Genomic DNA, 54026 nt, shown 5'->3' with positions numbered 1-54026 from the left:
CAGATCAGGGAAATGGCGGTCGTCCGCGGGACGGCCGCCATTTTCTTTTTGTTTTCGTGAATTGTTTTAGCGCCGGCTGAGCAACAGGCTGGCGAGAAGGCCGACCACGACCAACCCAACAGCAGCGGCTGTTGCCGGACGATCGCGCGCCGTCTTTTCGATCGCCCTGCCCTGCTTCCTGATCGCCGGCAGCGCATCGCTGACAAGGTCGGCAAGCTGCCCATAATAGTCCGAAGCGGCATCGCGCCCGTCCTCGTAGTAAGCACCGCCGCGTTTGGCCACGACTTTGCGCAACGCGGCGAGCTCTTTGGAAAGGGTCGCGACCTGCTTTTCGAGATCGAGATCGGAGAGGGTCGAAAGCGATACCATGATTGTTTTTCCTTCTTTTGAGAGAAGGCCAAACGCATGGCCGCAGAACCGGTTCCGGTCTGCTTGCCCGAGGGCAGCGGAAAGGTTAGCGCACCTGGTCGAGCAGGCGCTTGCACTCCAGGAGGTCAAACAGCGCCTCCTGCAGCAAGGCCCGGTTGTCGCGCGACAGTTTCGATGCGCCGGGCTGGACCGGACCTTCCTCCTCGGTCTTGCCCAGGCCGAAAAAGCGGCGGCTGGGTTTTACCTTGGGCTGGCCGACCAGCATCTCGTCATCCATGCCGCGCGGCTGGGCGGCTGGCGTCAGCGGCACCTGATCGGCCTGCCTGCGCTGCGAGATCGCTTCGACGGCAGCCATGTCGCCATTGCCGATGGCGACCAGGAAATGGTTGCCGTTCTCGCGCAGCAGTTTCTGCACGCCCTTGATCGTGTAACCCTGGTCGTAGAGCATGTGGCGGATGCCCTTGATCAGTTCGACATCCTGCGGCCGGTAGTAGCGGCGGCCGCCGCCGCGCTTCATCGGCTTGATCTGGTTGAAACGGGTTTCCCAGAAGCGCAGCACGTGCTGCGGCAGATCGAGATCCTCCGCGACCTCGCTGATGGTGCGGAAAGCGTCGGGGCTCTTGTCCATGGGCGAAATCCTCACGCTGGACGGCGATCCGGCCCAGTCTGCCGAATCGGGTATCATTTCAGCGGTTTATGAAACAATATTCAAGCCCGGCGTCAAAACGGCCCGGCGTTTTCAACCGAAGCCTGCGGCAGAACCTATTTGCCGCCCTTGGCCTTGCTGTTCTGGTGCGAGCGCAGGATACGGCTTTTCAGCACGTTCGACGACTTGAAGGTCATCACCCGGCGCGGCAGGATCGGCACTTCCTCGCCGGTCTTGGGATTGCGGCCGATGCGTTCGTTCTTGGAACGGACGTGGAAGGTGGCGAAGGACGACAGCTTCACCGTCTCGCCGCGTACGATGGCTTCGCAGATTTCGTCCAGCACCGCCTCGACGAGTTCTGCCGATTCAGTGCGTGACAAGCCGACCTTACGGTAAACAGCTTCGGCAAGGTCGGCGCGCGTAAGTGTCTTTCCCCCCATGCGACCGTCCCATCAGTTCAAAAAACATAAATCGATACAGGTAAAGGCAGAGCCTAAGTAATTGATCCGGCAAGGTCAAGGACCGAAACCGGACCGTTCGGCACTTACCAGCGAACGAGAACCGCGCCCCAGGTGAAGCCGCCGCCCATCGCTTCCAGGAGCACGAGATCACCCTTCTTGATGCGACCGTCGGCGACGGCCACCGAAAGCGCCAGCGGCACGGAAGCAGCCGAGGTGTTACCGTGCAAATCGACGGTGACCACCACCTTTTGCTCAGCAATCCCGAGCTTCTTGGCCGAAGCGTCAATAATGCGTTTATTGGCCTGATGCGGCACGAACCAGTCGAGGTCGTCGGCGGTTATGCCGGCCTGCGAAAACGTCGCCTCGATGACGTCGGTGATCATGCCGACGGCGTGCTTGAACACTTCGCGGCCTTCCATCCTGAGATGGCCGACCGTGCCGGTGGTCGAGGGACCGCCATCGACGAAAAGCTTGTCCTTGTGGGCGCCGTCGGAGCGCAGGCTCATCGCCAGCACGCCACGGTCGGCAATGCCGCCGGTGCCCTCATCCGCTTCCAGCACCAGCGCGCCGGCGCCGTCGCCGAACAAGACGCAGGTCGAGCGGTCGCTCCAGTCGAGGATGCGGGAAAAGGTCTCCGCGCCGATCACCAGCACGCGCTTGGCGAGGCCGCCTCTGATGTAGAGGTCGGCGGTGGTCACCGCATAGACGAAGCCCGAGCACACCGCCTGCAGGTCGAAGGCAAAGCCGTGATGCATGCCGAGCCGGTTCTGGATCTCGACGGCGGTCGCCGGAAAGGTGTTGTTGGGCGTCGAGGTCGCCAGCACGATCAGATCGATGTCGGCAGGCGTAAGACCAGCATTGTCGAGCGCTGCGCGCGCCGCCGCCTCGCCCAGCGACGCCGTCGTCTCGTCATCGGCGGAGATATGACGCTGGCGGATGCCGGTGCGCTGGGCGATCCACTCGTCCGAGGTCTCGACCATGCCTTCGAAATCGGCATTCTTCATGATGCGGCGGGGCAGCGCAGCACCGGTGCCGCGCACGACTGATCTGATCAAAGCTCTTTCCTATTCCTTTTCGTCGACGGTGGCGTCGGATTTCCTGTTTGCCTGGGCATGCGGGTTGCGCGCATGGAACAGGTCGAGATCGGCCTCGATGCGGTCGATCAGATTGTTGCGCACCATGTCGTAGCCAAGCTCGATGGCCGCCGCGAAACCGTCCGAATCGGCGCCGCCATGGCTCTTTACCACGATGCCGTTCAGACCCAGGAAAACACCGCCATTGGAGCGGCCCGGATCGAGCTTTTCGCGCAGGCGGTCGAAAGCGCCCTTGGCGAAGACATAGCCGATCCTGGCCATCAGCGTGCGGTTCATCGCGGCGCGCAGATAGCCTGAGATCTGGCGCACAGTGCCTTCTGCCGTCTTGAGCGCGATGTTGCCGGCGAAGCCCTCGGTGACGACCACGTCGACCGTGCCCTTGCCGATGTCGTCACCCTCGACGAAGCCGTGATAATTCATCGAGGCCATGTTGGCCTCGCGCAGCATGCGCCCGGCTTCCTTGACCTCTTCCTGTCCCTTGATCTCCTCGACGCCGACATTGAGCAGGCCGACTTTCGGCCGGTCGATGCCGAACACCGAGCGCGCCATGCCGGTGCCGAGAATGGCAAAGTCGATCAGCTGGTGCGCATCGGCGCCGATGGTGGCGCCGACATCCAGCACCACGCTCTCGCCGCGCATCGTGGGCCAGATCGCCGCGATCGCCGGACGGTCGATGGTCGCCATCGTGCGCAGGCAGAATTTCGACATCGCCATCAGCGCGCCGGTATTGCCGGCCGAAATGCAGGCCTGCGCGCTGCCACTCTTGACTGCTTCGACAGCCTTCCACATCGACGACTTCCAGCGGCCGTGGCGCAGCGCCTGGCTCGGCTTGTCGTCCATCCTGACCGCGACTTCGCAATGGTGGAACTCGCTGACCTCGGCCAGTTTGGGGAATTTGGCGAGTTCGGGGCGCACCAATTCCTCGCGCCCATATATGACGAAGCGGATGTCGGGACGCCTGACGGCGACCGTCATGAGTGCCGGGATGACCACGTTTGGCCCGTGATCGCCACCCATGGCATCGATGGAAATCCTGATCACGCGGTCTTTATCTCACTAGCTTGGGCCAGGGCACATGGCCCGCGAAAGAAATACGAAACTCGCGAAATTCAGGGGCTCGCGAAGGTTCGGCGAAAATAGCGGTTTTGGGCTGCCGCACAACCGGCTTTTCTCCGATCGCTTCGTGTTTTAGGATTTTCCAAGCAAGGATCGCAGCTTTTGCTGGAATTCATTCTCGACGGGCTCGTTCGGGCCGGCGGCATCGAGCGAGGCGCCTGCCTTGCGCGGATAGGGATCGATCGCCAGCCCGAAGAACTGTTCGGCGAGCGCGCCGACGTCGATCGTGTCGCCGGAGAAAGTTTCCGGGCTGTCCGGCCCTTCGGCGTCGAGCAGGATTTCGCCACCGCCTTCGAAACCTTGCCGTCCGAGTTTGGATTGTTCGGGCAGGAACAGCGCCTCGACCTCTTCGTCGATATGGGCCGCGACCGGCTCAAGGGTGACGATGCAGGCCTGGGTGATATCAGCCTCGACGCGGCCGCTGACCTTGACGCCATTGCGCTTCCACGGCGCCACCAAAAGCTCAGCACGGTAGTTTTCGACCGAAAGCAGCTCGTGCTCGCGCGCAAGCATTGCGCGCTGCGCGGCGTCGGCGTCGATCACCACCTGCAAACCTTTGTGCGGCAGGCGGCCGACATTGGCCGCAAATGAGACCGGGCTAGGCGTGTCCACATGTTTCATCTTGGTCTCCCCTCCTCACTCCGCTTTCGCGACGGGAAACGCCACGGCACCGGAAACGATCGATTCGGACGGCTGTGCTTCAAGCTGCCTTGCGGCATCGATTACATAGGACGCCAGCGGCAAGGCTTGCAGCCAGGCGCCGGCATCGGGTCTGACATTGCGCGCCAGGGCGGCAGCAAGCGCGTCGCGGTCGCTGCGTTCCAGCGCGTCGTCATAGGCGGCGGTACGGCCGTAGAACATTTTGGCCAGCCTCTTCATGCGCTTGGGCACGCCGACATCGCCAACGCCCAGTTCCCGCAGCGAATGCTCGACATCGAGAAAGAACTCGTCGATCAGCACCTGCGCGACCTCATGCGCGACGCCCTCTTCGCCGCGGAGCCGGTGCTGAAACAGGAACATATGCAGCGACAGCATCTCGAAACGGCCGAGCGGCGTATCCGGCACATTCCAGTGGGAATAAAACACGGTCTGCCGCGCCGCCGCCACGATTTGTGCGTAAAGCGCCTCGGTGATAGCGCGGTTGGCGTTGCGTTCGCGGCCAAAAAGGCGCTGGAACATTGAGGGTGGTCTCCTGGGGACCGATTGTTTGAATGGGCCTTGTTGCATCGGCAAGCAAGCTGGTTTACCGGTTTTGCCGCCCAGCGCAAGTTGCGGCCAGCTAATGGAGTTGTTGTTGCGCGCGCTGAAATTCAAGTCGACTTTTCTGCCTGGGGCCACCGCCGCGGTTTCGCTGGTGCTGGTGGCTTCCGCGCTGTCGGGCTGCAATTCGTCCAAGATGTTCGGCGACCTTAACCCTAGCGAGACGCTGACGCAGGGCTATGTTATCGACCAGCAGGCGGTCGATTCGGTGCCGGTGGGCTCCAGCCGCGAACAGGTGCTTCTGGCGCTCGGCACGCCATCGACGAAAGCCACCTTCGACAATGAGGCGTTCTATTACATTTCGCAGACGCGCAAGCGCTATGTCGCTTTCGACAAGCCGCGCCTGGTCGACCAGAAAGTGCTCGCGGTCTATTTTGGCGAGGACGGGCGCGTCACCCAGATTGCCAATTACGGTCTGAAGGACGGTAAGATTTTCGACTTCATCTCGCGCACCACGCCGACCGGCGGGAAGGACCAGAACTTCCTCAGCCAGATCATCAAAGGCGCCAGCAAGCTGGCGCCCCCCATTCCTGGCGGCGGCGCCTAAGAAGCGACCGCCTTCCTTAGATTTTTGCTTCCCCCGAAGCGACACCATCTCAGGCGACCAAAAGCCCGCGGGAGCGATCCTGCGGGCTTTTGTTTTGAGGTCATGCGGCCGCAACACCCGTCGCGCTTTGCCGCGCGTGGCCTGTTCGGCCGCCGGGCTCCAGCGAGGCGCGGTGCACAGCCGCACTCTGCCGCGCTTCCGAAGGCGTCATGCCGAAATGCCGGCGGAAGGCGTGGTTGAAGGTCGAGAGATCGCCGAAGCCGGCGTCGAAGGCGATGGCGCCGATGGTGCGGTGTGCCAGGCGCAGGTCGGATAGCTTGCTGCAAACCAGCGCCAGCCGCCGGCCAAGCACGAACTGCGACAGCGAGGTACCCTCACCCTCGAACAGCTTTCTGATATAGCGCGCGCTGACGCGGTGGCGCCCGGCCAGCGCGTCGGACCCGACATCGCCGGAAGCCAGATTGCTTTCGATATCGGCTTTGATGGCGCGCAGCCGCGCGGCGCGTATGCCGCGGCCTGCGGCGACCTCAGTGGCGTCCTGCGTTGCCCCGACCACGACCGCGACAAGGTCCTGTATGTGCTTGGCGGCAAGCCAGCGCAATTCGGACGCGGCCAGGTTCGGCTCCTGCATCAGCAGACGGACATAGCTGGTCAGCAGCAAGAACTTTTCGCCCACGCATGACATCGGCGTCATCAGGGCGGCATCCGCATTCGCAGCCACGGGCCCGAGCGCTGCCTTGGGGATGGTGATGAAGAGATGATGCGACATCGCCCGCTCGATCACATGCGGATCAGAGGAGGACAGAAGGATTGCCTGGCCGGCCTCGATGCTGGCCTCGCGGCCGAGATGCGAGAAGGTGGCAGCGCCCTCCAGACACATGAAGAAAATGTAGTCATCGGTCCCCTTGGCCATGGCGCTGGAACGGATGGTGCGGAAGGCGGTGGTCCTCGAATCGGCAATGCCGACGCCCGGCAGCCGCAGGATGGTCGCGTCGACGGAGAGCTTTTCCTCCGTGACGTTAAAATCCATGTCGGTCACCATCCGGCGCAACAGGTCGCAATAGACGTTTCTCCATTCGGCTCGGGGCCACATGGCGGTCGAAAAGCGCGCATGCGCAAACTCGGGGGGTCGAATAGTCATGGGGTACTCCCAAGCGATTGTCTTCATTTCACTGTCGTTCGTAGTCGAGGCTCGTTCCATGAACGGCCTCTCATTCCGACGGCGGCAATCGGGGGGCAGTGGATGGCTACAATGATTTGCGCACTTGGACAAAAGACTATTTACGAAGCTATGGATGAGCTTAGTTCATTCATGCTAAGGAACCCATGGGCAGGATAGGGTAACGGCAAATGACAAGACGGCTTCCACAACTGGAATCCATTCGGGCTTTCGAGGTCATTGCCCGGCTGGGCAGCTTCAAGCGCGCCGGCGATGAGCTGAATGTTACGCCAAGCGCGCTCAGCCACCGCATCGCCGATCTCGAAGCCGATCTCGGCGTGCTTCTGTTCACCCGCCATGTCCGCCGCGTCGAACTCACGCTTGAAGGCGAAAGATTGTCCGCAGGCGTGCGACGCGCATTGCTGGAAATCCAGAGCACGATCGCGAGTGTCGCGCGCAACGAGCGCACGAGGCTGAGGGTCACCGCCATTCCTTCGCATGCCGTACGCTGGCTGGCCCCGCGCCTGCACAGGTTTCGCAAAAAGCATCCCGAAACAGAGATCGACATCAATGCGGATCTTGCAGTCGTCGACCTTTCGCAGCGAACAGTCGACATCGCATTGCGCTTCGGCGGCGGACACTATCCGGCCGTCAAGACCGAATGGCTGATGGCAGATGCGATCTTTCCTGTCGTCAGTCCCGACTATCTCGCCGCCAACGGCCCGGTCAGAGACCAGCACGATGTGCTGCGACTGTTTCGCATCCTCGACACGACGGCCGAAAATGACGAGAGCGGCGCCAATTGGCGCCACTGGTTCGAGAGAAACAATCTGCCGCTGGATACGGTTGGCGACGGCATGAATCTGAACGGCACCTTGCTGGCGGTCGAAGCGGCGGCGAGCGGTCTGGGCGTCGCCATCGCGAGGAAGTCGCTGGTCGAGAGCGATTTGCGCACAGGCAGGCTCGTCCGCCTCCTGACAACGGACATACCGACGAACTGGAACCACTACGTCGTCGTCCACCCGTCCATCTCCGCCTGGGAGCCTGCCAGATCATTCATCAACTGGCTGAAGGCGGAAGCCGGCGACAGCGCCGGCGCCGGTTGACCTCGGCGGCCGTTTGGGAACTCTCCTCGGGAGGTCAGCAGAAGGCGCCCCCCGGTGCTCACGGACTCATTGCACCGGCCGGTTGGTCATCCTTGCGGCCCGACTGGTTCGCGGCCTTGGCGGCAAGCGCTGCCGCCATCTGGCTCTCCAGCTCGCGCAGCTTGGCGTCGAGTGTCGCCATGCCGCCCCAGCCGAATGTCGCGCGGTACAGCGGTGCGATCTCGGGCGTCAGGAATTCGACGAGGGTTTCGTCCTCGACCCAGACCTTGAGCACCTTGAACAGGCGCGCATCGATCAGCTCGCTATGCCAGCCCATGCGGGCGGCAATGCCCTGGATGGTTTCGGTCGAATTGGGCGTGCTGAGCAGCACATGCGAGCCGGAGCGCAGGCGCATGTTCGGGTCGAAGCCGATGCCGAGCGGCGCTTGCTGGTCCAGAACCGTGCCGCACGGCAGGATTTCGATCAGCGAGCCGAAATCGTCGCCGAGGCAGACGAACCATGCTCCCTCAGGAAATGGCGGCGACGGCGCACGAACCGCGGTGGCGACAAGCATTTCGGCAAGGACGCTGGCGACGGCCTGCGGATCGCGGGCGTTGAATGAAGCGTGGTGCAGCATGGCAATACTCCTGTTTTCAACGGCGGCGGCCGGCAGAAGTGCCGACCCATGCCGCGGCGTTCCGCGAAAACTGAATCACCGGCTGAGCGTCAGGATGACCGCGGCAAACAGGCAGGCGTATTCGGCCAGTCCAAGCACAAGGCGCAGATTGTGGTTGGCCGCCCAGCTGTCGCGCGTCTGCGCCCAATCATCGGGGATGGTCACCGGCGTCCAGCTCTGCACCTGTTTGTTGAGCGGCACCTGACGGCTGACGGTGAAGCCAATGTCGATCACCACCAGCGCCGCGGCGACGATCGTCAGGATGCGCGGCAGGCCGGCATCGACCGCAAACATCGCCGTCGCCGCGATCAGCACCAGCGTCGTCAGCCTGACGACCGGCATCACCCGGGTAAACGTCCGGTCGCGCATCTGATGCATGGCCATGTACTGGCCGGCGGTAAGATCATCGATGCGAAAATCATGGATTACGCCCGAGACGTAGATGCCGGCAATAATTCCAGCCAGCGCAAGCCAAGCCGTCATCAAAAACATGTCCATGTCTTTTCCTGCCGAAATGCCTTTCCCTGCCCGAAATCGCCGCGAGGGCGAGCAGACACCGCGTCGATCGCAATGTCCTGGCCATGGCCGGGGTATTAAAGCAGGCGAACGGTCCGGGCTTGGGCAGAACGGAACGATGTTTGGGCAATGCGGCCCTCCGATTGCATCAAAACATCAAGTGCCGTGAGATCGAAACCCATCAGCAAACCTTGACGCGTACTTGCCAGCGACCGGTCAAATTCGTATCAGACCGTGCTGGCCAATGGCGCATCACGCTGAATTGGGAGGAGCATCCGTGCCGGAAAAAACCCGGACAAAACCGACAGACTGGATGGCGACCGGAACGGCTGACGGCCAGGTGGTCACGCCTGACTGGATACCCATCGAGCCGGTGGCGATCGATGGCGTGAGGGTCAAGGAGATCAGGCCGGTCGCAACCTCCACCGGCTATCTGACCGAGATCTTTCGCGAGGAGTGGGAGCTCGATTCGGAGCCGGTCGGCCAGGTCTTCCAACGCACCTTGTATCCCGGCGCGGTGACGGGCTGGCATGCCCATGCGGTGACGACCGACCGGCTGTTCTGCTGCGTCGGCAGCGTTCGCATTTCGCTGTTTGACGGACGCAAGGCCTCGCCGACCTTCGGCGCCGTCTGGCACAAGATTATCGGCCCGTTGCGCCCGGCGGTCGTCATCATTCCACCCGGAATATGGCACGGTGTTGTTTCGCTCGGAGCGGAGACGGCGGTGCTGCTCAACCTCGTCGACAAGGCCTATGCCTACGATCAGCCCGACCATTGGCGCCTGCCGCCAGACACCGACCACATTCCCTACAGACTGGTGTAGCGTGGAAGCATCGGCGCAGCGCGAACAGGCCGGCGGCGAACCGCTGGTTTCGATCGTGATCGCGACGCACAACCGGCCGGCAGCACTGCGGCAGGCATTGACCAGCGTCATGCGCCAGACGATGCAAGACTGGGAAGCCTTGGTCATCGGCGACGGTTGCAGGCCGGATACGGCGGCCGTTGTCGCTGAATTTGACGATGCCCGCATCGTCTACATCGATCTTCCTGTCAATTTCGGCGAACAGTCCGGTCCCAACAATATCGGCTTTGCCAGGGCGCGTGGCCGCTTCGTCGCCTTGCTCAACCACGACGATCTGTGGTTTCCCGACCATTTGGCGGCGATGACCGGCTGGATCGACGCCTCGGGCGCCGACGTGGTGCTGGCGCGCGGTGCCGTCATCCAGCCGCCGTCAGCGGCCGGCAATCCTGTCAATTCGATCTTCGGGATCGGCAAGGATGGTTTTTACGACCCCGTCACGACGGAAGGATTTGGCTCGGCACACATGTTTCGCCGCGCTTCGTTCAGCCTGCTCGGACCTTGGCGACCCGCCAGCCAGTGCTTTTGCGAAAGCTCGCAGGACTGGCTGTTTCGGGCATGGCGAAAGGGCGCGGTGATCGCGACGATGCCGCACCTCACGGTGATCAAGTTGCATTCCGGCATACGCAAGGGTTCCTATCTCGGCGACAATGCGCAGGAACAGAAGGATCTTCTGGATGCCATGCAGACGCCGGACGCCTTGCGCGTGAAAATCCTTGGCTGCGCGGGCGAACCCATTCGCCTGGCGGCATCGAGTTATCTCAGGCGCAGGCTGATGGCGGCTCTTGGCATCCATCCCCGCGCCCGCGCCTTCCGCCGCAAGTATAAGCGAGGCGCCTTCCTTGCCAAGCTGCGGCGCCTGCGTGGCCTGGCGCCGATGCCTGAGCGCGAACCTGGCGTGAGCGAATTGCTGGATCGCTACAGCAAGCGCGGCGATGTGGGGACCGAGCCGGATGAGGGTTGACTGCCACCAGCGTAAATCTCAAACAAAAACCCGCGGGATCGCTCCCGCGGGTTTGTTCCTGAAGCAGTGGCGTTGCCTTAGCCGTGCGCGAGCACGGCCAGCAGCAGAAGCGCCACGATGTTGGTGATCTTGATTGCCGGGTTGACCGCCGGGCCGGCGGTGTCCTTGTAGGGATCGCCAACCGTGTCGCCGGTGACCGAAGCCTTGTGCGCTTCGGACCCCTTGAGGTGCTTGACGCCGTCCTTGTCGACAAAACCGTCCTCGAACGACTTCTTGGCATTGTCCCAGGCGCCGCCGCCCGAAGTCATCGAGATGGCGACGAACAGGCCGTTGACGATGACGCCGAGCAACGAGGCGCCGAGTGCCGCAAAGGCGGACGCCTTGGAGCCCGAGATCAGCTGCACGCCGAAATAGACGACGAGCGGCGCCAGCACCGGCAGCAGCGAGGGGATGATCATTTCGCGGATCGCCGCCTTGGTCAGAAGGTCGACGGCGCGGGCATAGTTCGGCTTGGAGGTGCCGGCCATGATGCCCGGGTCCTCGCGGAACTGCTTGCGCACCTCCTCGACGATGGCGCCCGCCGCGCGGCCGACCGCCGTCATGGCGATGCCGCCGAACAGGTACGGGATCAGGCCGCCAAAGATCAGGCCGGCGACAACATAGGGATTGGAGAGGTCGAAGGAGACATCGCCCATGCCCTGGAAGTATGGATATTTGTCGCCATTGGCGGCAAAGAACTTCAAATCGTTCGAATAGGCCGCAAACAGCACCAGCGCGCCAAGACCGGCCGAACCGATGGCATAGCCCTTGGTCACCGCCTTGGTGGTGTTGCCGACCGCGTCGAGCGCGTCGGTGGAGTGGCGCACTTCCTTGGGCAGGCCGGCCATTTCGGCAATGCCGCCGGCATTGTCGGTGACCGGGCCGAAGGCGTCGAGGGCGACGATCATGCCGGCAAGGCCGAGCATGGTGGTGACCGCGATCGCCGTGCCGAACAGGCCGGCGAGCTGGTAGGTCGAGATGATGCCGCCGACGATGACGATTGCCGGCAGTGCGGTCGATTCGAGCGACACCGCAAGTCCCTGGATGACGTTGGTGCCGTGACCGGTCACCGAGGCCTGGGCGATGGAGTTCACCGGGCGCTTGTTGGTGCCGGTATAGTATTCGGTGATCACCACGATAAGACCGGTCACAACGAGACCGATCAGGCCGCAGATGAACAGGTTCTTGCCGATGATTGTCATGCCGGCGACGGTGCCGACCTCGCCCCAGCCGACAGTTGCCGAGGTAGCGACGCCGAGACCGACGATCGACAGCAGGCCGGTGACGATCAGGCCTTTGTAGAGGGCGCCCATGATCGAGCCGTTGGAACCGAGCTTGACGAAGAAGGTGCCGACGATCGAGGTCAGGATGCAGGCACCGCAGATCGCGAGCGGATAGAGCATCGCCGCACCCAGAGCGGCGGTTCCGCCGAAGAAGATGGCAGCCAGCACCATGGTGGCAACGACGGTCACCGCATAGGTCTCGAAGAGGTCGGCGGCCATGCCGGCGCAATCACCGACATTATCGCCGACATTGTCGGCGATGGTGGCCGGGTTGCGCGGATCGTCTTCGGGAATACCGGCTTCGACCTTGCCCACGAGATCGCCGCCGACGTCGGCGCCCTTGGTGAAGATGCCGCCGCCCAGACGGGCGAAGATCGAGATCAGCGAAGCGCCGAAGCCGAGCGAAACCAGCGCATCGATGACGATGCGGTCATTGGGCTGCAGGCCCATCGGGCCGGTCAGAATATAGTAGTAAATCGACACGCCGAGCAGCGCCAGGCCAGCCACCAGCATACCGGTGATGGCGCCCGACTTGAAGGCGATGTCGAGACCGGCGGCGAGGCTGTTGGACGCCGCCTGCGCGGTGCGCACATTGGCGCGCACCGAGACGTGCATGCCGATGAAACCGGCGGCGCCCGAAAGCACGGCGCCGATCAGGAAGCCGACCGCGGCGGTGATCGAAAGCAGCCACCAGGCGAGCACGAGCACGACCACGCCGACGATGGCGATGGTGGTGTACTGGCGCGCCAGATAGGCCTGCGCGCCTTCGCGGATGGCGGCGGAGATTTCCTGCATGCGTGCATTGCCCTGATCGGCTGCAAGAACCGATCGTGTCGCCCAGATGGCGTAAAGGATTGAAAGCAAGCCGCAGGCGATGACGGCAGAAATGATGGTCATTGCCGAATTTTCCTCGATTGATGGCCCAAAAGAACCCCTCCCTGGGCCGTTGGTGCGGGGAGCGGATAAGCCTAGGCGGAATCCGTCCTTCGCAGCGGTGTATGCGAAACAGGGCTCGGAACGTCAAGATATTGTTCGGTTTTTGCCCCGCTTTCAGCCAAAAGGTTTAGGCCACAACATTCCCATTGCCGATGCCCTGCTATTAGATCGATTGAAATGACGCCGCGTCAGTCAATGCTTTGCCCGCAGTCCAGCGAAGGTCAGTCGCCAGTCTCCTGCCCCATCTTGCGCGCCGTATAGCGCTCGATGGCGGACAGTCCGTCATAGATCAGCACCGCCAGCGCCGCGACGATCAGGCCGCCTTGCAGGACGAAGGCGAGATTGTTGGACAGCAGGCCGGCGATGATCACCTCGCCCAGCGTCTTGGCGGCAACCGTCGAGCCGATCGTCGCCGTGGCCAGGCTGATCACCACCGACAGCCTTATTCCTCCCAGAATGATCGGCGCGCTCAGCGGCAATTCGACCTTGACCAGTCTTTGCCAGCCCGTCATGCCGGCACCGCGCGCGGCCTCCATGATGTTGCCGGGCAGCGTCGTCAGACCGGTCAGCGCGTTCTCGAAGATCGGCAGCAGGCCGTAGAGAAACAGCGCAATCAGCGTCGGCTTCTCGCCGAAACCCACGGCGGGCACCGCCAGCGCCAGCACCGCCACCGGCGGAAAGGTCTGGCCGATGTTCACCAAGCTGCGCGACAGCGGCAGGAATTCGGCGCCCGCCGGCCTGGTCACCAGGATGGCAAGCGCCACGGCAACGATGGTTGCGGCGGCGGTAGCGATCAGCACGGTCCTGAGATGCAGCAGGGTCAGCGTCAGCAGGCTGCCCTGATTGTAGATCGCCGGCGCATTGTTTTCGGTCAGCGGCTTCAACAGCGGCTCGAACCAGCCGGGATTGGTGACGAAGGCTATGAGAAGCACCACCAGGGCAAGCCTGAGCAGCGAAGGCAGCCAGGCTTTTAGACCGGCCCCTTTCATGCCGGCCTCGCCGCGCGCTTCACCAGCCCGTCGACGGTGACGCGGCCGAGCAGCTTGCCGTCTTCGCCCTTGACCGGCAGCGCCGGGCGGCCCGACCACAGAAGCTCAGCCAGCGCGTCGCGCTGGCTGGCGTCGCCGGGGATCGCATCGCCTTCCGCAGTCCCCTTCTCCACGGCGTCGCGCACGCGGCCGAGCGACAAGAGCCGGAACGGCTTTTCACTGGCGCCGACCAGGGTTTCGACGAAGGCGCTGGCCGGCCGCGCCAGGATCTCTTCCGGCTTGGCGTATTGCACCAGCTTGCCGGCATCCATGACGGCAATCTTGTCGCCCATATGAACCGCCTCTTCCATGTCGTGGGTGACGAGGATGATGGTGGTGCCGAAGCGCTTCTGGATCGCCAGCAGATCTTCCTGCGCCTTGGTGCGGATGATCGGGTCGAGCGCGCCGAATGGCTCGTCCATCAACAGCACGTTGGGTTCGGCGGCGAGCGCGCGGGCAACACCGACGCGCTGCTGCTGGCCGCCGGATAGTTCGTGCGGATAGCGCGGGCCATAGGCTTCGGGGTCGAGCTGGTAGAGGGTCATCAGCTCGGCGACGCGGGACTTGATACGGGCGCTGTCCCAGCCGAGCAGCACCGGCACGGTGGCGATGTTCTGCGCCACCGTGCGGTGCGGGAACAGGCCGTGGCCCTGGATGGCGTAGCCGATGCTGCGACGCAGTTGATAGCCGGGCAGCGAGCGGTTGTCGGCGCCGTCGAGCTTGATGACGCCAGCGGTCGGCTCGACCAGCCGGTTGATCATGCGCAGCAATGTCGTCTTGCCGGAACCTGAGGTGCCGACAATGACGCAGACCGTGCGCGGCTCGATCACCATCGACACGTCGTCGACCACGGTCGTGGCGTCATAGCGCTTGGTAATGCCTTCGATCTCGATCATGCCGTTTCAACCCTGCGCTTGGTGGCGGTCATTTCGATCACTGCGTCGAGGATGATGGCTGCGGCGAAGGCCAGCGCCACCGTCGGCACGGCGCCGAGCAACACCAGGTCCATCGCCGTCTGACCGACGCCCTGGAACACGAAGACGCCAAAGCCGCCGCCGCCGATGAGCGCTGCGATGGTGGCCAGGCCGATGTTCTGCACCAGGACGATGCGGATGCCGGTCAGGATCACCGGAAAGGCCAGCGGAAACTCGACGCCAAACAGGCGCTGGCGATCGGTCATGCCCATGCCGCGCGCGGCATCGTTGGCCGCGCGTGGCACGCCGGCAAGGCCGACCACGGTATTGGCTACCACCGGCAGCAGCGAATAGAGGAACAGTGCGACGAAGGCCGGTGCGGTGCCGATGCCTCTGATGCCGAATGCCGCCGCACCAGGCACGTGCGCGGCGACCCAGCCGAGCGGCGCGATCAGCAGGCCGAACAGTGCGATCGAGGGAATAGTCTGGACGATGTTGAGCACGTTGAGCACGCCGGCCCGCAACCGTTCGACGCGGTGGCAAAGAATGCCGAGCGGCAGGCCGACGATCACCGCCGCCGCCAGCGACCCCAGCGCCAGCGTGATGTGCTTGGAGCCTTCGGCCCAGAAACTATCGGCGCGGTTGGCATATTCCTTGAGGATCGACAGGCTGTCCCACTGCCCCGATATCAGCAACAAGCCGATGGCGAGTGCCGCGACGACGAGCACGCCGACGCGGGCCAGTGGCGACAGGTTCAGCCGGGTCAGCACATCGGCCAGCAGCAGTGTGAAGGCGAAGATCAGCAGCCAGAAGCCGGAGGCCGGCGAGATGCGGGCGAAGGTGTTGCCGGCAGGGGTCAGGAAGGTGCCTGCGACACCGATCAGGATGGCAAGGGCGGCGAGTGCGACTACGCTTGCGGCCAAGCGCAGGACAAGCGGGGTTTTCAGCAAGGCAACAATTGCGGCCACGACGACGATCGCCAACAGCAGCGGTCCGATCGTCGCCGGCAGCGCCTCCAGGATCGAACGCGCCTCGCCCGGCACGATGCGGTTGGCGCGGAAAGTGGCGAACGAGGCGAAGAAGGCCGCATAGGCAACGATCGCCGCGATGACCACGCCGAGCTTGTCGAAACGCAGGTTCATGAGGCGCACTCGTGCGAAGCGGTGTGCTCTGAGCGGGATGCAGGATGAAAAGCTCTGCGCGAGGCACCCCCCTCTGGCCTGCCGGCCATCTCCCCCTCAAGGGGGGAGATCAGATGTTCCAATGGCTTTCGCCAATCTCCAACGCTGGAAAACGAAGCGGAACGCAGCAACCGCCAATCTCCCCACTTGAGGGGGAGATGTCCGGCAGGACAGAGGGGGGTGCCTCGCACCAACGTCACTTTTCGAAGGCGCGACTGACTACTTCAAGAACCCGTTCTTCTTCAAAAAGTCCTCGGCGACACCCTTGACCGGCTCGCCGCCGACCTGGACGCGGCCGTTGAGTTCCTGCAGCGTGACGAGGTCGAGCTTGGCGAACACCGGCTTCAACAGCGTCTCGATCTCCGGATGCTCTTTCAGCACCGCTTCGCGGATGATCGGCGCCGGCTGGTAGACCGGCTGCACGCCCTTGTCGTCGGCGAGCACGACCAGGCCGGACGGCGCGATGCCGCCGTCGGTGCCGTAGACCATGGCGGCGTTGGCGCCGTTGGTCTGGTTGGCGGCAGCACCGATTGTCGCGGCGGTGTCGCCGCCCGAAAGCGTGATCAACTGCTCCGGCTTCAGCGTGAAGCCGTAAGTGGTCTGGAACGCCGGCAGGGCTGCCGCCGAATTGACGAACTCAGCCGACGCCGCCAAAACCACCGTGCCGCCGCCGGCGACGTATTTGCCGAAGTCGGTCAGGGTCGCCAGCTTGTTGGTCTCGGCAACCTCCTTGCGCAGCGCGATCGCCCAGGTGTTGTTGGCCGGTGACGGCGACAGCCAGACGATCTTGTTGGCGTCATAGTCGAGCTTCTTGGCGGTCTCATAGGCCTTGGCGGCATCCTTCCAGACCGGATCGTCGGCCTTCTCGAAGAAGAAAGCGGCATTGCCGGTGTACTCGGGATAGATGTCGATCTCGCCGGCGGTGATCGCCTTGCGTACCACCGGCGTGCCGCCGAGCTGGATGCGGTCGGTGGTCTTGATGTTGTTGGCGTTGAGCACAAGCTGGATGATGTTGCCGAGCACGCCGCCCTCGGTGTCGATCTTCGAGGAGACGACCACCTGGGCATTGGCGGAGGCGGCCGTGATGCCGAGCGCCAACGCCGCGCCGGCCAGAATCTTGACTGAAAACATTGTGAAAACCCCTTGCTTTGGACCGAAATGCGGTGGCCGCATATGAGCATGGCTTCAACGCCCCGTCGGGGCACACGGTTTCATAACAATGGGTACAGACGCAATAATTTTGTGCGGTCGCCGCGATTCGGTCGGCGCCATGCTGACAGGTCGTGCCAAGCCAAAGATAGAACCCGATCAGGCGCGGGCTTTGCGCGATCCGGTCAGTTTGAGCGCGCCAAGGGCGACGAAACACAGGGCGACGACCGGGAAAACCAGCCAGTTCAGCATCTCCCAGCCCCAGGCATTGTAGATGGCGCCCGACATTAGCGAGGCGAAGGCGACGGAGCCGAACAGGACGAAGTCGTGGAAGCCCTGCACCTTGCTCTTTTCGGACGGATGGTAGCTGTCGGCGACCATGGAGGTGGCGCCGATGAAGGCGAAATTCCAGCCGAGGCCAAGCAGGATCAGCGCCGTCCAGAACTGCCACAAATGCAGGCCGGACAATGCCACCGCGGCGCAGCCGATGAGCAGGACCAGGCCGGTTGCGACGATGCGTTCGGCGCCGAAGCGATGGATCAGCGATCCGGTGAAGAAGCTCGGCGCAAACATCGCCATCACATGCCAGGAAATGCCGAGCGTGGCGTCGTCCGTCGACAGGCCGCAGCCGACCATGGCCAGCGGCGCGCCGGTCATGACGAAACTCATCAGCGCATAGCTGCCGACGGCGCAAAACAGTGCCGCGACGAAACGCGGCCGGGTGACGATCTCGGACAGCGGCCGGGCGTCGCTTGACGCGACTTCCGCGTGGCCGGGAGCCTTGGCCGGGATGCGCAGGAATGACAGGATGATGGCGCCGGCCGCCGCCAGAACCGGAATGGCCACGAACGAGCCGGCAAACATCACCGGCGCCAGCAATTCGCGGGTGAAGATGACGATCTGCGGCCCGAGAATCGCGGTGATGACGCCGCCGGCCAGCACGAAGGAAATGGCGCGCGCCTTGAATTCGGGCGGAGCATTATCGGCGGCGGCGAAGCGGAACTGCTGGACGAAGGCGCCGCCGACGCCGATCACCAGCAGCGCGAAAGCGAACAGCCAGAAGCTGGCGTGGAACAGAGCCAACGTGGAGATGACGCCGCCAAGCGCGGTGACGATGGTGCCGGTCATGAAACCGCCGCGCTGGCCGAGCCAACGGATGATGGCCGCGGCCGGCAACGCGCCGAGCGCCACGCCGATGTTGAAGCCGGTGATTGGCGCCGTTGCCAGCGACTTATCGGGGCCAAGCAGATATTGCCCGGCCAGCCCGCCCATGGAAATGGCAATCGGCGCGGCCGAACCGATAATCGCCTGCGACGTCGCCAGGATGATCGCCGTGCGGCGCGCGTCCCGTGCTGCGCCGGCGACGGTGCCGGTCACAATGCGTCCTTGCCGCGCCCCTCGCCCCGCACCCGGCGCGACACACGGTCGAGCACGGCGTTGGTCAGCTTCGGCTCGTCTTCCTCGTAGAAGGCCTTGGCGATGTCGACATATTCCGAAACGATGACGGCCACCGGCACGTCGTCGCGCTTCATCAGTTCGTAGACGCCAGCGCGCAGGATGGCGCGCAACGTCGAATCGAGTCTGGACAGCGGCCAGTCTTCCGTCAGCGCCTGGCGTATGATCGGATCGATGGTCGTCTGGTTCTCGACGACGCCGGCCAGGATGGCGCGGAACCACTGCGCGTCGGCCTCCCGATAAAGCGCGCCGTCGACTTCCTTGCCGAGCCGGAACGCCTCGTATTCGGCGGTGATCTCGAAGACGCCGCTGCCGGCCACGTCCATCTGGTAAAGCGCCTGCACGGCGGCCAGACGGGCGGCGCCACGCTTATTGGCATGGCGTGTCGCGGGCTGGCCGGGCGAAGCGGGTTCGCTCACGATTGCGCTCCCAGCTTCTCCTTGAGCGCGATCATGGTCAGCGCCGCGCGCGCGGCAAAGCCGCCCTTGTCGCCCTCCGAGCGCTTGGCGCGCGTCCAGGCCTGCGCGTCGTTCTCGGTGGTCAGGATGCCGTTGCCGATCGCAATCGCTTCCTGGACCGAGAGATCCATCAGCGCGCGACTCGATTCATTGGCGACGATGTCGAAATGATAAGTGTCGCCGCGGATGATGGTGCCGAGCGCGACAAAACCATCATAGTCCTTGCCGCCCTCGCCCATGCCGTCGAGCGCAAAAGTGATCACTGCTGGAATTTCCAGCGAACCGGGAACGGTGATGACGTCATAGGTCGCGCCGGCTTCGTCGAGCGCGCTCGTCGCGCCGTCGAGCAGCGCGTCGGCAAGATCGTCATGAAAGCGCGCCTCGATAATCAGAAGGTGGGCCTTCTTCTTCGGGCGAATGAACGCTTTGCCGTGTTGGGATGTGCCTGCCATGAATGTCTCCGGGGGTACCGGTGACTTAGGCTGAAGCGGTCACATTCGCAAGCTTTGTCCGACGCTCAGGCCCGGTCTAATTTCCCAGGGGGGCTCAAAGCCCCTCTTTCACTGCCTCGACCAGTCGCGCGGCGTAGCGGGCCATGGTGTCGATCTCGAGGTTGACCTTGTCGCCCACCTTGCGCTCGCCCCAGGTCGTCACGGTCAGCGAATGGTGGATCAACAGCACGTCGAAACGGGCGCCTTCGACCTTGTTGACCGTGAGCGAGGTGCCGTCGAGTGCGACGGAACCCTTGGGCGCGATGAATTTCGCCAGTTCGCGCGGCGCCTCCAGCGTGAAGCGCACGGCATCGCCCTCGTCCTTGCGCTCGACGATTTCGGCCATGCCATCGACATGGCCCGACACGATGTGGCCGCCGAGTTCGTCGCCGATCTTCAGTGCCCGCTCGAGATTGACCTTGGTGCCTGATTTCCAGCCCGACGCCGTGGTCAGCCTCAGTGCCTCTTCCCAGGCTTCGACCTCGAACCAGCGGGCATTCGAGCCGCCATCTGGCAGCGCCGTCACCGTCAGGCAGACGCCGCCGCAGGAAATCGAGGCGCCAATAGCGATGGTCGCGGGATCATAGGCAGTGTCGATGCGCAGGCCGACGCCTTCGCTCAGCGGCTTGATGGCCGCGACAGTGCCGATATCGGTGACAATTCCAGTGAACATTTCAGATATCTCTCACCCATTCGGCATAGCTGTCTTCCCCGAAGCGCATCTCGCGCAATTTGCGGAAGCCTGCCGGGATATGGTTGGCGTCGATGGGCGATGCAATGCCGCCCTCGCCGATCGCTTCCGGTCCCTGGAACAGCACGATGCGGTCGACCAATCCCTCGGCGAGGAAGGCGCTGGCCACCTTGGCGCCGCCTTCGACCAGAACGCTGGCCATGCCGAGCGCGCCGAGATCCTCGAGCAGCTCCGGCAAGGCAATGCCGCCTTCATGGGTTTCGGTGCCGATGAAGCGCACACCGGCACGCTCCAGCACCGACCGCCGCAGCGGGTCGGCCTCCAGGCTCGCGGCGATATAGAGCGGCACCCGGTCGATGCCGGAGACCAGCTTCGAGGCTTCGGGCAGCCTGATCTGGCGGTCGAGCACGATGCGCGCCGGCGAGCGGTTCTCCAGCCCCGGCAGCCGCACGGTGAGCGCGGGATCATCCTCCAGCGCCGTGCCGATGCCGACCAGTATGCCATCGGCTTCGGCGCGCATCAGATAGACTTCGCGGCGGGCGACATCGCCGGTGATCGCAACCTGGCCGGCGCCATGCCTGCCGATCTTGCCGTCGCTGGAAAGCGCAAGCTTCAGAGTCACTTCCGGACGCTTTTTCATGGATCGAATCAAATAGCCGGCCATCTGCTCGGCGGCTTCCTCGACCAGCACCTTTTCGACCACTTCGATGCCGGCGGCGCGCAGGATGGCATAGCCTTTGCCGGAGACGCGCGGATCGGGATCGCTGGCGGCGCCGACGACCCGCGCCACTCCGGCATTGACCAGCGCGTTGGCGCAAGGCGGGGTGCGGCCATGGTGGGCGCAGGGCTCCAGCGTGACATAGGCGGTGGCGCCGCGCGCCAACTCGCTGGCTTCAGTCAGCGCCTCGGTCTCGGCATGCGGCCGGCCGCCAACAGCGGTGACCCCTGTGCCGACGATCATCGGGCCGGCGCCATCGTCGCGAACGATTATGGTGCCGACGGAAGGGTTGGTCGAGGTGCGGCCGGCATTTCTGCGCGAGAGCCTCAGCGCCGCGGCCATGAAGCGGCGATCGAGGGCCTGCTGATCGGCCTTCCCTGACGTTTGGCTTGCCATGCTCAGCCGGCGTCCTCTTCGCTCTTCAGCTCGTCGCCTTTGAGTTCGTCACCTTTGAGCTCACCCAGCACGTCATGGAAGTCCTTGGCCTCACGGAAATTGCGATAGACCGAGGCGAAGCGGACATAGGCGACGTCGTCGAGCGACTTCAGCGCTTCCATGACGAGCCGGCCGACCTCGCCCGAGGCGATTTCAGTCTCGCCGGAGCTTTCGAGCTGGCGCACGATGCCGGTGACGGCGCGGTCGATGCGCTCGGGATCGACATTGCGCTTGCGCACCGCGATCTCCACCGAACGCAAGAGCTTGTCGCGGTCGAACGGCACCTTTCTGCCGGACTTCTTCACCACCACGAGGTCGCGCAACTGGACGCGCTCGAAAGTGGTGAAACGGCCACCGCAATCGGGACAGACGCGCCGCCGGCGGATCGCCGCGCCATCCTCGGCGGGGCGCGAATCCTTCACCTGCGTATCTTCGGACTGGCAATAGGGACAGCGCATGGAGAGCCTTCAGGTTGGCGATTCTGGCGGAACGATAGGCTTAGAGGTTTTTGCCGGGACGGCAAAGGTTCGGCAACGGCCGCTCGCGCCCTCAGAGATAGCGAGGCGGGAGGAAAATTGCCAGCCGCGCCAGATATGTCAGGGCGCGACGTCCTTGGTCGGGAAGCCGCAGGACGTTCCGAGGTTGCGGTAGGCCTTGGTGAAGCCGTCCATAGGGATGCTGGCGACGGCTTGCTTGCCGAACGTCACGTCGAGCGAGATGACCTGGCGCATGGCCCGCAACAAAGCGAGACTGGTCTTGGCCTGGTTGTCGACGGTCCAGCTCGGGCGGCCGGCATCATTGGAATAGACGGTCGCGGAAACCTTGACGCCGGGGTCACCGAAGGTCGCGGCGATCTTCTTGCCGGTCGGCAGCTCCTTGTTGGCGACGGTGAACATGATCGCCGGATAGGCATCGGGCGGCAGGGCGTCGCCAGTCGAGATCGAAAGCGTCAGCGTGCCGGCATTGCCGCCGCCATCGACAAAGGCCGTGGAGGCAGCGCAGGTCTTGTGGGAATCCTGGCCGGTGTCGAGCGCATCGATGATGGTGGTCCACCTGCCAAAGGTGTTTGTGGCGGGGATATCCGTGCCCGGCTGCGGCTGCTCCTGGGCGATCGCGCCCGACACGGCGACAGCGGCAAGCGAGCCGATGAAGGCCAGAACGGCAGGACGGAACACGCGCATCGTCAGATCTCCAACAGGCCGCGCCGCCCGAACAGCAAGCGGCGCAGAGCGCGGGATAAAAGACGATGCGCCGCTGGCGGTCAACCGAGATAGGGATAGAGCGGGAAACGATCGGTCAGCGCCACGACCTTGGCCTTCACGGCTGCTTCCACAGCCGCATTGCCTTCGTCGGAATTGGCGACCTTCAGCCCGTCCAGCACCTCGGCGATCAACTTGCCGATCTCGCGGAACTCGGCCTGGCCGAAGCCGCGCGTGGTGCCGGCCGGCGTGCCCAGACGCACGCCCGAGGTGACGAAAGGCTTTTCCGGATCGAACGGGATGCCGTTCTTGTTGCAGGTGATGTTGGCGCGGCCGAGCGCTGCCTCGGCGCGCTTGCCGGTGGCGTTCTTGGGCCTGAGATCGACCAGCATCAGATGGTTGTCGGTGCCGCCGGAGACGATGTCGAGGCCGGTTTCCTTGAGGCTCGACGCCAGCGCCTTCGCGTTGGCGGCGACACTCTCGGCATAGAGCTTGAAGCTCGGCTTCAGCGCCTCGCCGAAGGCGACCGCCTTGGCGGCGATGACATGCATCAGCGGGCCGCCCTGCAGGCCGGGGAAAACCGCCGAGTTCATCTTCTTGGCGATGTCCTCGTCATTGCACAGGATCATGCCGCCGCGCGGGCCGCGCAGCGATTTGTGCGTGGTCGTGGTCACGACATGGGCGTGCGGCAGCGGTGACGGATGCACGCCGCCGGCAACCAGGCCGGCGATATGGGCCATGTCGACCATCAGATAGGCGCCGACCGCATCGGCGATCTCGCGAAAGCGCTTCCAGTCCCAGATGCGCGAATAGGCGGTGCCGCCGGCCAGGATCAGCTTTGGCTTGGTCTCATGTGCGGTCTTTTCGATCGCGTCCATGTCGAGCAGATGGTCGTCCTTGCGCACGCCGTAGGAAACGACTTTGAACCATTTGCCGCTCATATTGACGGGCGAACCGTGCGTCAGGTGGCCGCCGGAATTCAGGTCGAGGCCCATGAAGGTGTCGCCGGGCTGCAGCAGCGCCAGGAAGACCGCCTGGTTCATCTGGCTGCCGGAATTCGGCTGGACATTGGCGAAGTTGCAGCCGAACAGCTTTTTGGCGCGCTCGATAGCGAGTTCCTCGGCGACGTCGACGAACTGGCAGCCGCCATAATAGCGCTTGCCCGGATAACCCTCGGCGTATTTGTTGGTCATGATCGAGCCCTGCGCCTCGAGCACGGCGCGCGAAACGATGTTTTCCGAGGCGATCAGCTCGATCTCGTGACGCTGGCGGCCAAGCTCGTTGCGGATCGAGCCGAAGATCTCCGGATCGGCATCTTCCAGCGTGGTTTCGAAGAAGGATTCGAACTTGTTCGACGCTGCCGCTGCAGTTGCCATGGCCTGAAATCCTTCGGTTCGGGGCATCTATCTATGCATATCGCTGCCCCGAAACCGCTGCACGGTTCCGGGCGACATGCATTGCCGCGCCATTAACACAGTTGTTTTCGCCTCGCCACGTTTGCAGCGCGAAATTTGCTGGCCGGATTGCGCCAGAGCGGCCCTGAACCGCTATTTTCGCTCCTGCCGCCCCTGCAGCAAGGCTTCGGTGAGCGTGATCTCGGTAAACAGCGCCCGCGCCGTATGGTCGTTGATCGCGCCGCTGCTTAACATGTCGCGCACGGCGATGCGCTCGGCCTCGATGCCGGCAAGCCGCATTTCGAGCTCCAGCCGCCCGGCTTCGCGGGCCTCTGCCCGGGCGTCGTCGGCCTCGTCCGAAGTGGCGATCCGGCGCCGGTAGCCGGCGACGATGTTTTCGGCGGCGGCAAGCCTGGCGCCGGGCACCTCGCCCTGGTCGTCGTCGCTGGCGCCCGCCATGCTTTCGACGCGGGCGATGGCCGCCTTGGCGGCGCCGATGCGGGCGAGACGCTCCTCGATGGCGCTGCCATCCTCGCCCGGCTCGACCAGCCCGCGCGCTATCTTCGGCAGCGCCACGCTGGCGATGGCGAGCGAACAGATGATGACGCCGGCGGCGAGGAAGATCACCAGGTCGCGCGCGGGAAAAGGCGAGCCGTCCGGCATGGCGAGCGGGAGCGACAGGATGCCGGCCAGCGTGATCGCGCCGCGCACGCCCGCCACCGAGCCGGCAAGCCGCACACGCATCCCGAACGGCTCGGCCTTGCGCTTTCCCCATTTTGCCTTGAGGCCTGCCGCGATGTCGCCGACCCAGATCCAGAGGAAGCGCAGCGCGATCAGGCACACCGTCAGCGCAATCACCGTCGCGACCGGCTGGATGATCGGGTAATGGCCAGTCAGTTCGGGCGGCACGCGGCGAATGATTTCGGGAAGCTGCATGCCGAGCACGATGAACAGCGCGCCATTGTAGACGAAGGACAAGGTTGTCCACAGCGAGATCGTCTGCATGCGCGCCGAGACGCCGAGGAAGCGGAAGACGCCGGAGCCGCCGGTCAAAAGCCCGGCGGTGACCGCCGCCAGAATGCCTGAGGCATGCAGATGTTCGGCGACGAGATAGGCAATGAAGGGCAGCAGGACCATGACCAGAACCTGCGCCTCGGCCGGAACGCCGCCGATGCGATTCAGAAGCTGCAGGAGCCTGGCGGCGATGAACAACGCGGCGATGCCGGCCAGGATGCCGATGGCGACGGCATAAAAGAAGCTCAGCGATGCATCGGCGAAGGAAAAGCTGCCGGTCACGGCGGCGGCGACGGCGAAGCGGAACATGACCAGGCCCGAGGCGTCGTTGAGCAGCGCCTCGCCTTCCAGAATATGCATCAGCCGCGCCGGCACCAGGCTTCTGTCGACGATCGAGGACACCGCCACGGCGTCGGTCGGGGACAGCACGGCAGCGAGCGCGAAGGCGACGACCAGCGGGATGCTCGGCACCAACCAGTGCAAGGCATAACCGAAGCCGACAATGGTAAAGAAGACCAGCCCGATGGCCAGATCGAGGATCGGTCCGCGCAGCGCGATCAGCTCGCGTTTGGGCGCTCCATAGGCATCGCCGAACAAAAGCGGCGGGATGAACACCAGCAGGAAGAGTTCGGGGTCGATCTCGACATGGATGCCTTTCACCGGCCAGGCGAGCGCGGCGCCGATGGCAATCTGCAGCACCGGCAGCGGCACCCGAACCAACCGCACCAGTGCGCCGGAAAGAGCGACGAAGACCAGCACGGCGAGGATGAAGATTGCGACCTGCATGGCGCGATTCCGGCTGTTTTGAGGACCATGCGCAATTGCCGTTAGTCCGTCCAGATGGGCCTGCGGCGCAACGTCCGGCAGTGTTCATGGCCTGCATGGCTGGCGGCCACCAGTCTTCTTCTGTTGGGATGTCGAACGGAAAAGGCCACCTTGCGGTGGCCTTTCCTGAAGGAGATCAGCCGCTTAGAGCGAAGAGGTGATCTGCAGTTCGCTGGCGCCATCGAGCGCGTAGACGTCGTCGCGGAACTGCACGACGCCCGGACCCGTCGACCAGGCCGACACATAGAGGAAGTGGACCGGAACCGGGTTGACGACCTGCACCGGCGTGTTCTCCCCGGTCTTGATGGTCGCCTCGAAATGCTGGCGGTCCCAGCCGGGTGTGTCGCGCAGGACCCATGTGACGAGGTCGCGCACGTTCTGGACACGCACGCAGCCCGAGGAATCGAAGCGCATCATCTTGCCGAACAGGCTTTGCTGCGGCGTATCGTGCATGTAGACGCCGTCGGGGCTGGGGAAGTTGATCTTCACCGAGGCCATGGCGTTGCCGGAACCCGGATCCTGGCGGAAGCGGTATTTTGCGGCATCATCCGTCGACCAATCGACAGTCATCGGATCGACTTCGCTGCCATCCGGCGCAAACAGGCGGATATGGCTGTCCTTGAGATAGTCGGGGTTCTTCCGCATCAGCGGAATGATGTCCTTGCGCACGATCGAGACCGGCGCGTTCCAGTAGGGATTGACGATGATCTCGTTGATCTTGGAATTGACCACCGGGGTCTGGCGGTCGATCTTGCCGACGATTGCGGTGTGGCGCAGCACGACGCGATCGTTCTCGACCGCCTCGATCTGTGCCGCCGGGATATCGACCAGCACATAACGGCTGCCCAGCGTGCCGGCCTTTTCGCGCAGGCGCTCCAGATTGGTCTGCAGCTGACCGAGGCGGATCTGCGCCGAAACGTTCATCGCGGCATAGGTGTATTTGCCCATGGCGCCGTCGGCCGGCAGGCCATGGCGCGCCTGGAAGCGCTTGACCGCGGCGTCGACATAGGAATCGAACGACGTCGAAATGCCGGCGCTCTGCGCCAGGTCGCCCGAAACCATCAGCCGCTTGCGCAGCGGCACCACGTCCGGATCGTCGACGCCAAGCTGCAGCTTCTTTGTCGCCGGCACCTCGCCCCAGCCGCCCTGGGCGACGATGTTCTGATACTGCGCCACAGCCTGTTCGGTGAAGGCGACCGTCTGCAGGCTGAAGATCGGCAGCGTCGAGGCGACCTTGCCGCCTTCCGAGGCGCGGGCATCGAACTGGTCGTCCCAATTGCCGCGGTTCGACGATTTCAGGATATCATCGATGACATCCTGCGCGCTGGCGGCATTGGCAACCATGGCCACGGCGAGCGCGGAAGCTCCGGAAAGAAAAAAGCGGCGGCTGGTTCTCATGGACGTTCCAGACATTCTTGTCGTGTTTGGCTTGTAGCGTTTGGCTGTTGCAGCGTTCGGCTACGTGCTCGATGTTGGGCGATATCGCCCGCACTCTAAAGTTGGCACTGTTAACAATTAGCCAACCATGACCTGCGTCACCTGGCCGTCAAAAGCGGACCGCGATGCGACATTACAGGCGCGCGAACAGCTTTCGCCGCCGCATCACCCGCATCCCCGCTTCCACCGCGAATATGGCGGCAACGTGGCTTACGACGAATTTGGAAGCGCCGGCGGCTCGAAAAGAAAAGGCCGGTGCTTTTCGGCACCGGCCTGTTGGCTGAGACTTTCCTCCGGCCGCGCTTCTTCCGGCGCAGCTGCTATTCAATGGCCCGCTGATTACATCCTGTAGGCAATCGTGTCGTTCCAGAAGCGGTCGAGGCGCTGCAGCGCGCGGTTCATCTGCTTGAACTCTTCGCTGTTGATGCCGCCGACCTGTTCGATCGAGCCGACATGGCGCTCATAGAGACCGGCGACGACTTCCGCCACTTCATTGCCCTTCGGCGTCAGCGAAACGCGGACCGAACGGCGGTCGATGCGCGAGCGCTGGTGGTTGATGAAGCCGAGATCGACCAGCTTCTTCAGATTGTAGGAGACGTTCGAGCCGAGATAGTAGCCACGCGAGCGCAGCTCGCCGGCGGTCAGTTCGGAATTGCCGATATTGAACAGAAGCAGCGCCTGGATGGCATTGATGTCGGAACGGCCGTTGCGGTCGAACTCGTCCTTGATCACGTCAAGCAGACGGCGATGCAGACGCTCCACCAGCTGCAGCGATTCCATGTAAAGCGAACGGATAGCCTCGCGGCGATCGTCGGATACGTTGGCGGTCTTCGCCGCCGGACGCGAATTGATCATTGTCTTTGCCTCTCGTTTGTCGCCCTGGTGATTTTTTGTTTTTCACCTTGATTGCGACACTATCGAATACTCATAAAATTCGACTTAAACGCTAGGGCTAACAAGAGCTTACCGGTAATAGGTTTCGCAAGACGCTTAACGAACGGTCACCCGAGCAAGGATAATTAACCTAAAGATTTACCCAATGGCTGCGGGGCGGCGTTTCAGGCGCGCGCGGGGCGCTTGCGCATCCAGATAACGGCGCGGAAGGCGATGTAGAGCAGCGCCACCGCGGCATGCGAGAAGACGATCAGCGGCCGGTGGCCGTACAGATCGGGGAAGCCGGCATACATGATGGTCTCGGTCACCGCGCAGATGAACCAGATCACCGGGCCCCACGACGCCAGCATCCAGAGGCCGGCGGCGGCGAAGGGGAAGAACACGGCCAGCATCACCGCCACGACCTGCCAGTGCACCGGCATCAGGTCGAAGCGCCACAGCGGGCCGGGATAAAAGCCGATCAGCCGGATCCAGTACAGGATGCCGAACAGCAGGCAATAGCCCGCTATGACGCGCTGGAACCAGGCGAAGATGATCTCGACACCCGAGGGCTGCAGCACGATGCGCCGCGACGTGACCTCGCTCACAGTTCGAGCTCCCGTTCGAGCGGCGCGAAATAGGCGTCCACCGAAGCAGCGTCGACCTCGGCCAGGCTTGCCGGCCGCCACTGCGGCGTCGAACCCTTGTCGACGAGGACGGCGCGGATGCCTTCATAGAAGTCGTGCCCGGCCAGCATGCGGTTGAGGATGCGGAACTCCATCTTCATGCAGGCTTCCATCGACAGCGTCAGCCCGGCGCTGATCTGGCGCCACGCGACATTGAGGCTGGTCGGCGAGCGGGTGCGGATGGTGGCCAGCGTCTTGGCGGCAAACTCGTCGGCGCCTGCCGCCCGCTCCAGGCTCTCGAGGATTTCGGCGAGCGAGGGTTGGGAAAAATGCCGGGCAATGGCTTCCAGCACCGGCTGGCCGGTCTCCCGCCTGGCCGGCACGAAAAAGCCGCGCAGCACCGATTCCGGATCGCCATTGGCGCAGAGCCGATCGAGAAAGGCAGCCTGGTCGGCGGCCTTGATGGTGTGGGTGGCCAGGCCAGACCACAGCGCATCGCCATAGCGAATGCGGTTGCCGGTCAGCGCCAGATACATGCCGAAGCTGCCGCCAAGGTCGGGCAGAAGATGGCTGCCGCCGACATCGGGGAAGAAACCGATGCCGACTTCGGGCATGGCGAACTGGGCGTTCTCGGTCAGCACACGCTGCGAACCGTGGAAAGAGATGCCGACGCCGCCGCCCATAACGATCCCGTCGATCAGCGCGACATAGGGCTTTTTGTAACTGTTGATGCGGGCGTTGAGCCGGTATTCGTCGGCGAAGAACTCGACCGGCGGCTTTCCGGCGCGGGCCTCGTAGACGTGCATGATGTCGCCGCCGGCGCAAAACGCCCTGCCCTCGGCCTTGACGATGACGACATCGACGCCGGTATCGCGCTCAAAAGCGTCGAGCGCCTTGTCCAGCGCCTTGATCATGCGATGTGTCAGCGCATTGAGCGCCTGCGGCCGCGTCAGCGTGACGACGCCCGCCTTGCCCAACCGTTCGAAGCGGATCTCGTCGCCGCCGCCAAAAACCATCGTCAGAGAATCCCTCCCCGCGCCTGCGGGACTGAAGTGCTAAAGGTGGCGCATGGGTGCGTCAACCGGCGGGCGCGGTTTGGATTTTCGCAAGGGAACGCGACCGTGCTTTGCCCCCGACAGAAATGCGCGCAAAATTGCCGGGCAAAACAGCCTTTCTTCTGATGCAGGGACAAACGCATGACGCTTGAAACCGCAGCGCCGAGCCATGGCTGGGAGATGCCGAAAAAGTTCGACCCGGATGATGTTCTCAGCCGCCCGCTGATGGCCAATCTGGCGACCGTGACGCCTGACGGCGCGCCGCGCAACGCGCCGATGTGGTTCATCTGGGAGGACGCTGCGATCTGGCTGCTCGGCTCGACCGGGGCAAGTGCTGTCAAACACCTCGAACGTGACCCGCTGCGCCGTGGAGATCGTCCATTTCGACAATGAGGCCGGCATCCTGCTGCATCTCGGCCTGCGCGGCGTCGCCACCATCGAAGCGATGGCGCCGAACCGCTTCAAACGGCTGCTGCACAAATATCTCGGCCCGGAGGCGACCTGGAACCGCTGGTTCATCGACAATGTGGCCGACATCGACCATCCGGACGGGCGCCTGATCCGGCTCGCCCCGGAGAGCATCTTCACCAACAATGTGTCGTTCTTCAAAACCGGCCCCGAGCTGGCGTGGCCGCCGAAGCCGTAAGCAGCGCGTTATCGACTGGCACAATCGTGTCGCATTGGTCAGAGGCAAGGCCTCGTGGTAAAAGCCGCCTCGACCCGGAGTTTTTGCGATGAACAAATTCACCCCCGCGACGAGCAACAAATTCGCACCGGCAAAGCCCGCCGGTGCGCGCAGCGTCGACGAGATCACCGGCAGCCGCCGCTTGCGGCGCATGCGCAAGGCCGACTGGTCGCGCCGCCTGGTGCAGGAAAACCGGCTTACCGTGGACGATCTGATCTGGCCGATCTTCGTGATCGACGGCAAGAACACGCGCGAGCCGATCGCCGCCATGCCCGGCGTCTTCCGCCTGTCGCTGGACCTCGCCGTCAAGGAGGCCGAGCGGGCCGCTAAGCTCGGCATTCCGGCGATCGCCACCTTCCCCAATGTTGAACTCAGCCTGCGCGACCAGACGGGATCGCACATCCTCGACCCGGAAAACATCATCAACCGCGCCACCCGCGCCATCAAGGACGCGGTGCCGGAGATCGGCATCATCACCGATGCGGCGCTCGACCCGTTCACCTCGCACGGCCATGACGGCATCTTGCGCGACGGCATCATCGTCAATGACGAGACAGTGGAACAGGTGACCGCCGCGGCCGTCATCCAGGCAGCGGCCGGCGCCGACATCATCGCGCCGTCCGACATGATGGACGGCCGCATCGGCGCCATCCGCGACGCACTCGACGCCAATGGTTTTCAGGATGTGGCGATCATGTCCTATGCGACGAAATTCGCCTCCGCCTTCTACGGCCCCTACCGCGAGGCGGTCGGCACCGCCGGCCTGCTCAAGGGCGACAAGAAGACCTACTATCTCGACCACGCCAATTCCGACGAAGCGGTGCGCGAGGCCGAGCAGGATATCGCCGAGGGCGCCGACATGCTGATGGTCAAGCCCGGCCTGCCCTATCTCGACATCATCCGCCGGCTGAAGGACGAGTTCCAGATGCCGACCTTCGCCTACCAGGTGTCAGGCGAATATTCGATGATCAAGGCGGCGGCCGCCAATGGCTGGATCGACGGCGAAAAGGCAATGCTGGAGAGCCTGCTCGCCTTCAAGCGCGCCGGCTGCGACGGCATCCTGACTTACTTCGCGCCGGAAGTGGCGCAAATGCTGAAGGGATAAATTCACTCCAGCACATAACTCTCTTTGACATTTCTTGTTTCGAAGTCCAGCCGACCACGCCCGCAAACCGACATGTCTTGGAACAAGTCGGGCTTCTTGATGCCTGCTTCGACACAGGCTTCTCTCAATTTGGCGGTGCATATGACGATGCCCATGTTCTTCTGTTTGAAGATATGCGCATCGCCAACAATCTCCTCCTTGAAATAGAAGCACGCGCCTCCGGCGCGGTCGTAGTGGACGCCTCCATTCTCGCCGATCAAAAGCCTAAACTTCGACGATTCGAGATCAACGGCATCAATCTTGCGAACGATGTCGCAAAGGTAGTGCTTTGGTTCGATCGGCTTTCCGCTCAAATAGAATACGTCGCAGTCGTTAAACACGACCCCATCGGGGTCGACTGACTGCAGAACTTCCTTCAGGCGCTCGGATACAAGCCAGTAACAATGAAAATCTTCTAAGTCTTTTGGTGGCCTGCAATAGGCTGTCGCTTCAGGCCGTAGCCTGGGCGTCTCCGGGTACTCAGGAAAGCCGTATCCCCCAAACTCCGTCGGCCCGAGCAGTATGCGGGGTGGCGGCACCAAAGCTTGGGCGTTTTCCAGCTGAAGACAATGGGACCCGCCGCGATATGTCGGTCCGATCTGGAAGAATTTTCCATGTTTCTTGAATTTCGCCTCTTTGCGGAAAACCCGCTCTGGGACTTGAGCTGGCCTATTCTGCGGGCGGTTCCGGTTGGCAAACAGTTTTGCAATGAGTGAAATAATGGTCACGTGCGCGCCTGCTCAGTTTACCGACTTTCGAGTTCAAGACTAAATCGCGTGAGAGTACCCGTCCACCTGCTTCGCGCCGGAAGTGGCGCAGCTGCTGAAGGGTTAGCCGGAACCTGGATGCTCCGGGTTCCGGCTTTTCCTCACGCCTTTGGCAAATAAGGAATCGTTCCGGCGAGATCGGTATCGTCGATCAGTTGGAAGCGGCTGTCGCTGCCCTTCTGACGCTCCGCCACAAACGGAGCGTATTGCGGATCGTTGGTGAAGGCCTCGGCTGCCTTTGCCGACGGAAACGCCATGATGGCGATCAGGCTGGTGTCGAGCGGCTTGCCCTCCAGCGTCTTCACATTGCCGCTGCGGGCGAGATACTTGCCGCCATGCTTGTGGACGAGGTCATGCACCGAAGCGGCATAGGCCGGCACCCATTTGTCGTCCTTCACCTTGATGTCTGCGATCACGTAAGCGGTCATTGTCCAACTCCTCATGGATCGGCACCGGACTGCCCGGTGACGTGACCGCTGCCTCGCATGGCAGCGCCGGACCGCTCCAGTCACAGAACTGTACCGGGGGTGCCAGTACAGCTTCTGTACTGGCTGAACTCAGGTTTTCTGAATAAGGTCCGGCAACATCTTTTGGAGCTCACCACATGACACAAGCCGGTTACAAGCAATTCTGCCCGCTCTCCATGGCCGCCGAGCTGCTCTGCACACGCTGGACCATGGTGCTGCTGCGCGAACTGGTGGCGGGATCGACCCGCTTCAACGATTTGCGCCGTGGCGTGCCGAAAATGTCGCCAACCCTTCTGTCGCAACGGCTCAAGGACCTCGAGGCCGGCGGCATCGTCGAGCGGACCGAGATCGCGACCGAGAAGGGCGTGTTCGAATACCGGCTGACCGAGGCGGGCCGGGATTTGCGCCCGGTTGTCGAGGCGATGGGGTTTTGGGGCCAGAAATGGGTCGAGGCCAGGCTGTCGCTCAAAAACCTCGATCCGTCGCTGCTGATGTGGGACATGCGGCGCAATCTGAACCCCAGTCCGCTGCCGGACGGGCGCACCGTGATACAATTCCTGTACCATGACCTGCCGGCGTCAAAACGATCGTGGTGGCTGATCGTCGAAAAGCAGGGCGAGGTCGATCTTTGCTGGTACGATCCGGGCTTCGACGTCGATCTCTACGTCTCGACCGATCTGTGCACCATGACCTCGATCTGGATGGGGCTGACGACAGTTCACAAGGAACGCGACAAGATCAGCCTGACCGGCGATCTCGACGTCGCCGGCAAGATGCAGATCTGGCTTGGGCTCAGCCCGTTTGCGGTGATGCCGAAGCGCGTGGCGGCTTGAGGTCCCTGCGCATTCCACAGATCGGCTTGCCTCTAAAAATACTAGTTGCAAAATGCAATCAGTTTGAATACTGATTGCAAATCACAACTGGTCACCGAAAGGGAGTCTCCATGTCCAAACTTCGCGTCAATGCCTTCACCTTGTCGCTCGACGGTTTCGGCGCCGGTCCTGACCAGGACCTGCAAAATCCGCTCGGCGTTGGTGGCGAATACCTGCACAAATGGATGACCGGCACCCGCACCTTCCACGAGATGGTCGGCAAGGATGGCGGCAGCACCGATGTGGACGACCGGTTCACCATCCGCAGCTTCGACAATGTCGGCGCCTGGATCCTCGGCCGCAACATGTTCGGCCCAATCCGCGGCGAATGGCCAGACGAGAGCTGGAAAGGCTGGTGGGGCGACAACCCGCCCTATCATGTGCCGACCTTCGTGCTGACCCACTACAAGCGCGACTCCATTGTGATGGAAGGCGGCACCATTTTCCACTTCGTTACCGGCGGCATCCACGCCGCGCTCGAACAAGCAAAGGCCGCGGCCGGCGGCAAGGATATCCGCGTCGGCGGCGGCGTTTCCACCATCCGGCAATATCTGCAAGAGAAGCTCATCGACGAGTTGCATCTGGCGGTGTCGCCGGTGTTGCTCGGGAGGGGCGAGAGCCTGTTTGCCGGGCTGGATATGCTGAAGCTGGGTTACCAGTGCACCGAGCAGGTGGCCACGGCGCTCGCCACGCATGTGACGATCAAGCGGGTATAGTGGCGAAGTAACAGGCGCAGGCTTCTTTCTCCCCGTTTTGCGGGGAGAAATGCCCGGCAGGCAATGAGGGGCAGCGCTGCTTTTGGAGGTTAGCAGCGTCCGACGGCTGTGAATTCGTCGATGCCGGCGCTGCCCCTCATCCGCCCTTCAGGCACCTTCTCCCCGTGAAACGGGGAGAAGGAAAAGTGCTCAATACTTCTCCGGCACGTAAAGCTCGCGCGGCAGGACCTGGCGCTCGTACTCCGGGTTGAACACCCGCTCGGGCAGCGTGATTTCTTCGTGCGGCACGTCCTCATAGGGCAGTTGTTTGAGGAGATGGTCGATGCAGTTCAGCCGCGCCCGCTTCTTGTCGTTGCCTTCGACGATGTACCACGGTGCCTCTGGGATGTTGGTGCGGGCAAACGTCTCTTCCTTGGCCTTGGTGTACTGCTCCCAGCGCACGCGCGACTGCAGGTCCATCGGCGACAGCTTCCACTGCTTCATCGGATCGTGGATGCGCATCATGAAGCGCATCTGCTGTTCCTCGTCGGTGATCGAGAACCAGTATTTGACCAGCGTGACGCCGGAGCGGACCAGCATGCGCTCGAACTCCGGCACGTCGCGGAAGAACTCTTCGACCTGATCGGGTTCGGCAAAGCCCATCACCCGCTCGACGCCGGAGCGGTTGTACCAGGAGCGGTCGAACAGCACGATCTCGCCGCCGGCCGGCAGATGCGGCACGTAGCGCTGGAAATACCATTGTGATTTTTCGCGCTCGGTCGGCGCCGGCAGCGCCACGACGCGGCAGATGCGCGGGTTAAGGCGCTGGGTAATGCGCTTTATGACGCCGCCCTTGCCGGCGGAATCGCGTCCTTCGAAAACCACCACCAGCTTCTTTTTGTGGTAGGCGACCCAGGACTGCAGCTTGATCAGTTCCGACTGCAAGCCGATCAGGTCGCGGAAATACTGCATGCGGTCGATCGACGGCGGATGCGCGTTCTTGTAGATCTTGGCGATCTCCAGCGACAGCGCCGGCTCCGACATTTCAAGCTCATAGTCCTCGTCGAGCGTGTCGGCGAGTTCGGCTTCCAGCCAATCCCTGGCCGGAGAATTCTGCTTCAACTCGGTCATTTCCACTGCTCCGCTTGCCGGCTGACATGAAACCCTGAGCCGACTCGATATAGGCCGCCAATGACGGTTTTATTGCAAGCCGCCGGCCAGCCGGTCATCACTGCAAACCAGCGAGCATTGCCGATCCATCGCCCTGGGATGGCGACAAGCCGCTCAAATTGTCCTACAAACGGCGGACCCGTTCGGGCTTCCCCGCCCTTTCCTGCTAAAACCGCCTCCCCACCAAAACTACGAGGATCTGACATGGAATACCGCACGCTTGGCCGTTCCGGCTTGAAAGTTTCGGCGCTGACCTTGGGAACCATGACCTTCGGCGGCAGCGGGCCGTTCGCTGCCGTCGGCAATTCCGATCTCGCGGAGGCCTCGCGCATCATCGACACTTGCATAGATGCCGGCATCAATCTCATCGACACCGCCAATGTCTATTCGAACGGATTGTCGGAAGAGATCATCGGCGAGGCGCTCGGCGGCAAGCGCAAGAACGACGTGCTGATCGCCTCCAAGGCGCGCATGCGGATCGGCAAGGGCCCCAATGACGAAGGCCTGTCGCGCCATCATCTGATCCGCGAATGCGAGAAGAGCCTGAAGCGCCTACGGACCGATGTCATCGACATCTATTTCCTGCACGAATGGGACGGCGCGACACCGCTCGAGGAAACCATCTCCGCGCTCGACACGCTGGTTGCCCAGGGCAAAATCCGCTATGTCGGCTGCTCCAACTATTCCGGCTGGCAGGTCATGAAGGCGCTGGGCATCAGCGACAGCCAGCACCAGCCGCGCTTCGTCACCCAGCAGATCCACTACACGCTGGAAGCACGCGAGGCCGAGTATGAGCTCTTGCCGATCTCGGTCGACCAGGGCCTTGGCGTGCTGGTGTGGAGCCCGCTCGCCGGCGGCCTCCTGTCGGGAAAATACCGCCGCGACAGCCCGACGGCGCGCCAGATCGGCGGCTGGTCGGAACCGCCGATCCGCGACGAAGACCGTCTGTGGCGGATCGTCGATGTGCTGGTCGACATCGGCGCGGCACGCGGCGTTTCGGCGGCCCAGGTGGCGCTGACCTGGCTGCTCGGCCGGCCGGCCGTCAGTTCGCTGGTGATCGGCGCACGCAATGAGTCCCAGTTGAAAGACAATCTCGCCGCGGCAAGCCTGACGCTGTCCTTTGATGAACGCCAGCGTCTCGATGCCGTCAGCCGGCCGCCGGTGCTCTATCCCTACTGGCACCAGCAGTTTACGGCGAAGGACCGCTTCGGCCCGGCCGATCTGGTTACGGACCGCAGCGTCATCTGACTTAAGGGCGCCGGAAGCCGCTAGCCCGCGATAAACCGCCAGACCTGCGGATCGGGCTCGATCTGGCCGCTGAGCACGAAATATTTGTAGAGCACGAGCAGGCAGATCGCCTGCTCGGCCCGCTCGTCGGCGAATTTGCGACAATAGGCGTTGGCCGCCGCAACGATGCGCTGGGCCTCGGCCGGATGCTGCTCGAGATGATGCACCCGCTCGGCCAGATCGCTGAAGTCGGGCGCCAGCGGCACATAATGGACATCGGGCTCGAGTTGCCCCTCGGCGAACCAGGTCTCGTAAGTCGGCGGCGGCATCAGGCAGAGCGAGTTCGAGCTCATGATCCATTTCAGATTGGTCGCGACATCATTGCCTTCGAGCGAGATGATGTAGCGGTAGCGGCGCTGCTGATCGATGCTGAGATAGGGCTTGCGGTATTCCGCAGGTGCTGTCGCCCTCGGCGTGCCGACATCGCAGAACGGCAGATTGCGGGCTGCATCCAGCAACAAGGTGCGGATGGGATTGTTGAGTTCGCCGCGCCAAACGACGAGCGGATGCTTGTCGGCGAAGGCGACATCGTCGGCCGGCATGTAGAAATGACGGAACTTGTTCAGCTTGAACAGGACGCCGTTGCCGTTGTCGCCCGCTATCGGCCGGTCCTTGACGATCGACGGCATCTTCGGCACTTCGATGACGTCGCCGAATTCCAGGTCGATGCGCAGATCTGGGTGGAAATAACGGGTGAACTCCTTCAGATCGTAATAGTACATGCTGCGGTCCGACGGCAGCCGGCTGACCGGCACGGCCTCGGGGCTGGGGCTAAAAGGCTCCCGCAGCGTGTTGTAGTAATTGAGCCGCTGGCGGACCGATGCGTCGGAAAGCCTGGCCTGATCGAGCAGCCGGCCGAGCCGGCGCCGGAAAAGAACCGGCGGCGCGATGTCGCGCATGGCGTTGCGCGCATAGTAGATCAGCTTCTGTGCGTTTCTTTGAAGCGTGGCCATCGGTCGTTTTGATTCGAAATCGGTCGGCGGCGGCTCCAGCAACTGTCCCGCAGCCTTTTCTAAACCATTGTGTTCGCCATCACGCAAGTCCAGAACCGCTGGCATCTGCCCTCGCGGCGCTGTTGTGTTTGCCGGCCAATGCTTCTAGGCAGGATCAGGCACAGCGAAAGGAAACGATATGGCTCGACCACCGAATTACGGTCAGGAACGCAAAGAGCGCGACCGGCAGAAGGCCGCCAAGAAGGCGGAGAAGCTCGCCGCCAAGGTCGCGGCCAAGGAGCGCGCCGAGCCTGAGAACGAGGCAAGTTCCAAAACCGACACCGAGACAGAAAAATAGGCAAGACAGGATCACCGGCCCGCGAAACGGGCCGGATCCTGGCAAAATGCCGGTCTGATCAGGCCGATGTGATCAGGCCGGGGCCTTGTCGCTGACGAAGACGTTGACCTCGCGCGCGGCGGCGATGAAGGCGCGTCTTGCAATCATCGCCGGCTTGTCGCCGGCCAGCGCGTCATGGCAGGCCTGCAGCGCTTCGCGGTGCTTGGGGCTGCGCTTGCCGGGCCAGCTGTTGAGCAGGTAATCGGAAGCCTCGCGCACCGTACGCAAGAGCTGAGTGCTTCCCTCCGTGCCCGACTTAACGGTCACGGGGGTTTCAAATCGGTTGTTTTCCATGGCCGCCTCTTACGCCATCGGCGTCCGCGAAGCGAGGCCGAAAGCGGATCGCGACGGCGTTCTTTCGTTTTCGTGACCGGTATCAAGCGGCGACGACGGCAAAACCCCTGGCGCGCAGGCCGCGCCGGTCATTGTGCAACGACGTCACCAGGCGGTCGCGGCTGCCGGCGATATGGGCCGAAAGTCGCGCCGCCGCCGCATCGGCATCGCCGGCCCGCACCGCCGCCAGAATGGCGTGATGCTCGCTCCAGGCGCGGCCAAGGGCCGCCTCGTCGCGCACCTCCAGCCAGCGCGCCCGCGACAGGCGCGTCATGGCATCGCGCACGGCCCGAAACAGGAACTCGTTGCCGGAGAGCCGCGCCAGTTCGATATGGAAATCCATGCCGACGCGGTGCCATTCCTCGCGCGGCGTGGCAGTGTCGCAGGAATCCAGCATCGCCTCGATGACATCGGCTGCGCTCCTGTCGGCCAGCGCCGAAGTCAGCCTGACCGCCGCGACCTCGACCGCTTCGCGGTACACCGCGATCTGTTCCAGTTCGGCAAGGTTGATCGGCGACACGGTCCAGCCGCGCCCGTCGCGGCAGATCAGCCCTTCCGTCTCCAGCCGCAGCAGGGCTGCCCTGACCGGCGTGCGCGAGGCGCCGAAGCGGCTCTCGATCCAGCGCTCCGTCAGCCGCTCGCCAGGACCGACCTCGAGGCCAAGGATCATCTCGCGAAGCGCTTTTTCGACGATCTGCATCTGCGACATAGTTGCTTCCATTGCTGGCGATCGGCCTTGCCCGTTGGTCTTGCCGATCACATTGAGAGCGCCTGATTGACAGCAGCCGGGCTTTGCGTCCATGAGGTACCAAGTTGGTATCCCAAAATGGTATCCGCAGCAAGCGGACAGGACAGGACATGCCGCAGGACAGTGCAGCGCAGGCCGCCGAAGCGCCTTCCACCTACAACATTCATTGGCGGCGCAACCTGCTCGTGTGCTTTGCCGGATCGTTCAGCACGCTTGTGGCGATGACGCTGTTGCTGCCGTTCCTGCCGCTCTATGTCGAACAGCTGGGCGCCGTGGGCCACGCGGCGATCGTGCAATGGTCCGGTATCGCCTTCGGCGCCACCTTCCTTGCCGCGGCCCTTGTCGCACCGCTGTGGGGGCGGCTCGGCGACCGCTACGGCCGCAAGGTGATGCTGGTGCGCGCCAGTTTCGGCATGGCGATCTGCATGTCGCTAACCGGCATGGTGCAGACCGTCTGGCAATTGGTGCTTTTGCGCCTGCTGATCGGCTTTGCCGGCGGTTATTCCTCAGGCTCGACCATACTTGTCGCCATGCAGACGCCGAAGGAGCGCTCCGGCTGGGCGCTCGGCGTGCTGTCGGCCGGCATCACCGCAGGCTCCCTGGTCGGCCCGTTGCTTGGCGGCGCGCTGCCGCCATTGATCGGTATTCGCGCCACCTTCCTCATCGCGGGCGGCGTCATTTTCCTGGCGGCGCTGGCGACGACGTTCCTGATCAAGGAGATGCCTCGCCCGCCAATGCAGGCACAACCCAAGGAGAAACCAAAGGGCGGTTGGGCGCAGATCCCCGACAAACGCCCTGTCGTGGCGATGCTGGCAACCGGCATGCTGTTCACCTTCGCCAACATGTCGATCGAGCCGATCATCACCGTCTACGTCCAGCAACTGGTCGCGGACGCAAGCCGGGTGACCCTGGTCTCAGGTGTCGTCATGTCGGCGGCCGCACTCGGCGCCATCCTGTCGGCGTCACGGCTGGGTAAGCTCGCCGACCGCATCGGCCACTGGAACGTCATCGTCGCATCGCTGGCCGTCTCGGCGCTGCTGTTGATACCGCAGGCCTTCGTCACCGAGAGCTGGCAGTTGGTCGGGCTGCGGTTCCTTATGGGTCTGGTGCTGGGCGGGCTGTTGCCCTGCATCACCAGCGTCATCCGCCACAATGTTCCCGATGGGGTCGGCGGCAATGTGCTGGGCCTGGCAATCTCGGCGCAATATGTCGGCCAGGTCGCGGGTCCGCTGCTGGGCGGCTTCGTCGGCGGCCATTTCGGCATGCGCGCGGTGTTTCTCGGCACGTCGGTGCTGATGGCGGGCGGTGCCGCGTATAATTGGCTGGCCCAGGCGCGCCGCACGCGCGACATGCTGGCGATATCGGAAAAATCCTGACAGACAGGTTGCGCCGCCTATCGTCAATCACGGAGCCCGAGACATGAGCATCGCCGAGTCAGCACCAGCAAACAGCGCGCGCATCCTCGTTTTCGCCGGCGGCATTGCCGGCGCGGCGGGCGTGGCGCTGTCGGCGGCATCAGCGCATCTCGGCGGCGCCTTCGTCGGCACTGCGGCATCCTTCCTGCTCATGCATGCGCCGGTGTTTTTGGCCGTCGGCCTCGCCGGCGCAAGCCGGATCTTGCGGATCGGCAGCCTGGTGCTGCTCGTCGGGCTTGTTCTGTTCTGCGGCGATCTGCTGGCACGGGATTTCGTGGGATCGCGGCTGTTCCCAATGTCGGCGCCGATCGGCGGCACCTTGCTCATCGCGGGCTGGCTGGTGATCGCGGCCTCGGCGCTCGTGCGGCAACGGTCCTGACGAGCCAAGAACCCTGCCCCATCAGATATCACACGAGGCTTAATCCTGCCGGTTTTGCGGCAGCAGGTCGCGGTTGCGCTTGGCAGACTTGGTCGGCCGCCGCCTTTCCGGCTGCTCCGTGGCAGGCGAGATACCCCAGTAGTTGCGATAAATGTCTTCGAACAGATGCTTCACGGGATGCATGTTCGTCTCCTCTTTAAGCACTTGAATCGATCCAATCAGCTGGCACGAAAATGCCGGGGCCGATCAGCTGCGCTTGCGTTTCACAAGGTATTGCAGGTCACGCCTCCACGGCCCGACCTTGTCGCGGCGCTTGCGGGTGGCGGCGTCGGAGACTATGCCCCATCATTGCCATAGATGTCTTCGAACAGATAATTCACGGGATGCATGGCACCCTCCTCTTGAATCGATCCAAGTTGTACTTGGTGAATCCCTTGGATCGATTCAAATATAGACTCTCTCCGCCGTCCGATCAAGGGAAAATTTGAACCGATCCAACGAAAGTGCTAAACAAGCTCCGGTTCAGGAGACGAAAATGACGGCATTGACCTCCGGCAAGACGAGACCAGTGCGGCTTGCCGACATCGCCAAGGCGGCCGGGGTCTCGCACGGTACCGCGTCCAACGTGTTCGCTCGCCCGGAAATCGTGCGCGAAGAGGTCCGCGAGCGGGTCAAGGCGGCGGCGGAAGCGATGGGCTATGCCGGCCCGGATCCCAAGGGCCGGCTGCTGCGCGCCGGCAAGGTCAACGCCATCGGCGTGGCAACGGCAGAACCATTGTCCTATTTCTTCGACGATCCCTTTGCCCGCGTCATGATGGCCAGCATTTCGCAGGCCTGCGACGCCACCGGCGCCGGAATTTCGCTGGTCTCGGCCGCCAACAGCGAGCAGCTCGCCTGGAACATCCAGAGCGCCCTGGTCGACGGCTTCATCGTGTTCTGCATCGAGGGTGGGTCGCGGCTGGTCGAACTGGCGCGCGAACGCAAACTGCCTTTCGTGGCGCTTGATCTCGATTCGGAAAATGAGGCGGTCGCTGCGATCGGCGTCGACAACGTCGCCGGCGCGGGTCTGGCGGCGCGCCATCTGGCCGAGTTCGGCCATCGCAGCTTTGCCGTACTCGCCCTGGAATCTGCCGACGCTGGCTTTGGTCCCGTCACGCAGGAGCAAGTCGAGACGACATCCCTCTACTCGGGCACACGCGACCGTCTGCGTGGCTATTTCGGCGAGCTCTCCCGCTTCGGCATCGACGTCTCGCAAGTGCCAATCTACGAAACCCTCAATGACGAGGCGAGCGTGCGGGCCGGCCTCGATCATATTTTCGCGCTGCCGCAGACGCCGACGGCAATCCTGGCCATGTCGGACAAGATCGCGCTGCATGCGCTCGACTGGCTGCGCGAGCGTAACATTGCCGTGCCGGGCGATGTGTCAATCGTCGGCTTCGACGGCGTGCCGGAAGGCGCCGACTCCGAGCCGCCACTAACCACTGTCGCCCAGCCGATCGCCGAGATGGGCCGGCTGGCCGTCAAGGCGATCCTCGAAAATGACGGCTCGCAGCACCGGCAATTGCTGCCGGTCGATCTTGTGGTGCGGGGGTCGTCCGGCCCCTCGCCTGCTAGCTAGGCGGCTGATGTGGGATCACCGGCTTAGCCTTGGCATCGCGGGCATGCCGAAGGTCTGGTGAACGGCTGGCGCTTCTTTGCGAACCGGCTTTTTGCCCAAGCCGATGCCGGACAGCCACTCAAGATAGAAGGCGAGCGCGAATTGCATGGCGATGCCGGCCGAAATCAGCAAGACGTCATAGGCAAAGCCGCCCGGATTGATCAGCTTCATCACCTGCGCCGCCATGGCGATCAGCGTGCCGGCGAGGAACACCGGCAAGGAGCGCTTGCCGAGCAGGGCAAGCGGATGGTCCGGGCTGAGACGGAACAGGTTCGAGAAAGCCGGCAGGGCGACGATCAGATAGCTCACCGCCAATATGTGCAGGAGCCGCGGCAGCGACAGGAACGTCTTGTCGAAGCCGCCGATCACCACGGGCAGGTTAAACCACGTTATCTCGCCCCAGAGCGGGCTGTGCACCCAGACCGCCGCTGCCGCGACATAGGTCGCCGCGGCGCCCACCAGCCAACGATTGACGGGAATTGTGCCGCCGCGCCTGACATGCAGCATGCCGGCAAGGCCGATGTTGAACAGGAATTGCCAGGACAGCGGGTTGAGGAACCAGAAGCCGGGCTCGGGATAGTTCGGCGGCGCGATCTGCCAGAGGCCGGCGACGAGCCACAGCGCGCCGGAAAAGACCAGCGCCGGCAGCGGCCGGTAGCTGACGAAGAGCAGGAAGAGCGGCGCCATCAACAGCAGCGCCGCATAGACCGGCAGGATGTTGTTGTAGCCAAGCTGGTGGCCGAGCGTGACAATGCCGATCATGACCTCCGGCGTGTTCTTCATCAGCGGCTCGATGTTGATCAGCTTGAGCAGTTCCGGCCGCCGGCCGAACACCGCCGCGGCGCAGAATAACGCCATCACAACCATGGTGGTGACGATGTGGGCGCTGTAAAGCACGCCGGCCCGGCGCCACATCTTCAACGTCGCCAGTAGCCGGCCGCCCGGCTGGAACTTGTTGCCATAGGCGAGTGCGACCGACATGCCGGAAATCAGCACGAAGGCTTCCGCCGCGTCCGAGAATCCGAAATTCTTGTAGGTCAGCGTTTCGAAGACGGTGCCCGGCACGTGGTCGATATAGATGGTCAGGAGTGCGAGCGCACGGAACACGTCAATGCGCGTGTCGCGATCGGGGATACGCGGAGCGCGATCGGCGATACGCGGAGCGCGATCGGCGATACGCGGGGCGCGATCGGGCGGGACTGGCAGGGTCATCGACAAAAGGCCTCAAAGGAGAGCAAGGATGCTCGCGTTGTTCATGCCGGGATGCGACCATCGGCGCACACCGCTTCGATTCCTCCCGCAGGGAGCATATCGGCGCAGAAACGGTCTGAAATGAGCCTGTTGCAATCACATTTGGCGGAGCGTGAAAATATTCCGTTTTGAAGCTGGCAAAGGACCAATGTCTCCGTGAAAACAACGAGATATGAGCGTGCATCGATATAGCGACGAGAACGCCTTTCTGCACCAGGATCTGGCCTTTCCCTACCGCCTCCTCAAGCCGGAGAATGCCGGCGGCGAGAGCCTGTTTTTACTGCACGGATCGGGTGTCGACGAAACGACGATGGTCCCGATTGCGAGGCAGATCGCCCCTAACGCCACGCTGGTCGCGGTGCGTGGCCGCATCCGCCAAGAAGACGGCTTCCGCTGGTTCGAGCGGATCACGCCGACCAGTTTCGAACAGGCGAGCATCCGTGCCGAAACATCGTACTTTGCCGCCTTCGCAAGCGAGGCCGCAAAGCGCCACGGGCTCGACCTCGCCCGGGCGACTTTCCTCGGCTATTCCAACGGCGCCAATCTGGTTTCCAGCCTGATGCTGCTCAACTCCGGCCTCGTCCGAAAAGCGGCGTTGCTGAGAGCAATGCCCGTGCTTGACGATGCGCCGGCAACCAATCTGACCGGAACGCGCGTCCTGATTGTCGCCGGTGCCGCCGACGAGACCTACGGGCCGTTTGCGCCGCCACTGGTGACGCTGCTCAACAAACATGGCGCCGAGGTCGATGCGCGCATCGTGCCTTCAGGTCACGAAATCGGCGACCCGGATGCCGCCATCGTCCGGCAATGGCTTGCGGGACCAGCATTGGTCGCACGCCAGGCAGGCTAGGAGACCTTGGTAGACCGCATCGGCGCCCGGCGGAACGGCTGAGCAGATGCTCGTCGCCTAGCCCTGTCCCATCCGGTTCCAGGCATCGAGCCCGGCGATCTTGTAGGCTTCGGCCAGCGTCGGATAGTTGAAGGTGTTGTTGACGAAGAAATCAACCGTGCCGCCGAGGTTGATCACCGCCTGGCCGATATGGATCAGTTCGGTGGCGCCTTCGCCGACGATGTGGGCGCCGAGCAGGCGGCGCGTTTCGACCGAGAACAGCAGCTTCAGAAAGCCGGAGTTGACGCCCATGATGTGGCCGCGCGAGGTTTCGCGGAACCGCGCCAGACCGACTTCATAAGCAGCGCCGCTCTCGCGCACCTGCTCCTCCGACTGACCAACGGTGGAGATTTCCGGCACGGCGTAGATGCCATAGGGGAAGGTTTCCGGCGGCGGTGGCAGTTGCACGCCGAAGGCGTGGCAGGCGGCCACCCTGCCTTGCTCCATCGATGTCGAGGCAAGGCTGGGGAAACCGATGACGTCGCCGGTGGCATAGATGTTGGGCGCACTGGTCTGGAAGGTCTGCGGATCGACCTTGATGCGGCCCCGGGAATCGGCCTCGATGCCGACCACGTCGAGGCCGAGGCTGCCGAGATTGCCGCTGCGGCCGGCGGCGTAAAGCACGATCTCGGAGCGGATGGTGCGGCCATCGGCGAGCGTCACTTCGGCATAGTCGGGTTTTGAGACGATTTCCTTGACCGTACTGCCGAGGCGAATGGTCATGCCGCGGTCGCGCATCTGGTGGATGAAGTCGTCGACGATCTCGCGGTCGACGAAATCGAGGATGGTGTTGCGCGGCTCCACCAGCGTCACCGGCACGTCGAGCGCCGAAAAGATCGTCGCATATTCAACGCCGATGACGCCGGCGCCGATCACCGTCAGCGTGCGCGGCAGATGGTCGAGTTCCAGCATCTCATCGCTGTCGAAGACGCGGATCTTGTCGAAAGGCACGTCGCGCGGCCGGTGCGGCCTGGTGCCGACCGCGATCAGGGCATTGGTGAAACCAACCTCCGAGTAGTCGCCATTGTCTGCCGTCAGGCTGACCTTGTTTCGGCCGACGAATTTCGCCATGGCGCGCACGCTTTTGACGGCGTTGCGCATAAACTGGTGCTGCAGCACCTCGACCTCGTGGTCGAGCGTCTTGTGCAGCCGCTCGACCAGGTCGGCGATGGAGATGTCCTGCTTGACCCGGTAGCCGCGGCCGTAAAAGCCCCGCTCGCGCCAGCCGGACAGGTTCAGCACCGTCTCGCGCAGCGTCTTCGACGGGATGGTGCCGGTGTGCACCGAGACGCCGCCGAGGCGCCGGCCCCTGTCGACCACCAGCACCGATTTGCCGAGCTTGGCCGATTGCACCGCGGCGCGGCGCCCGGAAGGGCCGCTGCCGATGACCAGCATGTCGTAATCCATGTAACCCCGTCCCCTCGGCGTCTTGTTGCGCCGCAGCAAGCTAACGCCATCCGTCCACCAAATTCAATCGGCTCAACCTCGTCACACTGCCGAGCCGGACCGATGGACGAACCGATCTTGATTCCGCCCGCGGTCTTCACCATTTCAGTGGCGGCGCACCCTAGCGTGGCGCCTGTTACGAGGACATGACATGAACGCGCGCGTACTTGACGGCGAAATCATCACCAGCAGGCTCGACGACGTCAGGGCCTATGACGGTGTGCGCACGCGGCGCATCCTGGCCTTCATCATCGACTATTGCATCGTGGCGCTGCTCACCATTCCGTTCGCGATCCTGGTGGCCGTGCTTGGCCTTTTGACATTCGGTCTTGGCTGGGCGCTGTATTCCATCCTCGTGCCGGCGGTCGCCATTCTCTACATCTGGAACACGCTGGGCGGTCGCAACCAGGCCACATCAGGCATGAAGATGATGGGCATTCGGCTCGATCGTCTCGACGGCAGCCGTATCGACGGCCTCACCGCCGTTGTCCATTCGGTGCTGTTCTGGGCGAGCACGGTCATCCTGACGCCGCTCGTCCTCCTGGTGACGCTGTTTTCCGATCGCAAGCGCACACTGCACGACCTGCTGCTTGGCACCGTCGTCAGCCGCAGCGACCGTTGAACCGGCGTTCAACCGACGCCAACAGGCATTTGTGCGCAAATGTGAAGGGGTCCGTTCAACCCGCCTTCACAATCCTGTTGAATTTTTCGCCAGCCAAGCCAAAGGTAGAGCGATTCGCAGGAGTGTTCCCAAGGTTCGATGACGCACCATCCGACCCAGTCGCCGCAGTTCTTCCTGACCGCGCCATCGCCGTGCCCGTATCTCGAGGGCCAGTTCGAACGCAAGGTGTTCACGCATCTGGTCGGCGACAAGGCGCCGGAGATGAACGATCTGTTGACGCAAGGCGGTTTCCGGCGCTCGCAGAACATCGCTTACCGTCCCGCCTGCGAGACCTGCCGCGCCTGCGTCTCGGTGCGTATCCTGGCGCAGGAGTTCACCGCCAGCCGCAACATGAAGCGGGTGATCCAGCGCAATTCCGATCTGATCGGCGCCATGCACGACGCGCAGCCGTCGACCGAGCAGTATTCGCTGTTTCGCGGCTATCTCGACGCTCGCCATCGCCGCGGCGGCATGTCCGACATGACGGTGCTCGACTACGCCATGATGGTCGAGGATACCCATGTCGACACCAAGGTGATCGAATACCGGCGCCGCGGCCCCGACACATTCATCACCGGCAAGGGCCAGGGCGAGCTGATCGCCGTGGCGCTGACCGACAAGATGGCCGATGGCCTGTCGATGGTCTATTCCTACTTCAATCCCGAGTTCGAGGACCGTTCGCTCGGCACCTTCATGATCCTCGACCATATCGCCCGCGCCCGGGCCATGGGCTTGCCCCATGTCTATCTCGGCTACTGGGTCAACGGCTCGCGCAAGATGAACTATAAAATGCGCTTCATGCCGCAGGAGCATCTCGGCCCGAAGGGCTGGGAACGCTACGACCACGAAGCGGTCACGCGCTGATTTTTCTTCTTACCAGATCCTGATCTAAACATTTTCAGCCGAGACGATGCTGGTCTTCCGCCCGTTGGCGGGGCGATTGCGCCGACCGGCATCTGCTCAAATCATTGCGAAAGCCGTTGCATGTCCTCTCACAATGCCCACACCAAAGGACTCCTGCTCACCGCGCTTGGCGGGCTGGCGCTGACCATCGACATTCCCCTGATCCGGCTCGCCCATGGCGAAGCCTGGACGATCCTTTTGCTGCGCACCGGCTGCACCTTCGTGGCAGGGCTGATCGTATGGGCCATCTGGCGCTCGTTCAGCAAGAATGCTCCGCAGCTGATACCCGGCTGGTCGGGGCTCGTGGTCGCCACACTCTACGGGCTCGGCGCAATCGCCTTCATCACTGCCGTCTACAACACCTCGACCGCCAATCTGGTTTTCATCCTGGCCTTCTCCACCATGTTCTCGGCGCTGCTGTCGTGGCTGTTTCTGAAGGAGCGACCGCAGCCGCTGACGCTTGCGGCAATGGCGCTGATGATCGTCGGCATCGCGATCATCGTCGGCGATTCCGTCGGCACGGGATATCTGTTCGGCGATGTGATGGCGCTGTGTTCGGCCTTGGCGATTGCCTGCGCCATCACCGTTTCACGCGCCAGCGGCAGGGATATGGGATTCACCGCGCTGACCGGCGTCCTGCTGCCGTTCGGGCTGGCGGCGCTCATGGTCTCCAAGACCGGTTTCCAGGTGGAAGCGCCATGGTGGATCGTTTTCAACGGCGCCGTCATCATGCCGTTCGCCTTCTTCTGCCTAGCCAACGGGCCGAAATACATTTCAGGCCCGGAAGTGGCGATGTTCTATCTCCTGGAAACGGTTCTGGCGCCGGTCTGGATATGGATGATCTTTGCCGAGACGCCGTCGCGCAACAGCCTGATCGGCGGCGTGATCCTGATCGTCACGTTGGTCGCGCATTCCCTGTGGCAGCTGCATGAGGGGCGCAAGCGCCGGGCAGCACTTGCTGTCGCTTACCCAGCCTGACTTTTCTTCGCCGGGCCGGCGACAATCTCGATCTGCGGCGGCCCGCCTTCGAGCTCGGCGACGGCATCTGGAACGGTGTCTTCGGCCAGTTCCACCTCGCGCAGCCATTCGCGCCATATCGCCACCAGCAGCGCCATCAGCACGGGGCCGATGAACAGGCCGAGAAAGCCCATCGTCTTGACGCCGCCGATCAGGCCGAAAAAGGTCGGCAGGAAGGGCAATTTGATCGGTCCGCCGACCAGCTTCGGGCGCAAGGTCTTGTCGACGATGAACAGTTCCACCGCGCCCCAGATGAACAGCGCCAGACCCGCCATCGGCGAGCCGCTGGCGGCGAGGTAGATCGACACAAGCGTAAACGACAGCGGCGCGCCACCGGGGATCAACGCCATCACGCCGGTCAATGCGCCCAGCGTCACCGGCGACGGCACCCCGGCCAGCCAGTAGGCGATGCCGAGTACCAGCCCCTCGCCGATGGCGATCACGGTCATGCCGGTAACGGTCGAGGAAATGGTCGCCGGCACGACGCGCGAAATCCGCTCCCAGCGCGTCGGCAGGATGCGTTCGCCGAGCCGGTCGATCTGGCTGGCAAAGTGTTCGCCGTCGCGGTAGGCGAAGAACAGCGCGATCATCATGAACAGCAGCGTCAGCAACAGGCCGAAGGCGCTGCCGCCGGCAGCCAGCACGCCGCGATAGATGCTGCCGATATTGGCGCCGCTGACCAGCTGGATCAGCTCGCCGATGCCGCCGGGATGGCCGAAATTGTCGATCCACTGTTCGTTCAGCCACTCGCCGACGACAGGCAGCGAGGTGATCCAGTGCGGTGTGACCGCGCCGTGCCTGTTGGTCTCGATCGCCCAGCCCACCCATTCGCGGACCTCGTTGATGGCGTAGGTGCCGGCGAGCGCTATCGGCACCACCAGGAAGGCAAGGATGAACAGGATGGCGAGCGTCGCGGCGACGGTGCGGTTGCCGCCGACACCGGCAAGCAGCCGGCGGTAGAGCGGCCAGCTGGCAAAAGCAATGACGAGGGCTGCCAGCACGGGAAACAGGAACCCGTGGAAGAAATAAACGCCGGCGGCGACGATCAGCACCAACAGCCAGCGCGCCGCCGACAGCGGAGGAATGACAGCTGATCGCAACGGAGTCGACAGGCCGAACAGGCGCTGCTGACGCTCAGGCTTCTGGATCTTCGCTTCCTTCAAACGGTCAATTCTCCCCGGCCTAACAGCGTTTATGCACTGTTATAGTGCCGCAATCGTGACGATAGTCCAAATGGTTGGTGAAGCTGCCAATCTCCCCCCTTGTGGGGGAGATGTCCGGCAGGCCAGAGGGGGTCGCGAAGGATCGCCAGCCTGGCACCCGACATTGAAGACCCAAGAGTTGCGACCGAGTGGCGAGCCATGACCATTCGATGCGCTGGCGGGACAGCGCCCCCCTCTGGCCTGCCGGCCATCTCCCCCACCTTGGGGGGAGATCAGCAGCTTCAACCAAATTTCCCCGTCCGCGGGAATCCCTTCGGCACCATCCGTCCGGCCGACGCTCTCGCGCCGATCCATTCCGCCAGCTCCTCGCGCGACCTGACGAAGGTGCGGTCGGCGGAATCCTGCCAGGACAGGCCGCTCGCCAGCGTGAAGGGTTTCAGGTCGAGCAGACCGCCATCCTTGTATTTCTGCAGGCGAACGCCCTTGCCGCGGCCCATCTCGGGAATTTCGGAGAGCGCAAACACCAGCATCTTGCGGTTCTCGCCGACAATGGCGAGATGATCGCCTGACACTGGGACGCAGGCCTTGGCCTCGTCGGGCGCCTTGACGTTCATCACCTGCTTGCCCTTTCGGGTGTTGGCGACGACCTCCTCCTCCGGCACGACGAAACCATTGGCATCGTAGGAGACGAGCAGCAGCTTGCGCTTGGGGTCGTGGACAAAGGCGGTGACGATGTCCTGGTCGTTGTCCATGTCGACGATGATGCGGATCGGTTCGCCATGGCCGCGGCCGCCCGGCAGCCGGTCGGCGCCGATGGTGTAAAATTTGCCGCCGGTGGTGAAGACCAGGATCTTGTCGGTGGTCTGGGCATGGAAGGCGAGCTTGAGGCTGTCGCCTTCCTTGAAGGTGAGCGTGGAATGGTCGGCCAAATGGCCTTTCATCGCCCGCAGCCAGCCCTTTTCCGAGACCACCACGGTGACCGGCTCGCGCTCGATCATGGCGTGGGCAATGTCGGTCAGATCATGCTCCGGCGCGTCGGCGAACTGGGTGCGGCGCTTGCCGAGTTCGGTCTCGGGGCCGAACTTGTCGCGAACCTGCGTGATTTCCCATTTGATCGTCGACCATTGCTTGGCGTCGGATGCGAGCAATGCCTCGATCTGCTTCTTCTCGGTGGTGAGACCGTCGAACTCCTTGCGGATCTCGAACTCTTCCAGCTTGCGCAAGGCCCGCAGCCGCATGTTGAGGATGGCTTCGGCCTGGGTGTCGGTGAGCGACCAACGGGCCATCATCACCTGCTTGGGCTCATCCTCCTCGCGGATGATCCTGATGACCTCGTCGATGTTGAGATAGGCGATCAGGTAGCCGGCAAGGATTTCCAGCCGCTTCTCGATCTCGCCAAGCCGATGCTTCGAGCGGCGGATCAGCACATCGCGCCGATGGTCGAGCCACTCCTTCAGCACGCCCTTCAGCGACAGGACGTTAGGCACCTTGCCCCGCGACAAAACGTTCATGTTGAGGGGAAAGCGGCTTTCAAGCTCGGTCAGCTTGAACAGCGATTCCATCAGAATGCCGGGATCTACTGAACGGCTCTTCGGCACCAGCACAATGCGGACGTCCTCGGCGCTTTCATCCCTGACATCCTCGAGCAGCGGCAATTTGCGCGCGATCAAAAGCTCGGCGATCTTTTCGATCAGCCTGGCCTTCTGGATGCCGTAAGGGATTTCAGTGACGACGATGCTCCAGGTGCCCCTGCCCTGATCCTCCTGGCCCCATTTGGCGCGCACGCGAAAACCGCCGCGGCCGGTCTCATAGGCCTCCAGGATGGAAGCGCGGCTGTCGACGATGATGCCGCCGGTCGGGAAATCCGGCCCCTGGACGAACTCCATCAGCTTTGTCACCGGCGAGTCCGGCTGCTCGATCAACTGCAGCGCTGCGTTGCAAAGCTCGGCGGCATTGTGCGGCGGGATGGAGGTGGCCATGCCGACCGCAATGCCGGAGGAGCCGTTGGCGAGCAGGTTCGGGAAGGCGCCGGGGAGCACTACGGGCTCCTCGTCCTCCTCATTGTAGGTCGGCCGAAAATCGACGGCGTCCTCGGTGATGCCGGCAAGCAAATCGCTCGCCACCTCGGTCATGCGCGCCTCGGTATAGCGCATGGCGGCGGCGTTATCGCCGTCGATATTGCCGAAATTGCCCTGCCCGTCGACGAGGGGATAGCGCATGGAGAAATCCTGCGCCAGGCGCACCAGCGCGTCGTAGATCGACTGGTCGCCGTGCGGATGGAACTTGCCCATCACGTCGCCGACAATGCGGGCGCATTTGGCAAAGCCCTGGTCGGGGTTGAGCCTGAGCAGCCGCATGGCATGCATGATGCGGCGATGCACAGGCTTCAGCCCGTCGCGCACGTCAGGCAGCGCCCGGTGCATGATGGTCGAGAGCGCATAGGCGAGATAGCGCTCTTCCAGCGCCTTCTTCAGATCGACCGGTTCGATGTGGTCACCGCCGCCATTTTCAGGCGGCAAAATCCTTTTTCCCATGCGGCTGGACTAGCCGAGCGGGTGATTCGCGGCAAGGCGGGGCTGCGGAAATCCGCACTTTGCAGCCTTTGAGCTTACGAGGGCGGCTCAAGGTCCGACAATGGATGTGACGAACTTCATGTTCCAGCTTGCCGTCCCTGTGCAACAGCACCGGTAGCAGCGCTGTTGCCAACCAACATCAATCTGTTACACGCCCTCTCTAAGGCAGGAGACGGTACGCAGGGGAGCCCGACCTTCATGACATATTCACCGCATCGAGCGAAGGCTCCCGCTCCGATTTGCCTTTCGCCGTGATTTTCGACAACTCTGCGGGAAAGCGCCTTTTTCCCGTCCAGTTCGTCACGGAATAGTGATGGCGTAGAATTGAGAAAACACTTTTTCAGGACTCTCTCAGGGAACTCGCGATGACAATCCAACGTTCGACACTCAAGAAACTTGCTTTTTCGACCTTTTTGCTGACGCTGCCGCTGAATGCCGCCTTTGCGCAAGACACGGCGGTTGCCGACCGACTGAAGGCCGCACTTGCCGTCCAGGGCGTCGATATCACCTGGACCGGCGTTACCGGCGACAATTCCAGCATGGTGCTGCAGGGCGTGTCGGTCAAACCGGCGGCCGAAAAGGAGGCGCTGCCGATCGGCGACGTCAAGCTCGAGGGCGTGACCGAAGCCAATGGCGGCTTCGATGTCGCCACCATCACGACTTCGGCCTTCGAGCACAGCAAGGACGGCGTCACGCTCAACCTCACCCCCTTCGTCATCCACGACGCCAACATCCCGGCCGAGGGCGCTACAGGCCCGCTCGGCTCGATGATGATCTACAAGTCGGCCGAACTCGAAAACCTGACGGTCAAGGTTGCCGACAAGACCGCCTTCTCGGTGGATGGGCTTGCTGTCCAGATCACGCCGCCGGCCGACGGCAAGGCGATGGAGTTTTCCGCCACCACGGAAAAGTTCAACGCCGACCTGACCCTGGTCGACGATGCGAAGTCCAAGGAAGCCATCGAGGCCCTCGGCTACCAGAACATAACGGGCAATATCGAGATCGGCGGCACCTGGCAGCCGAGCGACGGCAAGATGGACCTGTCGAAATACGATATCTCGGTCGAGAATGCCGGCACGCTCGGCATGACCTTCGGCCTCGGCGGCTACACGGTCGACTTCGTCAAGTCGCTGCAGGAGATGCAGAAAAAGATGGCGGCGCAGCCCGAAGGCGCCGACAATTCGGCGCAAGGCATGGCCCTGCTCGGCCTTTTGCAGCAGCT

The 54026-nt window shown here is 63.2% G+C and carries 60 protein-coding genes (1 of these 60 only partly in view); 21 read left to right on the top strand and 39 right to left on the bottom strand.

The annotated features are described in order from the left end of the window. Nucleotides 1-66 precede the first annotated feature (66 nt). The 7 genes from NLY36_RS29955 to NLY36_RS29925 all read right to left on the bottom strand — a co-directional run bounded on the left by NLY36_RS29955 (nt 67) and on the right by NLY36_RS29925 (nt 4865). The gene (locus tag NLY36_RS29955) at nt 67-369 is read right to left on the bottom strand and encodes a hypothetical protein (protein ID WP_023669375.1); all 303 of its coding nucleotides are present in this window, start codon (nt 367-369) and stop codon (nt 67-69) included. 85 nt (nt 370-454) lie between these two features. After that, nucleotides 455-997, bottom strand: a complete 543-nt coding sequence (locus tag NLY36_RS29950) for a MerR family transcriptional regulator (protein ID WP_023669374.1) — start codon at nt 995-997, stop codon at nt 455-457. A gap of 134 nt (nt 998-1131) precedes the next feature. Further along, nucleotides 1132-1455 carry an integration host factor subunit alpha gene (locus NLY36_RS29945; protein ID WP_006201891.1) on the bottom strand — a complete coding sequence of 108 codons (324 nt, stop codon included), beginning with the start codon at nt 1453-1455 and terminating at the stop codon, nt 1132-1134. A 104-nt stretch (nt 1456-1559) separates the two neighbouring features. Further along, entirely contained in the window at nt 1560-2531 is a 972-nt protein-coding gene (locus NLY36_RS29940; protein ID WP_023669373.1) for a beta-ketoacyl-ACP synthase III, read from the bottom strand. A gap of 9 nt (nt 2532-2540) precedes the next feature. Then, nucleotides 2541-3611: a phosphate acyltransferase PlsX gene (plsX, locus tag NLY36_RS29935; protein ID WP_023669372.1), complete on the bottom strand. Its 1071-nt coding sequence runs from the start codon at nt 3609-3611 to the stop codon at nt 2541-2543. 147 nt (nt 3612-3758) lie between these two features. Next, nucleotides 3759-4307: a YceD family protein gene (locus NLY36_RS29930; RefSeq protein ID WP_023715400.1), complete on the bottom strand. Its 549-nt coding sequence runs from the start codon at nt 4305-4307 to the stop codon at nt 3759-3761. Between the two features lie 15 nt (nt 4308-4322). Next, nucleotides 4323-4865: a ubiquinol-cytochrome C chaperone family protein gene (locus tag NLY36_RS29925; protein ID WP_023736478.1), complete on the bottom strand. Its 543-nt coding sequence runs from the start codon at nt 4863-4865 to the stop codon at nt 4323-4325. 115 nt (nt 4866-4980) lie between these two features. Between NLY36_RS29925 and NLY36_RS29920 the strand changes: the two genes are divergently transcribed. Continuing rightward, nucleotides 4981-5493, top strand: a complete 513-nt coding sequence (locus NLY36_RS29920) for an outer membrane protein assembly factor BamE (RefSeq protein ID WP_023669368.1) — start codon at nt 4981-4983, stop codon at nt 5491-5493. Between the two features lie 100 nt (nt 5494-5593). Here the strand turns inward: NLY36_RS29920 and NLY36_RS29915 are convergent, their stop codons facing one another. Next, entirely contained in the window at nt 5594-6634 is a 1041-nt protein-coding gene (locus NLY36_RS29915) for a helix-turn-helix domain-containing protein (RefSeq protein ID WP_198024431.1), read from the bottom strand. A 209-nt stretch (nt 6635-6843) separates the two neighbouring features. Between NLY36_RS29915 and NLY36_RS29910 the strand changes: the two genes are divergently transcribed. Continuing rightward, nucleotides 6844-7758: a LysR substrate-binding domain-containing protein gene (locus tag NLY36_RS29910; protein ID WP_023727524.1), complete on the top strand. Its 915-nt coding sequence runs from the start codon at nt 6844-6846 to the stop codon at nt 7756-7758. 58 nt (nt 7759-7816) lie between these two features. On the opposite strand, the gene NLY36_RS29905 is transcribed toward NLY36_RS29910, so the two are convergent. Further along, the gene (locus NLY36_RS29905; protein WP_023705063.1) at nt 7817-8374 is read right to left on the bottom strand and encodes a hypothetical protein; all 558 of its coding nucleotides are present in this window, start codon (nt 8372-8374) and stop codon (nt 7817-7819) included. 75 nt (nt 8375-8449) lie between these two features. Next, nucleotides 8450-8911 carry an anthrone oxygenase family protein gene (locus NLY36_RS29900; protein ID WP_023736476.1) on the bottom strand — a complete coding sequence of 154 codons (462 nt, stop codon included), beginning with the start codon at nt 8909-8911 and terminating at the stop codon, nt 8450-8452. Between the two features lie 295 nt (nt 8912-9206). Between NLY36_RS29900 and NLY36_RS29895 the strand changes: the two genes are divergently transcribed. Then, complete coding sequence (locus tag NLY36_RS29895) at nt 9207-9752, top strand: dTDP-4-dehydrorhamnose 3,5-epimerase family protein (RefSeq protein ID WP_245260290.1); 546 nt, start codon at nt 9207-9209, stop codon at nt 9750-9752. A 1-nt stretch (nt 9753) separates the two neighbouring features. Next, nucleotides 9754-10752, top strand: a complete 999-nt coding sequence (locus tag NLY36_RS29890) for a glycosyltransferase family 2 protein (RefSeq protein WP_023727522.1) — start codon at nt 9754-9756, stop codon at nt 10750-10752. A gap of 77 nt (nt 10753-10829) precedes the next feature. Here NLY36_RS29890 and NLY36_RS29885 read toward each other — a convergent pair whose 3' ends face one another. Continuing rightward, a complete protein-coding gene (locus NLY36_RS29885; RefSeq protein WP_023689501.1) occupies nt 10830-12971 on the bottom strand; it encodes a sodium-translocating pyrophosphatase in 2142 nt (713 codons plus the stop codon). Here NLY36_RS29885 and NLY36_RS29880 point away from each other — a divergent pair. Then, nucleotides 12961-13191 (top strand): hypothetical protein, encoded by a 231-nt coding sequence (locus tag NLY36_RS29880; RefSeq protein WP_156933240.1) that lies wholly within the window; start codon nt 12961-12963, stop codon nt 13189-13191. The two genes, NLY36_RS29885 and NLY36_RS29880, sit on opposite strands and share 11 nt — an antisense overlap. 40 nt (nt 13192-13231) lie before the next feature. Here the strand turns inward: NLY36_RS29880 and NLY36_RS29875 are convergent, their stop codons facing one another. The 14 genes from NLY36_RS29875 to NLY36_RS29810 form a co-directional block, all read right to left on the bottom strand. Beyond that, complete coding sequence (locus tag NLY36_RS29875; RefSeq protein WP_023736475.1) at nt 13232-13999, bottom strand: ABC transporter permease; 768 nt, start codon at nt 13997-13999, stop codon at nt 13232-13234. Then, on the bottom strand, nt 13996-14934 hold the full coding sequence (locus tag NLY36_RS29870; RefSeq protein ID WP_023736474.1) for an ABC transporter ATP-binding protein: 939 nt from the start codon (nt 14932-14934) through the stop codon (nt 13996-13998). Before NLY36_RS29870 ends, NLY36_RS29875 begins: the two co-directional genes overlap by 4 nt. Then, nucleotides 14931-16094, bottom strand: coding sequence for an ABC transporter permease (locus NLY36_RS29865; RefSeq protein ID WP_023736473.1), 1164 nt, complete (start codon nt 16092-16094; stop codon nt 14931-14933). Before NLY36_RS29865 ends, NLY36_RS29870 begins: the two co-directional genes overlap by 4 nt. 258 nt (nt 16095-16352) lie before the next feature. Beyond that, nucleotides 16353-17264: a glycine betaine ABC transporter substrate-binding protein OsmF gene (gene osmF, locus NLY36_RS29860; protein ID WP_023689505.1), complete on the bottom strand. Its 912-nt coding sequence runs from the start codon at nt 17262-17264 to the stop codon at nt 16353-16355. A 177-nt stretch (nt 17265-17441) separates the two neighbouring features. Further along, nucleotides 17442-18659 carry an MFS transporter gene (locus NLY36_RS29855; protein ID WP_023689506.1) on the bottom strand — a complete coding sequence of 406 codons (1218 nt, stop codon included), beginning with the start codon at nt 18657-18659 and terminating at the stop codon, nt 17442-17444. Next, the gene (gene nusB / locus NLY36_RS29850) at nt 18656-19156 is read right to left on the bottom strand and encodes a transcription antitermination factor NusB (protein WP_023669355.1); all 501 of its coding nucleotides are present in this window, start codon (nt 19154-19156) and stop codon (nt 18656-18658) included. The genes NLY36_RS29855 and nusB overlap by 4 nt, the downstream gene beginning before the upstream one ends. Beyond that, nucleotides 19153-19647 (bottom strand): 6,7-dimethyl-8-ribityllumazine synthase, encoded by a 495-nt coding sequence (gene ribH / locus NLY36_RS29845; protein WP_023669354.1) that lies wholly within the window; start codon nt 19645-19647, stop codon nt 19153-19155. Before ribH ends, nusB begins: the two co-directional genes overlap by 4 nt. 94 nt (nt 19648-19741) lie before the next feature. Further along, nucleotides 19742-20359: a riboflavin synthase gene (locus tag NLY36_RS29840; protein ID WP_023669353.1), complete on the bottom strand. Its 618-nt coding sequence runs from the start codon at nt 20357-20359 to the stop codon at nt 19742-19744. A gap of 1 nt (nt 20360) precedes the next feature. Continuing rightward, nucleotides 20361-21491 (bottom strand): bifunctional diaminohydroxyphosphoribosylaminopyrimidine deaminase/5-amino-6-(5-phosphoribosylamino)uracil reductase RibD, encoded by a 1131-nt coding sequence (gene ribD, locus NLY36_RS29835; RefSeq protein ID WP_023736472.1) that lies wholly within the window; start codon nt 21489-21491, stop codon nt 20361-20363. A gap of 2 nt (nt 21492-21493) precedes the next feature. Continuing rightward, the gene (gene nrdR, locus NLY36_RS29830) at nt 21494-21988 is read right to left on the bottom strand and encodes a transcriptional regulator NrdR (RefSeq protein ID WP_023669351.1); all 495 of its coding nucleotides are present in this window, start codon (nt 21986-21988) and stop codon (nt 21494-21496) included. A 138-nt stretch (nt 21989-22126) separates the two neighbouring features. Beyond that, nucleotides 22127-22711, bottom strand: coding sequence for an invasion associated locus B family protein (locus NLY36_RS29825; RefSeq protein WP_023669350.1), 585 nt, complete (start codon nt 22709-22711; stop codon nt 22127-22129). A gap of 80 nt (nt 22712-22791) precedes the next feature. Beyond that, the gene (gene glyA / locus NLY36_RS29820; protein WP_023669349.1) at nt 22792-24105 is read right to left on the bottom strand and encodes a serine hydroxymethyltransferase; all 1314 of its coding nucleotides are present in this window, start codon (nt 24103-24105) and stop codon (nt 22792-22794) included. A 171-nt stretch (nt 24106-24276) separates the two neighbouring features. Further along, complete coding sequence (locus tag NLY36_RS29815) at nt 24277-25923, bottom strand: Na+/H+ antiporter (protein ID WP_023736471.1); 1647 nt, start codon at nt 25921-25923, stop codon at nt 24277-24279. A gap of 183 nt (nt 25924-26106) precedes the next feature. Beyond that, nucleotides 26107-27360: a L,D-transpeptidase family protein gene (locus NLY36_RS29810; RefSeq protein WP_023736470.1), complete on the bottom strand. Its 1254-nt coding sequence runs from the start codon at nt 27358-27360 to the stop codon at nt 26107-26109. Nucleotides 27361-27487: 127 nt separating this feature from the next. On the opposite strand from NLY36_RS29810, the gene NLY36_RS29805 reads away from it, so the two are divergent. Continuing rightward, complete coding sequence (locus NLY36_RS29805; RefSeq protein WP_023736469.1) at nt 27488-27751, top strand: hypothetical protein; 264 nt, start codon at nt 27488-27490, stop codon at nt 27749-27751. Here NLY36_RS29805 and ldtR read toward each other — a convergent pair. The 3 genes from ldtR to NLY36_RS29790 all read right to left on the bottom strand — a co-directional run bounded on the left by ldtR (nt 27739) and on the right by NLY36_RS29790 (nt 29914). Beyond that, nucleotides 27739-28254 carry a transcriptional regulator LdtR gene (ldtR, locus tag NLY36_RS29800; RefSeq protein ID WP_023672997.1) on the bottom strand — a complete coding sequence of 172 codons (516 nt, stop codon included), beginning with the start codon at nt 28252-28254 and terminating at the stop codon, nt 27739-27741. The two genes, NLY36_RS29805 and ldtR, sit on opposite strands and share 13 nt — an antisense overlap. A gap of 203 nt (nt 28255-28457) precedes the next feature. Beyond that, nucleotides 28458-28880 carry a DUF6163 family protein gene (locus NLY36_RS29795; protein WP_023736468.1) on the bottom strand — a complete coding sequence of 141 codons (423 nt, stop codon included), beginning with the start codon at nt 28878-28880 and terminating at the stop codon, nt 28458-28460. Further along, the gene (locus NLY36_RS29790) at nt 28877-29914 is read right to left on the bottom strand and encodes an enoyl-CoA hydratase/isomerase family protein (RefSeq protein ID WP_023697452.1); all 1038 of its coding nucleotides are present in this window, start codon (nt 29912-29914) and stop codon (nt 28877-28879) included. The genes NLY36_RS29795 and NLY36_RS29790 overlap by 4 nt, the downstream gene beginning before the upstream one ends. 180 nt (nt 29915-30094) lie before the next feature. Here NLY36_RS29790 and NLY36_RS29785 point away from each other — a divergent pair, with 180 nt between their 5' ends. The 3 genes from NLY36_RS29785 (at nt 30095) to hemB (ending at nt 31743) form a co-directional block, all read left to right on the top strand. Further along, nucleotides 30095-30346 (top strand): pyridoxamine 5'-phosphate oxidase family protein, encoded by a 252-nt coding sequence (locus NLY36_RS29785; RefSeq protein WP_245260289.1) that lies wholly within the window; start codon nt 30095-30097, stop codon nt 30344-30346. After that, complete coding sequence (locus tag NLY36_RS29780) at nt 30321-30599, top strand: hypothetical protein (protein ID WP_245260288.1); 279 nt, start codon at nt 30321-30323, stop codon at nt 30597-30599. The genes NLY36_RS29785 and NLY36_RS29780 overlap by 26 nt, the downstream gene beginning before the upstream one ends. Before the next feature lie 88 nt (nt 30600-30687). Then, nucleotides 30688-31743 (top strand): porphobilinogen synthase, encoded by a 1056-nt coding sequence (gene hemB, locus NLY36_RS29775; RefSeq protein ID WP_023697453.1) that lies wholly within the window; start codon nt 30688-30690, stop codon nt 31741-31743. A gap of 2 nt (nt 31744-31745) precedes the next feature. Here hemB and NLY36_RS29770 read toward each other — a convergent pair whose 3' ends face one another. Then, nucleotides 31746-32510, bottom strand: coding sequence for an imm11 family protein (locus NLY36_RS29770; protein WP_023713510.1), 765 nt, complete (start codon nt 32508-32510; stop codon nt 31746-31748). 140 nt (nt 32511-32650) lie between these two features. After that, a complete protein-coding gene (locus tag NLY36_RS29765) occupies nt 32651-32977 on the bottom strand; it encodes a DUF1330 domain-containing protein (protein WP_023693250.1) in 327 nt (108 codons plus the stop codon). 176 nt (nt 32978-33153) lie between these two features. Between NLY36_RS29765 and NLY36_RS29760 the strand changes: the two genes are divergently transcribed. After that, complete coding sequence (locus tag NLY36_RS29760; RefSeq protein WP_023682403.1) at nt 33154-33849, top strand: winged helix-turn-helix transcriptional regulator; 696 nt, start codon at nt 33154-33156, stop codon at nt 33847-33849. A 110-nt stretch (nt 33850-33959) separates the two neighbouring features. After that, on the top strand, nt 33960-34604 hold the full coding sequence (locus tag NLY36_RS29755; protein ID WP_023736467.1) for a dihydrofolate reductase family protein: 645 nt from the start codon (nt 33960-33962) through the stop codon (nt 34602-34604). A 189-nt stretch (nt 34605-34793) separates the two neighbouring features. Here the strand turns inward: NLY36_RS29755 and ppk2 are convergent, their stop codons facing one another. Further along, entirely contained in the window at nt 34794-35714 is a 921-nt protein-coding gene (gene ppk2 / locus NLY36_RS29750) for a polyphosphate kinase 2 (protein ID WP_023736466.1), read from the bottom strand. Nucleotides 35715-35957: 243 nt separating this feature from the next. On the opposite strand from ppk2, the gene NLY36_RS29745 reads away from it, so the two are divergent. Beyond that, nucleotides 35958-37001 (top strand): aldo/keto reductase, encoded by a 1044-nt coding sequence (locus NLY36_RS29745; RefSeq protein WP_023736465.1) that lies wholly within the window; start codon nt 35958-35960, stop codon nt 36999-37001. A 20-nt stretch (nt 37002-37021) separates the two neighbouring features. Here NLY36_RS29745 and NLY36_RS29740 read toward each other — a convergent pair whose 3' ends face one another. Beyond that, nucleotides 37022-37993, bottom strand: a complete 972-nt coding sequence (locus tag NLY36_RS29740) for a glycosyl transferase family 90 (RefSeq protein ID WP_023736464.1) — start codon at nt 37991-37993, stop codon at nt 37022-37024. A gap of 178 nt (nt 37994-38171) precedes the next feature. On the opposite strand from NLY36_RS29740, the gene NLY36_RS29735 reads away from it, so the two are divergent. Continuing rightward, nucleotides 38172-38330: a hypothetical protein gene (locus tag NLY36_RS29735; RefSeq protein WP_023673009.1), complete on the top strand. Its 159-nt coding sequence runs from the start codon at nt 38172-38174 to the stop codon at nt 38328-38330. 72 nt (nt 38331-38402) lie between these two features. Here the strand turns inward: NLY36_RS29735 and NLY36_RS29730 are convergent, their stop codons facing one another. After that, the gene (locus NLY36_RS29730) at nt 38403-38636 is read right to left on the bottom strand and encodes a DUF982 domain-containing protein (protein WP_245259900.1); all 234 of its coding nucleotides are present in this window, start codon (nt 38634-38636) and stop codon (nt 38403-38405) included. Between the two features lie 109 nt (nt 38637-38745). Next, nucleotides 38746-39411: a GntR family transcriptional regulator gene (locus NLY36_RS29725; protein WP_023736463.1), complete on the bottom strand. Its 666-nt coding sequence runs from the start codon at nt 39409-39411 to the stop codon at nt 38746-38748. A gap of 149 nt (nt 39412-39560) precedes the next feature. On the opposite strand from NLY36_RS29725, the gene NLY36_RS29720 reads away from it, so the two are divergent. Together NLY36_RS29720 and NLY36_RS29715 are read left to right on the top strand one after the other, a co-directional pair. Then, on the top strand, nt 39561-40826 hold the full coding sequence (locus tag NLY36_RS29720) for a multidrug efflux MFS transporter (RefSeq protein ID WP_023736462.1): 1266 nt from the start codon (nt 39561-39563) through the stop codon (nt 40824-40826). Between the two features lie 43 nt (nt 40827-40869). Further along, nucleotides 40870-41244 carry a DUF423 domain-containing protein gene (locus NLY36_RS29715; protein ID WP_023711546.1) on the top strand — a complete coding sequence of 125 codons (375 nt, stop codon included), beginning with the start codon at nt 40870-40872 and terminating at the stop codon, nt 41242-41244. Nucleotides 41245-41283: 39 nt separating this feature from the next. Here NLY36_RS29715 and NLY36_RS29710 read toward each other — a convergent pair whose 3' ends face one another. Next, nucleotides 41284-41427, bottom strand: coding sequence for a hypothetical protein (locus NLY36_RS29710; RefSeq protein WP_023673014.1), 144 nt, complete (start codon nt 41425-41427; stop codon nt 41284-41286). A gap of 352 nt (nt 41428-41779) precedes the next feature. Here NLY36_RS29710 and NLY36_RS29705 point away from each other — a divergent pair, with 352 nt between their 5' ends. Further along, nucleotides 41780-42862 carry a LacI family DNA-binding transcriptional regulator gene (locus tag NLY36_RS29705; RefSeq protein ID WP_023682412.1) on the top strand — a complete coding sequence of 361 codons (1083 nt, stop codon included), beginning with the start codon at nt 41780-41782 and terminating at the stop codon, nt 42860-42862. A 15-nt stretch (nt 42863-42877) separates the two neighbouring features. On the opposite strand, the gene NLY36_RS29700 is transcribed toward NLY36_RS29705, so the two are convergent. Next, complete coding sequence (locus tag NLY36_RS29700; RefSeq protein ID WP_023711549.1) at nt 42878-44113, bottom strand: OpgC family protein; 1236 nt, start codon at nt 44111-44113, stop codon at nt 42878-42880. A 217-nt stretch (nt 44114-44330) separates the two neighbouring features. Between NLY36_RS29700 and NLY36_RS29695 the strand changes: the two genes are divergently transcribed. Continuing rightward, complete coding sequence (locus tag NLY36_RS29695; RefSeq protein WP_245260287.1) at nt 44331-45002, top strand: alpha/beta hydrolase; 672 nt, start codon at nt 44331-44333, stop codon at nt 45000-45002. Between the two features lie 57 nt (nt 45003-45059). On the opposite strand, the gene sthA is transcribed toward NLY36_RS29695, so the two are convergent. Beyond that, complete coding sequence (gene sthA / locus NLY36_RS29690; RefSeq protein WP_023730842.1) at nt 45060-46448, bottom strand: Si-specific NAD(P)(+) transhydrogenase; 1389 nt, start codon at nt 46446-46448, stop codon at nt 45060-45062. A gap of 190 nt (nt 46449-46638) precedes the next feature. On the opposite strand from sthA, the gene NLY36_RS29685 reads away from it, so the two are divergent. The 3 genes from NLY36_RS29685 (at nt 46639) to NLY36_RS29675 (ending at nt 49029) form a co-directional block, all read left to right on the top strand. Beyond that, on the top strand, nt 46639-47109 hold the full coding sequence (locus NLY36_RS29685) for an RDD family protein (RefSeq protein ID WP_023673020.1): 471 nt from the start codon (nt 46639-46641) through the stop codon (nt 47107-47109). 138 nt (nt 47110-47247) lie between these two features. Beyond that, the gene (locus NLY36_RS29680; protein ID WP_023682417.1) at nt 47248-48012 is read left to right on the top strand and encodes an arginyltransferase; all 765 of its coding nucleotides are present in this window, start codon (nt 47248-47250) and stop codon (nt 48010-48012) included. A gap of 120 nt (nt 48013-48132) precedes the next feature. After that, complete coding sequence (locus NLY36_RS29675) at nt 48133-49029, top strand: DMT family transporter (RefSeq protein ID WP_023736461.1); 897 nt, start codon at nt 48133-48135, stop codon at nt 49027-49029. Here NLY36_RS29675 and NLY36_RS29670 read toward each other — a convergent pair. Beyond that, nucleotides 49017-50231 (bottom strand): AI-2E family transporter, encoded by a 1215-nt coding sequence (locus tag NLY36_RS29670; protein ID WP_023693242.1) that lies wholly within the window; start codon nt 50229-50231, stop codon nt 49017-49019. The two genes, NLY36_RS29675 and NLY36_RS29670, sit on opposite strands and share 13 nt — an antisense overlap. Nucleotides 50232-50512: 281 nt before the next feature. Beyond that, nucleotides 50513-52765, bottom strand: coding sequence for a DNA topoisomerase IV subunit A (parC, locus tag NLY36_RS29665; RefSeq protein WP_023736460.1), 2253 nt, complete (start codon nt 52763-52765; stop codon nt 50513-50515). Between the two features lie 404 nt (nt 52766-53169). Between parC and NLY36_RS29660 the strand changes: the two genes are divergently transcribed. Further along, a protein-coding gene (locus NLY36_RS29660) for an aq_1923 C-terminal domain (RefSeq protein WP_023734156.1) crosses the window boundary here: on the top strand, nt 53170-54026 show its 5' portion. The gene runs 334 nt beyond the window's last position; only the first 857 of its 1191 coding nucleotides appear in the window; it begins with the start codon at nt 53170-53172; its stop codon lies beyond the right edge, outside the window.

Origin of the sequence: Mesorhizobium sp. C399B (genome assembly GCF_030323185.1) — a bacterium.
In the GTDB taxonomy this organism is placed as follows: Bacteria; Pseudomonadota; Alphaproteobacteria; order Rhizobiales; family Rhizobiaceae; genus Mesorhizobium.
The sequence above is the reverse complement of the archived record's forward strand: the minus strand, read 5'-3'. Positions and strand labels throughout refer to the sequence as shown.

Bases quoted from the DNA above. Each gene is read 5' to 3' on its own strand.
- NLY36_RS29865 (WP_023736473.1), bottom strand. From the start codon at position 16,094: ATGAACCTGCGTTTCGACAAGCTCGGCGTGGTCATCGCGGCGATCGTT.
- osmF (WP_023689505.1), bottom strand. From the start codon at position 17,264: ATGTTTTCAGTCAAGATTCTGGCCGGCGCGGCGTTGGCGCTCGGCATC.
- glyA (WP_023669349.1), bottom strand. From the start codon at position 24,105: ATGGCAACTGCAGCGGCAGCGTCGAACAAGTTCGAATCCTTCTTCGAA.
- ribD (WP_023736472.1), bottom strand. From the start codon at position 21,491: ATGGCAAGCCAAACGTCAGGGAAGGCCGATCAGCAGGCCCTCGATCGC.
- ldtR (WP_023672997.1), bottom strand. From the start codon at position 28,254: ATGATCAATTCGCGTCCGGCGGCGAAGACCGCCAACGTATCCGACGAT.
- NLY36_RS29760 (WP_023682403.1), top strand. From the start codon at position 33,154: ATGACACAAGCCGGTTACAAGCAATTCTGCCCGCTCTCCATGGCCGCC.
- NLY36_RS29905 (WP_023705063.1), bottom strand. From the start codon at position 8,374: ATGCTGCACCACGCTTCATTCAACGCCCGCGATCCGCAGGCCGTCGCC.
- NLY36_RS29740 (WP_023736464.1), bottom strand. From the start codon at position 37,993: ATGGCCACGCTTCAAAGAAACGCACAGAAGCTGATCTACTATGCGCGC.
- NLY36_RS29955 (WP_023669375.1), bottom strand. From the start codon at position 369: ATGGTATCGCTTTCGACCCTCTCCGATCTCGATCTCGAAAAGCAGGTC.
- NLY36_RS29785 (WP_245260289.1), top strand. From the start codon at position 30,095: ATGACGCTTGAAACCGCAGCGCCGAGCCATGGCTGGGAGATGCCGAAA.
- NLY36_RS29910 (WP_023727524.1), top strand. From the start codon at position 6,844: ATGACAAGACGGCTTCCACAACTGGAATCCATTCGGGCTTTCGAGGTC.
- NLY36_RS29675 (WP_023736461.1), top strand. From the start codon at position 48,133: ATGTCCTCTCACAATGCCCACACCAAAGGACTCCTGCTCACCGCGCTT.
- hemB (WP_023697453.1), top strand. From the start codon at position 30,688: ATGAACAAATTCACCCCCGCGACGAGCAACAAATTCGCACCGGCAAAG.
- NLY36_RS29815 (WP_023736471.1), bottom strand. From the start codon at position 25,923: ATGCAGGTCGCAATCTTCATCCTCGCCGTGCTGGTCTTCGTCGCTCTT.
- ribH (WP_023669354.1), bottom strand. From the start codon at position 19,647: ATGGCAGGCACATCCCAACACGGCAAAGCGTTCATTCGCCCGAAGAAG.
- NLY36_RS29810 (WP_023736470.1), bottom strand. From the start codon at position 27,360: ATGAGAACCAGCCGCCGCTTTTTTCTTTCCGGAGCTTCCGCGCTCGCC.
- NLY36_RS29735 (WP_023673009.1), top strand. From the start codon at position 38,172: ATGGCTCGACCACCGAATTACGGTCAGGAACGCAAAGAGCGCGACCGG.
- NLY36_RS29805 (WP_023736469.1), top strand. From the start codon at position 27,488: ATGACCTGCGTCACCTGGCCGTCAAAAGCGGACCGCGATGCGACATTA.
- NLY36_RS29725 (WP_023736463.1), bottom strand. From the start codon at position 39,411: ATGTCGCAGATGCAGATCGTCGAAAAAGCGCTTCGCGAGATGATCCTT.
- NLY36_RS29875 (WP_023736475.1), bottom strand. From the start codon at position 13,999: ATGAAAGGGGCCGGTCTAAAAGCCTGGCTGCCTTCGCTGCTCAGGCTT.
- NLY36_RS29840 (WP_023669353.1), bottom strand. From the start codon at position 20,359: ATGTTCACTGGAATTGTCACCGATATCGGCACTGTCGCGGCCATCAAG.
- NLY36_RS29685 (WP_023673020.1), top strand. From the start codon at position 46,639: ATGAACGCGCGCGTACTTGACGGCGAAATCATCACCAGCAGGCTCGAC.
- NLY36_RS29680 (WP_023682417.1), top strand. From the start codon at position 47,248: ATGACGCACCATCCGACCCAGTCGCCGCAGTTCTTCCTGACCGCGCCA.
- NLY36_RS29720 (WP_023736462.1), top strand. From the start codon at position 39,561: ATGCCGCAGGACAGTGCAGCGCAGGCCGCCGAAGCGCCTTCCACCTAC.
- nrdR (WP_023669351.1), bottom strand. From the start codon at position 21,988: ATGCGCTGTCCCTATTGCCAGTCCGAAGATACGCAGGTGAAGGATTCG.
- NLY36_RS29925 (WP_023736478.1), bottom strand. From the start codon at position 4,865: ATGTTCCAGCGCCTTTTTGGCCGCGAACGCAACGCCAACCGCGCTATC.
- NLY36_RS29900 (WP_023736476.1), bottom strand. From the start codon at position 8,911: ATGGACATGTTTTTGATGACGGCTTGGCTTGCGCTGGCTGGAATTATT.
- NLY36_RS29870 (WP_023736474.1), bottom strand. From the start codon at position 14,934: ATGATCGAGATCGAAGGCATTACCAAGCGCTATGACGCCACGACCGTG.
- NLY36_RS29930 (WP_023715400.1), bottom strand. From the start codon at position 4,307: ATGAAACATGTGGACACGCCTAGCCCGGTCTCATTTGCGGCCAATGTC.
- NLY36_RS29790 (WP_023697452.1), bottom strand. From the start codon at position 29,914: ATGGTTTTTGGCGGCGGCGACGAGATCCGCTTCGAACGGTTGGGCAAG.
- NLY36_RS29945 (WP_006201891.1), bottom strand. From the start codon at position 1,455: ATGGGGGGAAAGACACTTACGCGCGCCGACCTTGCCGAAGCTGTTTAC.
- NLY36_RS29765 (WP_023693250.1), bottom strand. From the start codon at position 32,977: ATGACCGCTTACGTGATCGCAGACATCAAGGTGAAGGACGACAAATGG.
- NLY36_RS29950 (WP_023669374.1), bottom strand. From the start codon at position 997: ATGGACAAGAGCCCCGACGCTTTCCGCACCATCAGCGAGGTCGCGGAG.
- NLY36_RS29705 (WP_023682412.1), top strand. From the start codon at position 41,780: ATGACGGCATTGACCTCCGGCAAGACGAGACCAGTGCGGCTTGCCGAC.
- NLY36_RS29700 (WP_023711549.1), bottom strand. From the start codon at position 44,113: ATGACCCTGCCAGTCCCGCCCGATCGCGCCCCGCGTATCGCCGATCGC.
- NLY36_RS29825 (WP_023669350.1), bottom strand. From the start codon at position 22,711: ATGCGCGTGTTCCGTCCTGCCGTTCTGGCCTTCATCGGCTCGCTTGCC.
- NLY36_RS29745 (WP_023736465.1), top strand. From the start codon at position 35,958: ATGGAATACCGCACGCTTGGCCGTTCCGGCTTGAAAGTTTCGGCGCTG.
- sthA (WP_023730842.1), bottom strand. From the start codon at position 46,448: ATGGATTACGACATGCTGGTCATCGGCAGCGGCCCTTCCGGGCGCCGC.
- NLY36_RS29880 (WP_156933240.1), top strand. From the start codon at position 12,961: ATGATGGTCATTGCCGAATTTTCCTCGATTGATGGCCCAAAAGAACCC.
- parC (WP_023736460.1), bottom strand. From the start codon at position 52,765: ATGGGAAAAAGGATTTTGCCGCCTGAAAATGGCGGCGGTGACCACATC.
- NLY36_RS29885 (WP_023689501.1), bottom strand. From the start codon at position 12,971: ATGACCATCATTTCTGCCGTCATCGCCTGCGGCTTGCTTTCAATCCTT.
- NLY36_RS29915 (WP_198024431.1), bottom strand. From the start codon at position 6,634: ATGACTATTCGACCCCCCGAGTTTGCGCATGCGCGCTTTTCGACCGCC.
- NLY36_RS29715 (WP_023711546.1), top strand. From the start codon at position 40,870: ATGAGCATCGCCGAGTCAGCACCAGCAAACAGCGCGCGCATCCTCGTT.
- NLY36_RS29755 (WP_023736467.1), top strand. From the start codon at position 33,960: ATGTCCAAACTTCGCGTCAATGCCTTCACCTTGTCGCTCGACGGTTTC.
- ppk2 (WP_023736466.1), bottom strand. From the start codon at position 35,714: ATGACCGAGTTGAAGCAGAATTCTCCGGCCAGGGATTGGCTGGAAGCC.
- NLY36_RS29710 (WP_023673014.1), bottom strand. From the start codon at position 41,427: ATGCATCCCGTGAAGCATCTGTTCGAAGACATTTATCGCAACTACTGG.